We start from the raw sequence: 56,826 nt of genomic DNA, 5'->3' as shown, positions 1-56,826 counted from the left end.
CGGCGGCCTGACTCACCACTGCCTTAGGGATGCTCCGCTGTGGACGGTCTACGCCGCGACCGGTGTCCGGCGCAGTGAGGCTCTGGGAATGAAGTGGTCTCTCGTGCGCTGGGATGAGGGAGCCATCGAACTGGGCTGGGTTGTGGTCGAGGAGGGCAACACGTACCGGTTGCGGAAGCTGACCAAGGACGGTGACGCCAACGCGATCATCTATGTGGACCAGAGCGTCATGAACGTCCTCAAGTGGCAGAAGGCCCGACAGGACGCCGAACGTGCCCGCATGGGAACCGCCTGGACCGATCATGATCTCGTGTTCGCCCGGGACGGCTTCAAGCTCTACCGGGGCGAGGCAGGCGGCCCGCAGGACCCCGAGAAGGTGTCGGCAAGGTGGCTTCGGAGCCGGCTGCACCTGCCGGAGGACTTCCGGATTCATGACTGGCGGCACAGCAAGGTCACGAACGGCCTGGAGGCCGGGGAGAGCCCCGTAGAGGTCTCAGCGAACGTCCGGCACCACTCACCGGGCTACACCATGGCCCGGTACGGGCACTCACGTAAGGACGGAGCGCGGAAGCTCGCCGCCTCCGGTGCGGGCCGACTCGGCCTGTCATCCCTGGTCTGACCTGGGGATTCGCTGGGCTGTTGGTCACGTAGTTGGTCACGCCACATCCTGGAAAAGCAAAAAACCCCACATGAAGTGGGGTCTCAGCTGGTGTCCGAGGGGGGACTTGAACCCCCACGCCCGATAAAGGGCACTAGCACCTCAAGCTAGCGCGTCTGCCATTCCGCCACCCGGACAAGGTGTCTGTCTCGCGTCCCTCGCGGGCCGTTCCGACGTGGAAAACATTACCAAACATTCCGGGGCCCTCGATCACACCCCCCGACGGCCGGGGATCGCCCTTGGGGAGAGCCGTCCCACGCGGGAGGATGGGGAGGCAGTCGGCACCGATCAGTGGGAGGAAGCAGCGTGAGCGAGTCGAGCGCGGGCAGGACCGTTTCCGGCGAGGACGAGGTCGTCGACCTCTGCCGGGACCTCATCCGGATCGACACCAGCAACTACGGAGACCACTCCGGCCCCGGCGAGCGCAAGGCGGCCGAGTGGGTCGCGGAGAAGCTCGCCGAGGTCGGGCTGGAGCCGCAGATCTTCGAATCCCACAAGGGGCGCGCCTCGACCGTCGCGCGCATCGAGGGGGAGGACCCGTCGAGGCCGGCGCTGCTGATCCACGGGCACACCGACGTCGTACCGGCGAACGCCGCCGACTGGACGTACGACCCCTTCGCGGGCGAGATCGCCGACGGCTGCGTGTGGGGCCGCGGCGCCGTCGACATGAAGGACATGGACGCGATGACGCTGGCCGTCGTACGCGACCGGCTGCGCAGCGGCCGCAAGCCCCCGCGGGACATCGTGCTGGCCTTCCTCGCCGACGAGGAGGCGGGCGGCCTGTACGGCGCCCGGCACCTCGTGGACAAGCACCCCGGGCTGTTCGAGGGGGTCACCGAGGCGATCGGCGAGGTCGGCGGCTTCTCGTTCACCGTCAACGAGAACCTGCGGCTGTACCTGGTGGAGACCGCCCAGAAGGGCATGCACTGGATGCGGCTCACGGTGGACGGCACCGCGGGACACGGCTCGATGACGAACAACGACAACGCCATCACGGAGCTCTGCGAGGCGGTGGGCCGGCTCGGCCGCCACCAGTGGCCGGTCAGGGTCACCAAGACCGTACGGTCCTTCCTGGACGAGCTCTCCGATGCGCTCGGCACTCCGCTCGACCCGGACAACATGGACGCGACCCTGGCCAAGCTCGGCGGCATCGCCAAGATGGTCGGCGCGACGCTGCGGAACTCGGCCGCCCCGACCATGCTCGGCGCCGGCTACAAGGTGAACGTCATCCCCGGCCAGGCCACCGCGCACGTCGACGGCCGCTTCCTGCCCGGCTACGAGGACGAGTTCTTCGCCGACCTCGACCGGATCCTCGGCCCGCGCGTGAAGCGCGAGGACGTGCACGGGGACAAGGCCCTCGAGACGGACTTCGACGGGAAGCTCGTCGACGCCATGCAGGGCGCCCTCAAGGCCGAGGACCCGATCGCGCGGGCGGTCCCGTACATGCTGTCGGGCGGCACGGACGCCAAGTCCTTCGACGACCTCGGCATCCGCTGCTTCGGCTTCGCCCCGCTGCAGCTGCCGCCGGAGCTGGACTTCGCCGGGATGTTCCACGGGGTCGACGAGCGCGTGCCGGTGGACGGGCTCAAGTTCGGCGTGCGCGTGCTCGACCGATTCATTGACAACTGCTGAGAATCGGGAAGGTGTGCGTTTTCCACTGAGAAGAGTGAATGCGCTCATACGCTCGTAGCCCTGGTGATGTCTCCTCGTTACAGGTGGTGCGGTCCGCGGCTGGGACCGCATTGCCAACTAGGAGGAACAATGTTCAAGAAGGTTGTCGCCGCTGCGGCTGCCACCGGTGGTCTGGTTCTCGCGGGTGCGGGCCTGGCCCACGCCGACGCGGAGGCCCAGGGTGCGGCCATCGGGTCCCCCGGTGTCCTGTCCGGCAACGTCGTCCAGGTCCCGATCCACGTGCCCGTGAACCTCTGCGGTAACACGGTCAACATCGTGGGCCTGCTGAACCCGGCTTTCGGCAACACCTGCGTCAACGCCTGACGCGTCTGAAGTCTTGGGCCCCGGAGCGCATTCCAGCGCTCCGGGGCCGCCGGGCTTCAGGGCCCGGCTGTTCGTACACAGCAGGGGGATGACAACACATGCGACGCAAAGTCCTGATCACCATGGCGGCCGCAGGGGGTGTGCTCGCGCTGGGTGGGGGTTACGCACACGCGGACTCCGGCGCGTCCGGCCATGCCGCGAACTCTCCGGGCTTGCTGTCCGGGAACACCGTCCAGGCACCCGTGGATGCCCCGGTGAACGTCTGCGGCAACACCGTCTCGGTCGTGGGGCTGCTGAACCCGGCCTTCGGGAACCGCTGTTCGAACCACTCGGCCACGCCGGACCACCACCCCGGCAATCCGGGACACCCGGGCAATCCCGGCCACCCGGGCGGGCCCGAGGAGCCGGACGAGTCGTGCGACGAGGACGAGCCGAACCACCCGGGCCACCCGGGTAACCCCGGCACGCCGGGTCACCCGGGCAACCCCGGGACCCCCGGCCAGCCCGGAAACCACCCGGGTACGCCCGGCAATCCCGGTCAGCCCGGCAACCCCGGAACTCCTGGCACGCCCGGTAACCTCGGCACGCCCGGTAACCCCGGCACGCCCGGTAACCCCGGCACGCCCGGCAACCCCGGTCAGCCCGGCACTCCGGGTACGCCTGGCACGCCCGGCCGGCCCGGTGGCTCCGTCGGCCCCGGTGCGGGCAGTGTCACGCCCGTGACCCACCCCGGCCAGGGGACCGGGACCGAGATCGCGCCCGCTCAGCACGCGGGGCTCGCCGCCACCGGCGCAGGAGACGTCCTCGGCGTGGGCCTGCCGCTCGCCGCCGGCACGCTGCTGGCCGGTGCCGTGCTCTACCGGCGCGCCCGCAACGCGGCCTGACAGGCGCCCTCACGACGCGGGCCCCGACCCGGGGCCCGCGTCACCAGGTCGCGCGGACCTGACGAATGATCCGGCGGCGCAACCGCACACGACGGCTGCCGTCCCGATGCAGGGTGAGCCGGTCGAGTTCCCAGTTCCCGTACTCGGCATGGTCGGTGAGCAGGCGGGTCGCCTCCTTGCGGGGCACACCGCGGGGCACGTACACGTCGACAAATTCGTATTCCGGCATCGCATCTATTGTGCGGGCAGAGCCCTGCTACGGATAGCGTCTGCACTATGTCTGATGCCGCTCTGCCCAGTGTTGCCGAGGTACGCGCCGCCGCCGAGGCGGTCAAGGCCGCGCTCGACCGTCACCTCGCCGCGGTCGAGAGCAGGATCGGGGACGAGGACCCGGCCGTCTACGCCGCTTTCAACGAACTCGCCGCCGCTGCGGAGGAGTACGACGAACTCCTCTACGACCGGTACGACGAGGTCACCCCCTTCGAGATCCCCACGCCCGAGGACGGTGTCCCGTACACCGGGCCCGCCGAGCCCGCCGCCTTCAGCGTGCTCATCCGCCGCGACTATGCCGTCGTCGAACCGCCGAGGCTGATCGCCCAGGCCGAGCGGGTCGCCGCGCACGACCGGGAAGCCGAGCTGGCCTTCGACGGCGGCACGGCAGGTGCACTGGGTGTCCTCTTCGGGGAGTACGAGCCCGACGAGATCGCCTCCCGCTACAAGGAGTTCGGCCTGGAGGAGGGGGACTCCACGCTCTGGATCGCGGCTTCGGAAGAGGTCGCGGAACCGGGGGAGTGGCTGGGCTCGCCCTTCGGGCACACCGATCCCCAGGACGTACTGCACCGGTTCGACGTCAGCTCCGTCTTCGACGAGGAAGCCGACGATTTCGACGAGGACGAGGAAGACGCGGACGAAGCGGAGGAAGCGGGCGGCCAGGCGGCGCAGCCCGGCCTGACGCCCGCCTGATCCGGGCCCCGCGCATACGACACCGCGGCCCCGTCCCGAACAGGGCGGGGGCCGCGGTGTCGTATGCGGGTTACTCCGGCTGGTCCTGAGCCGCGGCCGCGAGGGCGCGCAGGAGGCCGGTCAGCCGGGTCGTACGCGGCTTCGGCAGTACCTCCGCGACCGCGCGCGGCAGCGCCTGGTCCACGCCGTGCACCACGGACAGATGCCGCTCCGCCCGCCCGAACGCCGTGTACACCCAGTCCCGGGAGAGGGCCTGGGCCGCGTCACCGGGCAGGACGACGACCACGGCCGGCCAGCGGGCGCCGACGGCCTGGTGCGCCGTCACCGCCCAGCCGTGCCGCACCTGCGACTCCACGTGTTCCTTCGGTACGACGATCCGCGCGCCCGCGGCGTCCAGGTGCAGCCCCTGCGCATCGGCCGACACCACCCGGGCCGGCACGGCCCGCCCGGGCGAGGGCACGTGCACGATGCGGTCGCCGGGGTCGAAGCCGCCGAACCGGCCAGGGCCCGGGTTCAGCCGCTCCTTGAGGGCCGCGTTCAGCGCCCGCGTGCCCGCCGAGCCGCCGTGGCCCGGGGTGATCACCTGGACGGCGTCCGCCGGGATCGCGAAGGCGCGCGGCACCGACTCGGCCACCAGCTGCACGGCGCGGTGCACGGCCTCCCCGGCGTCGCGCACCGGGACGATGACGACCTCCCGGCCGGGGGCGTCGACCTGGTTCAGCTCGCCGATCCCGACCCCGGAGACCAGCTCGCCGATCGGGCCCGGGTCGGGGGTGCGGGAGACCAGCTGCGGGCAGGCACGGGCCGCCAGCACATCGCCGAACACCCTCCCGGGCCCGGCGGATCCGAGCACCCCGGGGTCCCCGGAGAGCACCAGCCGGGCCCCGTCGGGGACGGACTCGACGAGCGCGGCGGCGGTCTCCACGTCCAGCTGCGGGGCGTCGAGGACCACGAGCAGGTCCAGCGCGAACTGCCCGTCCGCGTCCCGCCCGGGCCCCTCCGTGCCGGCGAGCAGCCCGGCCACGGTGACGGCGTCCTGCGCGGGGGTGTGCGCGGCCAGGCAGACGCGCAGGCCCAGCTCGCGGGCGGCCGCCGGCAGGGCCAGCGGCTCGGCGCGGGCGGCCTCGCCGCCGGTGTGGGTGACCAGGCCGTGGCCGGAGACGGCGCGGATCAGGTCGGCGCCGGGGCCGGTGGCGGCCTTCTCCCAGTCCGCCGGGTCGTTGAAGGTGTTGGCCAGCCGGGACAGGCCGTCGGCCAGGCTCTCCTCGGCGAGCGCGTACCCCTCGAGGCCGACGAGGACGCGTACGGGCTGCTCCTCGCCTTCGGCGACGGGCGGGCCGAGCGGTTCGTGGAAGACGAGGACGGTGCCCTCGCCGATGGCCTGCTCCAGGGACGCGGCGGGATCCGGGACGCCGTACTGGGCGAGGGCGGATTCCAGGGTGGGGGCCTCGAGGGCGGTGTGCCCCTTCAGCGCGGCCTGCTCCAGCAGCCAGCCCACGAGGGCGGCGGCACGCCGCTCGTCGCCGGGACCGGCCTCGGGGCCGAGCAGGGCCCGGGCGAAGCCGTCGGCCTGGGTGGGACGGACGCCGGCCACGGCGAGGAGCCGCCAGGGGTCGTGGGCGAGCTGCTCCGCGGCGTCTTCGCCGAGGGCGGTGGCGGCGGGTCCGGCCAGCGCCTCGGGGGCGCCGCCGCGAGCCAGTACGGAGCGCACGCCTTCGATGCCGGCGGCGGTGGGGGCGGGGGGCGTGGGACGGGGAGCCGGTTGCGCGGCGGGGGCCGCGGGCTTGCGGGGCGTGGTCGGGGCCTCGTCGAAGTACACCGGGGAGGGCTTCTCCCCGCTCTCCACGGCCCGTACGGCGGCCAGCAGATCGGCGGCCGTCCCGCTGAGTTTGGCTCCGGCGTCGACCGGGCCCTGCCGTTCCGCCTTGCGGCGGGCGATGCGCTCCCGCTCGATCTTCTGTGCGGCCAACTCGGCCTCGGCCTCGCTGAGCGCGGGCGCGGCCTCGCCCTTCTCGGCGGCGCCGCCCGCCTCCGTGGAGCCGCCGTCGGCCCCCGGCTCCGCCGAGTCGTCCTGATCCGGCTGATCCGGCTGATCCGGCTGATCCGCATCGGGCTCGGGCTCGGCTGCGGGAGGCTGGTCGGTGTGGACTTCGCCGGAGGTGGTCCCTGCGGGGCTTTCCCCCACCCCGCCCCTTCCCGAAACCGTGGGCTCCGCCCCCGGACCCCCGGCCTCACTCCCGGCTTCGCCGGAGCCGGCCGCCCCGTCGGCGGGCTGGGGCGGCGGCTCGGTGGGGGTGGCCGCCTCGGCCCGGGGGCCGGGGGTGGCCGGGTCCTCCGCGGATGCAGGTCGGCGGTCCGTACTCACAGCGTGCTCCAGTCGTGGTCGGGATAGCGGTGCACGGGCGCAGACACATCGTCCAGCGCCCGGCAGATCTCCTCGGGAAGGGTAAGGGGCTCCACCGACAACGCCTCGCTGAGCTGCGCGGACGTTCGCGCCCCGACGATCGGCGCGACCACCCCCGGCCGGTCCCGGATCCACGCCAGGGCGACCTGGAGCGGGGTCACGGCCAGGCCCTGGGCCGCCGTCGCCACCGCGTCCACGATGCCGCTCGCCGCGTCGTCCAGGTACGGGTCCACGAAGCCGGCCATGGTCGGCGAGGCCCCCCGTGAGTCCGCCGGCGTGCCGTCCCGGTACTTGCCCGTCAGGACGCCGCGGCCCAGCGGGGAGGACGGGAGCAGCCCGACGCCCAGGTCCAGCGCCGCCGGGAGGACCTCGCGCTCCACGCCCCGCTGGAGGAGGGAGTACTCCATCTGCGTCGACGCCAGTCGCGTGCGCACCCCCGGGGCGGCGAGCTGCCAGGTCGCCGCCTTCGCGAGCTGCCAGCCGCTGAAGCCCGACACCCCCGCATACCGGACCCGGCCGCTGCTCACCGCCAGGTCCAGGGCCTGGAGGGTCTCCTCCAGCGGGGTCCCCGGGTCGAAGGCGTGGACCTGCCAGAGGTCCACGTAGTCGGTGCCCAGGCGGGCCAGCGAGTCGTCCAGCGCCGACAGGAGATGACCGCGCGAGCCGTTGAACCGGCGGTCCGGGTCCCGTACGGAGCCCGACTTGGTGGCGATCACCAGGTCCTGGCGGGGGACCAGCCCGCCCACCAGCTGCCCCAGGAGGTACTCCGCCTCACCGCCCCCGTACACGTCGGCGGTGTCGACGAGCGTGCCGCCCGCCTCCCAGAACGTCTTCAACTGCCCGGCAGCGCCCGACTCGTCCGGTCCCTCCGCGGAACGGCCCCAGGTCAGGGTGCCGAGGCCGATCCGGGACACGCGCAGTCCCGTGCGGCCGAGATGCCTCTGCTCCATGAGCGCTGAGACTACTGGGGCACTGACGTGGGGAGCCCTGGCGCGCTACAGTCCCCCGCAGACCTACGTTACTGATCGGTAAACCGGTAAGGGGACGACACATGCGGCTCGGCATCAATCTCGGCTACTGGGGCGCTGGCATGGACGCCGACAACCTCGCCGTGGCCCAGGAGGCGGACCGCCTCGGCTACGACGTCTGCTGGGCCGCGGAGGCCTACGGCTCCGACGCCCCGACCGTGCTCGCCTGGGTCGCCGCCCAGACCGAGCGCATCGACGTCGGCTCCGCGATCCTGCAGATCCCGGCCCGCCAGCCCGCGATGACCGCCATGACGGCCGCCACCCTCGACTCCCTCACCAAGGGCCGCTTCCGGCTCGGCCTCGGCGTCTCCGGCCCCCAGGTCTCCGAGGGCTGGTACGGCGTCAAGTTCGACAAGCCGCTCGCCCGCACGCGGGAGTACGTGGAGATCGTCCGCAAGGCGATGACCCGCGAGCGCCTCAGCTACGAGGGCGAGCACTGGACGCTGCCGCTGCCCGGCGGCCCCGGCAAGCCGATCAAGCTCACCGTGCACCCGGAGCGCGAGCACATCCCGCTCTACATCGCCGCCATCGGGCCGAAGAACCTGGAGCAGACCGGCGAGATCGCCGACGGCGCCCTGCTCATCTTCCCCGCCGCCGAGCACCTCGAGGCCACCGCGCTCACCCACATCCGGGCGGGCCGCGAGAAGGCCGGGCTGACCATGGAGGGCTTCGACGTCTGCCCGACCGTGCCGCTGGCCGTCGGTGACGACGTGACCGCCCTCGCCGACATGTTCCGCCCGTACACGGCCCTGTACGTCGGGGGCATGGGCAGCCGGAAGCAGAACTTCTACAACCAGCTCGCCCAGCGCATGGGCTACGAGAAGGAAGCCGCCGAGATCCAGGACAAGTACCTGGCGGGCGACAAGACGGGCGCCGCGGCGGCCGTCCCGCACTCGCTGATCGACTCCACGACCCTGCTCGGCTCCGTCGAGCGGATCGCGGACGGGATGCGGGCCTACGCCGAGGCCGGGGTCACCACCCTCACACTCGCCCCGGCCGGGTTCACCCTGGACGAGCGGATCACCGCCCTGCGGGCGGGTACGGAGGCCATGGAGCGCGCCGGCCTGGCATAAGGCATCAAGCACAGGCCCTGCGGCCGTGGTGGGGGCTCGGGGGTCTTCCCCGCCACGGCCGACACAGTCAACAACGCGGGCGGCACCCTCCGGGTTACGCCCGCGCATTCACCCCTTCACATCGTTCATTCGGCCGATCGGTGCGACCCCTCGGTTGCCCGGCCCCCGGATCGGCCGTTGACTCGATGCATGCTCTCTGCGCGCAGCCTGTTCCAGGAGATCGTCGACAACGACGACTCGTTCCAGCTGTTCTGCTCCATCGCCGCCAGCGGGGAGTCCCAGGGCGGCTGGGAGAACGCACGGATCGCGGCCCTGGTGCCCGACAGCATGCGCGAGCTGGCTCCCAAGATCATCCGGCACGGCGCCGACGAGGACAAGCACGGCCGGATCTTCCAGGCCCTGCTCCGCAAGCGCGGCCTGCCGCCCGTCCCCGTGCCGCCCGAGACCGACTACACGATGCTGCTGGAGCGGCGCGGCATCGGCCTCGCGCACGAGAAGCTGCGCCGGGCGGAGCCGCTGACCGAGCGGGACATCGTCGTCTACCTCTCGCACAGCCGGGTCACCGAACAGCGCGCCGCCGACCAGATGGTCATGCTCCTGCGGCAGTTCGGCGACCACCCCGAGGTCGGCAAGGCCATCCGCATGATCAGCCACGACGAGGACAACCACCTCGCCTACTGCCACGAGGAGCTGCTCCGCCTCGTCCGCAAGGGGCACGGCCGGACCATCCAGCAGGTGCTGCGCGAGAGCGCCCTCGTCGAGATCTCCGTCTACCGGGACGTGAGCCTCGCCGTCATGGGCCACATGGGCCGGCTGCTGCACTGGCCTGCGCCCAAGGCGGCCGCGCTGGCCGCCGGGATCCGCGGCATGTACGCGTACGAGCGGTTCGCCGGCTGGCACCGGATGATCAGCCTGAGCCTGCCGGAGCGGCGCAACGCGCTGGGCGGCGTACCGGTGACCGCGCCCGAGTACGCGTAGGAGGCGCTTGCGCTACAGCCAGCCGCGGGTCTTGAACATGCGGTGCAGGCCCAGACAGACGCCCGCCATCACCAGGACGACCACCGGATAGCCCCAGGGCTGCCGCAGCTCCCACATGTGGTCGAAGTTCATCCCGTAGATCCCCGCCACCATCGTCGGGACGGCCGCCATCGCGGCCCAGGCCGAGATCTTGCGCATGTCGTCGTTCTGCCGGACGCCCATCTGCGCCAGGTGCGCGGCCAGCGCGTCCGACAGCAGCCGGTCCAGGCCCTCGATGTACTCGCTCGCCTTGGTCAGGTGGTCGGCGACGTCGCGGAAGAACGGCTGCGCGTGCTCGTGCACGAACGGCACGTTCCCGAAGGCGAGGCGGTCCATCGGCTGGAGCAGCGGGCTCGTCGCCCGGCGGAACTCCAGCACCTGCCGCTTGAAGCCGTAGATCCGGGCGGCGGTGTTCTTCGTGTCCGTGGCCTGCGGCGCGAAGACATCGGCCTCCACCTCCTCCAGGTCGGCCTGGAGCTCGGCCGCGACCTCGATGTAGTGGTCGACCACCGCGTCGGACACCGCGTACAGCACCGCCGTCGGACCGTGCCGCAGGACCTCCGGCTCCTGCTCCAGCCGCCGGCGTACGGCGGCCAGCGCGGCCCCCTCGCCGTGCCGGACCGTGACCACGAAGGAGTCGCCGATGAAGAGCATCAGCTCGCCCGCGGTCACCGTGTCGGCGTCGTCGTCGTACGTCACCGGCTTGAGGACGACGAACAGCGAGTCGTCGTACACCTCGAGCTTGGGGCGCTGGTGCGCGGTCAGCGCGTCCTCCACCGCCAGCTTGTGGAGCCGGAACTCGTGGCTGACGTGCTCGAATTCCTCCTCCGTCGGCTCGTACATGCCGATCCAGAGGAAGGCGTCGCCGCTCGCCCGCGCCTCGTCGAGGGCGTCCGAGAGGTCCTCGGGCGCAGGGGAGCGGCGGCCGTCCCGGTACATGGCGCAGTCGACAATCACGAGGGGCATTCTCCCCTGCCCGCGCCCGGCCCGCATCCGACGGGCACCGCGCCCCTCTGCTTCCGGCCGCCACCGCCTAGGCTTTGCGGTATGGCCACGCTGATCCTCGTACGACACGGGCGGTCCACCGCCAATACCGCAGGGCTGCTCGCCGGATGGACCCCGGGAGTGGCCCTCGACGAGCGCGGCGCCGAGCAGGCGGCGGCGCTGCCCGGGCGGCTCGCCGCGGTGCCGCTCGCCGCAGCCGTCAGCAGCCCGCTGCAGCGCTGCCGGGAGACCCTCGCCCCGCTGCTCGCCGCGCGCCCGGAGCTGGAAATGCACACCGACGAACGGATCGGCGAATGCCACTACGGCGACTGGTCGAACCGCAAACTCTCGGAGCTCAACGATGAACCGCTGATGAAGATCGTCCAACAGCACCCCTCCTCCGCCGCCTTCCCGGGCGGGGAGTCCCTGCGCGCCATGCAGGCGCGCGCCGTGGACGCCGTACGGGAGTGGAACGCACGGATCGAGGAGGAGCACGGGAGCGACGCCGTCTTCCTCATGTGCTCGCACGGCGACATCATCAAGTCCCTTGTCGCGGACGCCCTGGGCATGCACCTGGACCTCTTCCAGCGCATCCACGTGGACCCCTGCTCGGTGACGGCCGTGCGCTACACGCCGACACGCCCGTTCCTGCTCCGGCTCGGCGACACCGGGGACTTCGGCTCGCTCGCCCCGCGCCCGGCCCGTGCACCGGACGCGGCCGCGGCGGAAACGGAGACCTTCGAAAGCGCGACCGAAGACGGCGGGAACGCCGTCGTGGGGGGCGGCGCGGGCGCGGCGTGATCGAACGGCGCAGTAGGGTGGACTGGCCCAAATAAACGCAGCCCTGCCCCTGCCGCCGAGACTTGGAGACTGGACGTGCCCCGTCAGGTGTTCCTCTACGATCCGCCGGACCGCTTCGTGGCCGGCACGGTCGGCCTTCCGGGACGCCGTACGTTCTTCCTGCAGGCCTCGTCCGGCCCCCGCGTCACCAGCGTATCCCTGGAGAAGACCCAGGTCGCGGCGCTGGCCGAGCGGATGGACGAGCTGCTGGACGAGGTCGTACGGCGCACCGGCGGCAATGCCCCGGTCCCGGCCGTCGCCCCCGCCGAGGCCACCGACACCGCGCCGCTGGACGTTCCGGTCGACGAGGAATTCCGCGTCGGCACCATGGCCCTGGCCTGGGACGGCGAGGAACAGCGGATGATCGTCGAGGCGCAGGCTCTGGTGGAACTCGACGCCGACTCGGAGGAGGATCTCGCCGAGGCGGAGGAGCGGCTGCTCCAGGACGAGGAGAACGGCCCGCCGATGCTGCGGGTCCGCCTCACCGGCGCCCAGGCCCGGGCCTTCGCCAAGCGGGCCCTGGACGTGGTCAACGCCGGCCGGCCGCCGTGCCCGCTGTGCAGCCTGCCGCTGGATCCCGAGGGCCACGTGTGCCCGCGCCAGAACGGCTACCGGCGCCAGGCGTGACCGCCACGGGGGAACTTGAGGAGCTGCTCGCCAAGGGCGAGCTCACCGTCGTCGGGCGGATCCGCGAGGCGTCCAACGCCGTGCTGGTGTGCACGGTGACGTACGGGGACGCCAGCGCCGACTGCGTGTACAAGCCGGTCAAGGGGGAGCGCCCGCTGTGGGACTTCCCCGACGGGAACCTCGCGCAGCGGGAAGTCGCCGCCTACCTGATCTCCGAGGCCACGGGATGGGGCCTGGTGCCGCCGACCGTGCTGCGCGACGGTCCGTACGGCGAGGGCATGGTCCAGCAGTGGATCGAGTCCGCGCCCGCCGAGGACGGGCCGGAAGACGCCGCGGAGTCGGACGAGAGCGGCCTGCTGGCCCTCGTCGAGGGCGAGGAGGCGGGGGAGGGCTGGAAGCCGGTCGCCCTCGCCGACGTCGGGGAGGGCCGCACCGCGCTGCTCGTGCACGCCGACGACCTGCGGCTGCGCCGGCTCGCCGTCTTCGACGCCGTGATCAACAACGGCGACCGCAAGGGCGGCCACCTGCTGCCCGCGCCCGACGGGCGGCTCTACGGCATCGACCACGGCGTGACCTTCCACCGCGAGGACAAGCTGCGGACCCTGCTGTGGGGCTGGGCGGGCGAACCGCTGACCGGCGAGGCGCGCGAGGTGCTGGCCTCCCTGGCCGCCCGGCTGGCCGACGGGGAGCCGCTCGCCGCCCGGTTGGCCGAACTGATCACACCGGTCGAGCTGGCCGCCGTACGGGCCCGCGTGGCCCATCTGCTGCGCACCGGGGTGCATCCGCAGCCGTCCGGGCAGTGGCCCGCGATCCCCTGGCCGCCGGTCTGAACCGGCCGGACCCGGCACGCACAGAATCGGCCAGATCGCAAGAGTGCTGATCAAGCCAACAGTGCAGGTCCGGTTCGTTTTCGGAACACGCGTCCGGTTAGGCTCGAGACATGCATGCCTGGCCCGCTTCTGAGGTCCCCGCCCTGCCTGGCAAGGGCCGCGACCTCCAGATCCACGACACCGCGACCCAGGGGACGATCACCCTCGCCCCCGGTCCCGTCGCCCGTATCTACGTCTGCGGCATCACTCCGTACGACGCGACCCACATCGGTCACGCGGCGACCTACAACGCGTTCGACCTCGTGCAACGCGTGTGGCTCGACACCAAGCGGCAGGTTCACTACGTCCAGAACGTGACGGACGTGGACGATCCGCTGCTGGAGCGGGCGCTGCGCGACAACCTGGACTGGACCGAGCTCGCGGAGCGCGAGACGGCTCTCTTCCGCGAGGACATGACCGCCCTGCGGATGCTGCCCCCGCAGCAGTACATCGGTGCCGTCGAGGCCATACCGGGCATCGTGCCGCTGGTGGAGCGGCTGCGGGACGCCGGCGCGGCGTACGAGCTGGACGGGGACATCTACTTCTCGGTCGAGTCCGACGCGAACTTCGGCAAGGTCTCCAACCTGGACGCCGAGGCGATGCGGCTGCTGTCTGCGGAGCGCGGCGGCGACCCCGAGCGCTCGGGGAAGAAGAACCCGCTGGACCCGATGCTGTGGATGGCGGCGCGTCCGGGAGAGCCGAGCTGGGAAGGCGCCTCCCTGGGCCGCGGCCGGCCCGGCTGGCACATCGAGTGCGTCGCCATCGCCCTGGACCACCTGGGCATGGGCTTCGACATCCAGGGCGGCGGCTCCGACCTGGCGTTCCCGCACCACGAGATGGGCGCCTCGCACGCACAGGTGCTGACGGGGGAGTTCCCGATGGCCAAGGCGTACGTGCACGCGGGCATGGTCGCGCTGCACGGCGAGAAGATGTCGAAGTCGAAGGGCAACCTGGTCTTCGTCTCCGCGCTGCGGCGCGCCGGGGTGGACCCGGCGGCGATCCGCCTCGCCCTGCTCTCGCACCACTACCGGGCCGACTGGGAGTGGACGGACGAGGTCCTCGAGCAGGCGGTGGCCCGCCTGGAGCGCTGGCGCGCGGCCGTGTCCCGGCCGGACGGCCTGCCGGCGGACGCGCTCGTCGAGGAGGTCCGCGAGGCGCTGGCGAACGACCTGGACGCGCCCGCTGCGCTTGCGGCCGTGGACCGCTGGGTCGACGCGCAGAACGCCTCCGACGGGGATGACGAGTCGGCGCCGGGTCTGGTCTCCCGGACGGTCGACGCCCTCCTGGGCGTGGCCCTCTAACCCCTTCCAGCCCCTTCTGGCCCCGCAGCTGCACTGCCGATGCCCCTGCCCTCCCGGGCGGGGGCATCGCCATGCCCGGCCCGCGGGGCCGTTCCTCCCCCGGCTACCGCGGGGAGGTGCCCCAGGGGCTCCGCCCCGGACCCCGCGCCTCGAACGCCGGCGGGGCTGCAGACAGCCCGTCCGGCGTTCGAGGGCCGGCTACGCGTCCGGGGTGTCGTCCTCGTCGGGGGCCGGGGGTTCCGGGTCCGTACCCGGCTCGGGGTCCGGCTTGCGCTTCGGGGGGCGGGTCAGGCCGCTGCTCGTGTCGCGGAGGTACGAGCCGTCGCCCGGTTCGGCCGAGGGCGCCGCCGGGTCGCGGCGCCGCAGGTACCGCTCGAACTCCCGGGCGATGGCGTCGCCCGACGCCTCCGGCAGATCCGCCGTGTCCCGCGCCTCCTCCAGCGTCTGGACGTACTCCGCCACCTCGCTGTCCTCCGCCGCCAGTTGGTCCACGCCGAGCTGCCACGCCCGCGCGTCCTCCGGGAGTTCGCCCAGCGGGATCCGGATGTCGATCAGATCCTCCAGCCGGTTCAGCAGGGCCAGCGTCGCCTTCGGGTTCGGCGGCTGGGAGACGTAGTGCGGGACCGCCGCCCACAGGGACACCGTGGGCACCCCGGCGTGGGTGCAGGCCTCCTGGAGGATGCCCACGATCCCGGTCGGGCCCTCGTACTTCGTCTCCTCCAGGTCCATCGTGCGTGCCAGGTCCGGGTCCGAGGTGACCCCGCTGACCGGCACCGGCCGCGTGTGCGGGGTGTCCCCGAGCAGCGCGCCCAGGATCACCACCATCTCCACGCCCAGTTCGTGCGCGAAGCCCAGGATCTCGTTGCAGAACGACCGCCACCGCATGGACGGTTCGATTCCCCGTACGAGCACGAGGTCACGCGGCTTCGCGCCGCCGATCCGGACCACCGACAGCCTCGTCGTCGGCCACGTGATCTTCCGTACCCCGTTGTCCAGCCACACCGTCGGCCGGTTGACCTGGAAGTCGTAGTAGTCCTCGGCGTCCAGCGCCGCGAAGACCTCGCCCTTCCACTCCCGGTCCAGGTGCGCGACCGCACCGGAGGCCGCGTCACCCGCGTCGTTCCAGCCCTCGAACGCGGCCACCATGACCGGGTCGATCAGCTCGGGCACGCCCTCAAGCTCGATCACCCAGGTCTCCTTCCGAAGTTCCCTTGCGTACGTGGGTCAGCCTAAGCCTTGAGACGACACCAGCCACAGCCCACGACAGAGGGGCGGTTCCCCTCGGAACCGCCCCTCTTCCCCACCTGCGTGTGAGCTATGCCTTGCGGCTCAGCATCTCCTCGACCCGCGCGCGCACGGTGTCGTCGTCCAGGCCGCGGACCGTCACCGTGGTGCGGCGGCGCAGCACGTCGTCGACCGTCTCGGCCCACTCGTTGTCGCGGGCGTAGGCGACCTGCGCCCAGATCTCCGGGCCGTCCGGGTGGATCCGCTCGGCCAGCGCCGGGTCCTCGTTCGCCAGGCGCGCGATGTCGAAGGCCAGCGAGCCGTAGTGGGAGGCCAGGTGGCGGGCGGTCAGCGGGTCCATCCGCGTGCCGGGCTCGCGGTCCACCAGCAGGCGGTGCGCGACGGCGTTCGGGTTGGCGACACCGGGCAGCGGCACCCGGCGTACGAGCGACTTCACCGGCTCCATGTCGTCGGTGAGCGGGCTGCCGGGCAGCTTGGCCAGCTTGTCCATGACGACGCGGCCGATGTGCCGGTACGTCGTCCACTTGCCGCCGGCCACCGACAGCATGCCGCCGGCGCCCTCGGAGACGACCGTCTCGCGCTTGGCCTTCTCCACGCCGCCGGGGCCGCCGGGCAGCACCCGCAGGCCCGCGAAGGCGTACGTCATCAAGGAGCGGTCCAGGTCCGCGTCCTTCACCGAGAAGGCCGCCTCGTCCAGGATCTGCTGGATGTCGGACTCGGTGGCGCGCACGTCCGCCGGGTCGCCCTCGTACACCTCGTCGGTGGTGCCGAGCAGCAGCTGGTCCTCCCACGGGAGGGCGAAGGTGATGCGGTACTTGTCGATCGGGGTGGCCATGGCGGCCTTCCACGGCGACTTGCGCTTCATGACGATGTGCGCGCCCTTGGAGAGGCGGATCGACGGCATCGAGTGCTTGTCTTCCATGCGCCGCAGGTGGTCCACCCACGGGCCGGTGGCGTTGAGCACGACGCGCGCGTCCACCCCGAACTCGGTGCCGTCGAGGCGGTCCTTGAGCTCGGCGCCGGAGACCCGGCCGCGCGTCATGCGCAGGCCGGTGACCTCGGCGTGGTTGAGGACGACCGCGCCCGACTCGACGGCCGCGCGGACCGTCATGACGGCGACGCGGGAGTCGTTCATCTGGTGGTCGTAGTAGACCGCGACGGCCTTGAGGTTGTCCGTCTTCAGGCCCGGGTTGTCGGCGGCGGCGCGGGCCGGCGAGATGACCTTGCCGATGCCGTCGCCGAAGGCCGAGAGCGCCGAGTACGCGAACACGCCCGCGCCCAGCTTCGCCGCGCCGACCGGCCCGCCCTTGTAGACGGGCAGGTAGAAGGTGAGCGGGTTGACCAGGTGCGGGGCCACGTCCTTGGCCAGCACCCGGCGCTCGTGGTGGTTCTCGGCGACCAGCTTGACCGCGCCGGTCTGCAGGTAGCGCAGCCCGCCGTGGACGAGCTTGGAGGAGGCGGAGGAGGTGGCGCCGGCGAAGTCGCCGGCGTCCACCATGGCGACCCGCAGACCCGACTGCGCGGCGTGCCAGGCCACCGAGGTGCCCAGGATTCCACCGCCGATGACCAGCAGGTCGTACGTGGCCTTGGCCAGCTGCTCACGGGTCTCGGCGCGGCTCGGGTTCGAGCCGGCGGTCGGGTGCGTGCCCAGTGCGGTCACGCTCTGCGGGATGCTCATATCTCTCTTAGCTCCTCGTCGATTGACTCAGCTGAGTGCGGTCAGCTGGCGTCTTCGTCGTCGACCCAGCCCATGGACCGCTCCACGGCCTTGAGCCAGCTCTTGTACTCGCGGTCCCGCTGCTCGGCGGGCATCCGCGGGGTCCACTCCGCCGCGCGGCGCCAGTTGGCGCGCAGGGCGTCGGTGTCGGGCCAGAAGCCGACGGCCAGGCCGGCGGCGTAGGCGGCGCCGAGGCAGGTGGTCTCGGCGACCATCGGGCGCACCACGGGGGCGTCCAGGAAGTCCGAGAGCGTCTGCATCAGCAGGTTGTTGGAGGTCATGCCGCCGTCGACCTTCAGGGCCGCGAGCTCGACGCCCGAGTCCTTGGTCATGGCGTCGGTGATCTCACGGGTCTGCCAGGCGGTGGCCTCCAGGACGGCGCGGGCGATGTGCGCCTTGGTGACGTACCGGGTCAGGCCGGCGATCACACCGCGGGCGTCGGAGCGCCAGTACGGGGCGAACAGACCGGAGAAGGCCGGCACGAAGTAGGCGCCGCCGTTGTCCTCGACGGAGGAGGCCAGGGTCTCGATCTCGGCCGCGGACTTGATCAGGCCCATCTGGTCGCGCATCCACTGGACGAGCGAGCCGGTGACGGCGATGGAGCCCTCCAGCGCGTAGACCGGCTGCTGGTCGCCGATCTGGTAGCCGACCGTGGTCAGCAGGCCGCTGTAGGAGTTGATGATCTTGTCGCCGGTGTTCATCAGCATGAACGTTCCGGTGCCGTACGTGGACTTGGCCTCGCCCTCGGCGAAGCAGGTCTGGCCGAACAGGGCGGCCTGCTGGTCACCGAGCGCCGAGGCGACCGGGACACCGGCGAGGACGCCCTCCTTGACGTGGCCGTAGACCTCGGCGGAGGACTTGATCTCCGGGAGGACGTTGAGCGGGACGCCCATGGACTCGGCGATCTTCTCGTCCCAGGCCAGGGTGTGCAGGTTCATCAGCATGGTGCGCGAGGCGTTGGTGACGTCGGTGACGTGCACGCCGCCCTGGGCGCCGCCCGTGAGGTTCCAGATGACCCACGAGTCCATGGTGCCGAACAGGATGTCGCCGGCCTCGGCGCGCTCGCGCAGGCCCTCGACGTTGTCCAGCAGCCAGCGGACCTTCGGACCGGCGAAGTAGCTCGCCAGCGGCAGGCCGGTCTCGCGGCGGAAGCGGTCCTGGCCGACGTTGCGGCCGAGCTCCTTGCAGAGGGTGTCCGTGCGGGTGTCCTGCCAGACCAGCGCGTTGTGCACCGGCTCGCCGGTGTTCTTGTCCCACAGGAGGGTGGTCTCGCGCTGGTTGGTGATGCCGACGGCCTTGACGTCGGCGGCGGTGATCTCGGCCTTGGCGATGGCTCCGGCGACGACCTCCTGGACGTTGGTCCAGATCTCGGTGGCGTCGTGCTCGACCCAGCCCGGCTTCGGGAAGATCTGCTCGTGCTCCTTCTGGTCGACGGCGACGATGCGGCCGTCGCGGTCGAACACGATGCAGCGGGAGGAGGTGGTGCCCTGGTCGATCGCGGCGATGAAGGGGCCGGTGCTGCTGGTCATGTGGCTGCTCCTGGCAGGTCTGTGGGTAGGCGGAATCAGGATGCGGTGCGGATCTTACGAGCGCGGGCCGATGCTGATCAGGCGAACGCGATGTTGTACAGACCGCCGGCTATGACGGCACCGACGAGCGGGCCGACGACCGGGATCCAGGAGTACCCCCAGTCCGAGCCGCCCTTGTTGGGCAGCGGGAGCAGGGCGTGCACGATGCGCGGACCGAGGTCGCGGACCGGGTTGATGGCGTAGCCGGTCGGACCGCCCAGCGAGAGGCCGATGCCGACGACCACGAACGAGGTGATCAGGACGCCGATGACACCGAGGCCCTTGCCACCGTCCTGCAGGCCCTGGGTGAGGATCGCCAGGACCAGGACGAACGTACCGATGATCTCGGTGGCGAGGTTCTGGACGACGTTGCGGATCTCGGGGCCGGTGGAGAAGATCCCGAGCACGGGGCCCGCCTGGTCGTGCGGGTGCGGGTCCTCGGGGCCGAGCTTGGCGTCACGGATGTTCTCCGGGTCCGCCAGGTGCACCCGGAACTGGCCGTAGTAGGTGACCCACATCAGGACCGCGCCGAGCATTGCGCCGAGCAGCTGGCCGGCGAAGTAGACCGGTACGTCGTTCCAGTCGCTGTTCTTGACGGCGAGGCCGACGGTGACCGCCGGGTTGAGGTGCGCGCCGGAGAGCGGGGCGGCCACGTAGGCGGCGATCAGTACGGCGAAACCCCAGCCGAAGGTGATCGCGAGCCAGCCCGCGTTGCGGGCCTTGGAGCTCTTGAGCGTCAGGGCGGCGCAGACGCCACCACCGAGCAGGGTGAGCAGGGCGGTACCGATGGTCTCGCCGATGAAGATGTCGGAGCTGGACACCCGCGACTCCTTACGTACGTCCAGGGGTGGGCGGACACCGGGTCCCTCCGGTGGTCCACGCACTCGGTGAGTGCTGCACCGGTCCTTGGCCTCGCCACACCCTAACGCGTATTGCCGGTAGGTGTTCGACAATGCCGACCGATGAACGGCAGTTTTCCGCCTAGGTGAAGAACGCGTCAAGGGTCGACCAGGTCAAAGAACCGGATCGTTACCACTCCGGACGATCGCCCAAATCAAGCCAATGAACGATCAGAAAATGACAAAATCCACCCAATTGGCGCACAAGGTGGCCACTGGGTGGATCGGATGGGGTCAGGTCAAGCTCAGAACCGGCCCGCCCCGAGATCGCGTGAAACCGACCTTGCGCAGTCCCGTACGGAGGCCACCAGGGCCGCCCGGGGCTCCCTGGACTCCCCGCAGACCCGCTCCACGGCACCCGCGACCGCCACCGCGCCGACCGGCATCCGGCGCCGGTCGTGGATGGGCGCGGCCACCGAGGCGATGCCGTCCCAGGTCTCCTCGACATCGGCGGCCCAGCCGCGCGCCCGGGTCAGCTCCAGGACCTCCTCGAACCCCCGGCTGTCGGTGACCGTACGGGGCGTGAACGCCTCCCGCTCGACCTCCACGGCCTGCGTGTGCGCGACCGGATCGTAGGCCGACAGCACCTTGCCCAGGGCCGTGGAGTGCAGCGGCTGCATGGCTCCCACCTCCAGCACCTGGCGGCTGTCGTCGGGCCGGAACACGTGGTGCATGATCAGCACCCCGCTCTTGTGCAGCACGCCCACGTACACGCTCTCGCCGCTCGCCCGGGCCAGGTCGTCCGTCCAGACCAGGGCGCGGGCCCGCAGCTCGTGCACGTCGAGGTAGCTGTTGCCCAGGCGCAGCAGCTCCGCGCCCAGCTGGTAGCGGCCGGAGGCCGGGTCCTGCTCCACGAAGCCCTCGGCCTGCAGGGTGCGCAGGATCCCGTGCGCCGTGCCCTTGGCCAGGCCCAGGGAGGACGCCACATCCGATAGGCCCAGCCGGCGTTCCCCGCCCGCCAGGAGCCGCAGCATCGCAGCGGCTCGTTCGAGCGACTGGATGTTCCGTGCCATCGCGCAGCCTCCTGCTGACGTAGTTCGACAATGCTGAACACTATCGGTCGATGCCGACCTTGTGCATGGTTGGGCAGTCCGGAGCCTCGTTCGAGCCGACCCAGCCGAGCGACACGCCCGAGCCGACACACCCGAGCGGACGTCCCGCGCACAGGATGCAGTCCGCCACGTGGGACACCCTCACCGGGTCAGGTGCCGCGCGGTTACCCTGGCCGCGTGCACCCTTGACACAGAGGGGGTGCAAAGCCGACAGCCGTCGCATCCCAGGGAGCTCAACCATGGCCTCGTTGCCGAACCCGCCCGCTGACACCCAGACCCGGGCCGATGCCCTCCGAGAGGCGCTCGCCACCCGTGTGGTCGTCGCCGACGGAGCCATGGGAACGATGCTCCAGGCGCAGGACCCCTCCATGGAGGACTTCCAGCAACTCGAAGGATGCAACGAGGTCCTCAACGTCACCCGTCCGGACATTGTGCGCACCGTCCACGAGGCGTACTTCTCCGTGGGCGTGGACTGCGTCGAGACGAACACCTTCGGTGCGAACTACGCCGCGCTCGCCGAGTACGACATCGCCGAACGCAACTTCGAGCTCTCCGAGGCCGGCGCCCGCATCGCCCGCGAGGTCGCCGACGAGTTCACCGCCTCCACCGGGCAGCAGCGCTGGGTCCTGGGCTCCATCGGCCCCGGCACCAAGCTGCCCACCCTCGGCCACATCACCTACGCCCAGATCCGCGACGCCTACCAGGTCAACGCCGAGGGCCTGATCTCCGGCGGCGCCGACGCGCTGCTCGTCGAGACCACACAGGACCTGCTCCAGACCAAGTCCTCCATCATCGGCGCCCGCCGCGCCATGGAGGCACTCGGCGTTACCGTCCCGCTGATCTGTTCGGTGACGGTGGAGACGACCGGCACGATGCTGCTGGGGTCGGAGATCGGTGCGGCGCTGACGGCGCTCGAGCCGCTGGGCATCGACATGATCGGCCTGAACTGCGCCACCGGCCCTGCCGAGATGAGCGAGCACCTGCGCTACCTGGCGCGCAACGCCCGCATCCCGCTCTCCTGCATGCCCAACGCCGGCCTGCCCGTCCTGACCAAGGACGGCGCGCACTACCCGCTGAGCGCCCCCGAGCTCGCCGACGCCCAGGAGACCTTCGTCCGCGAGTACGGGCTCTCCCTGGTCGGCGGCTGCTGCGGCACCACGCCCGAACACCTGCGGCAGGTCGTGGAGCGGGTCCGCGGCACGGCCATCACCCAGCGCACCCCCCAGCCCGAGCCCGGCGCGGCCTCCCTCTATCAGACGGTGCCGTTCCGGCAGGACACCTCGTACATGGCGATCGGTGAGCGGACGAACGCGAACGGGTCGAAGAAGTTCCGTGAGGCGATGCTGGATGCCCGCTGGGACGACTGTGTGGAGATGGCGCGCGATCAGATCCGTGAGGGCGCGCACATGCTCGACCTGTGTGTGGACTACGTGGGCCGTGACGGTGTCGCGGACATGGAGGAGCTGGCGGGCCGTTTCGCGACGGCCTCGACGCTGCCGATCGTGCTGGACTCCACCGAGGTTCCCGTGATCCAGGCGGGTCTGGAGAAGCTGGGCGGGCGCGCGGTCATCAACTCGGTGAACTACGAGGACGGTGACGGTCCCCAGTCGCGTTTCGCGAAGGTGACCGGGCTGGCGCGGGAGCACGGGGCGGCGCTGATCGCGCTGACCATCGACGAGGAGGGCCAGGCCCGTACCGTCGAGCACAAGGTCGCCATCGCCGAACGCCTCATCGACGACCTGACGGGGAATTGGGGGATCCATGAGTCGGACATCCTCATCGACACCCTGACCTTCACCATCTGCACCGGTCAGGAGGAGTCCCGGGGTGACGGCATCGCCACGATCGAGGCGATCCGCGAGCTCAAGCGCCGCCACCCGGACGTCCAGACCACCCTGGGCCTGTCGAACATCTCCTTCGGCCTGAACCCGGCTGCCCGTGTGCTGCTGAACTCGGTGTTCCTTGACGAGTGCGTCAAGGCGGGGCTGGATTCGGCGATCGTGCACGCGTCGAAGATCCTGCCGATCGCCCGGTTCGACGAGGAGCAGGTCACCACCGCCCTGGACCTGATCTACGACCGGCGCGCCGAGGGTTACGACCCGCTGCAGAAGCTGATGGCCCTGTTCGAGGGTGTGAACACCAAGTCGATGAAGGCCGGCCGCGCCGAGGAACTCCTCGCGCTGCCGCTGGACGAGCGGCTGCAGCGGCGGATCATCGACGGTGAGAAGAACGGCCTGGAGACCGACCTCGCCGAGGCCCTTCAGACCCGCCCGGCCCTGGACATCGTCAACGACACCCTGCTGGAGGGCATGAAGGTCGTCGGTGAGCTGTTCGGCTCCGGCCAGATGCAGCTGCCGTTCGTGCTGCAGTCGGCCGAGGTCATGAAGACGGCGGTCGCCTACCTCGAGCCGCACATGGAGAAGACCGACGACGAGGGCAAGGGCACCATCGTCCTCGCGACCGTGCGCGGTGACGTCCATGACATCGGCAAGAACCTGGTCGACATCATCCTGACCAACAACGGCTACAACGTCGTGAACATCGGCATCAAGCAGCCGGTCTCCGCGATCCTGGAGGCCGCGCAGGAGCACAGGGCCGACGTGATCGGCATGTCCGGTCTGCTGGTGAAGTCGACCGTGATCATGAAGGAGAACCTGCAGGAGCTCAACCAGCGCAAGCTGGCCGCCGACTACCCGGTCATCCTCGGCGGCGCCGCGCTGACCCGCGCCTACGTCGAACAGGACCTCCACGAAATCTACGAAGGCGAAGTCCGCTACGCCCGCGACGCCTTCGAGGGCCTGCGCCTGATGGACGCCCTCATCGCCGTCAAGCGCGGCGTGCCGGGCGCCTCCCTGCCCGAGCTGAAGCAGCGCCGAGTGGCCAAGCGGGACACCCCGGTCCTCCGGGCGGAGGAGCCCGAGGAGCCGGGCGGCCGCTCCGACGTCGCGATCGACAACCCGGTCCCGACCCCGCCGTTCTGGGGCACCCGCGTGGTCAAGGGCATCCCGCTCAAGGACTACGCCTCCTGGCTGGACGAGGGCGCCCTCTTCAAGGGCCAGTGGGGCCTCAAGCAGGCCCGCGCCGGCGGTGCCACGTACGAGGAGCTCGTCGAGAGCGAGGGCCGGCCGCGGCTGCGCGGCCTCCTCGACAAGCTGCACACCGAGAACCTGCTCGAGGCCGCGGTGGTCTACGGCTACTTCCCCTGCGTGTCCAAGGGCGAGGACCTGATCATCCTCGACGACGACGGGAACGAGCGGACCCGCTTCACCTTCCCGCGCCAGCGCCGCGGCCGCCGCCTGTGCCTCGCCGACTTCTTCCGCCCGGAGGAGTCCGGCGAGACGGACGTCGTCGGCCTCCAGGTCGTCACCGTCGGGTCGAAGATCGGTGAGGCCACGGCCAAGCTGTTCGAGTCCGACTCCTACCGCGAGTACCTGGAGCTGCACGGCCTGTCGGTGCAGCTCGCCGAGGCCATGGCCGAGTACTGGCACGCCCGCGTCCGCGCCGAGCTGGGCTTCGGCGGCGAGGACCCGGCCGCGGTCGAGGACATGTTCGACCTGAAGTACCGCGGCGCCCGCTTCTCGCTCGGCTACGGCGCCTGCCCCGACCTGGAGGACCGCGCCAAGATCGCCGACCTCCTCCAGCCGGAGCGGATCGGCGTCCACCTCTCCGAGGAGTTCCAGCTCCACCCGGAGCAGTCCACCGACGCGATCGTCATCCACCACCCCGAAGCGAAGTATTTCAACGCACGCTGACGCGGACCGACGTACACTTGTCGGTCCCATACAGGCCGGTCGCCTGTTCCCCCGGGGGATGCCCCATGGGGAAGAGGTGACCGGCCTTCTCGTCCCCTGAAAGAGGTGTGCCGGATGACCAGCACCGTTCCCGCGCCCGTCGCCCGTACGGCCGACGGGCATGCCCTGCAGGCGGTGCTGCTCGACATGGACGGCACCCTCGTCGACACCGAGGGTTTCTGGTGGGAGATCGAGGTGGACGTCTTCGGCGAGCTCGGTCACCGGCTCGACGAGGCCTGGCGCGACATCGTCGTCGGCGGGCCCATGACCCGCAGCGCCACCTTCCTCATCGAGTCCACCGGCGCCGCCATCACCCTTTCGGAGCTGAGCGTCCTGCTCAACGAGCGCTTCGAGGCGCGGATCGCCGACCAGGTCCCGCTGATGCCGGGCGCCGAGCGGCTGCTGGCCGAGCTGGCCCGGCACAACGTGCCCACCGCCCTCGTCTCCGCCTCGCACCGCCGCGTCATCGACCGGGTGCTGCGCTCGCTGGGCCCCGAGCGGTTCGCGCTGAGCGTGGCCGGCGACGAGGTGGCCCGTACCAAGCCGCACCCCGACCCGTACCTGCTGGCCGCCCGCACCCTCGGCGCGCACCCGTCGCGCTGCGCGGTCATCGAGGACACCGCGACCGGCGTCGCCTCCGCCGAGGCTGCCGGCTGCCGGGTCGTGGCCGTCCCCTCGGTCGGCGTCATCGCGCCCGCCCCGGGCCGCACCATCGTGCGCTCGCTGGAGGACGTCGACCTTCCGTTCCTGCGCTCCCTCATCACTCCGATGAACTGATCGCACACGCTCAGTGCCGAACGGAACACCCGCCAGACCGAGGTCCCGCGGAAGGATTTTCCGTTCCATGGCCCGGAGGCTGAAATTCCATCCTTTCCCTGGCGGTTGTCCCGGGTGACCTTTGTCACGCGCCAAGCCCCCTATGGACCTGTCCAAGGGCACGGAAAGCTTCCCTTGTGTCCGGATTGATCAGCTCCTGACCGAATCTGCGGTGACTCCCACATGGACAGGCAGTCCGCACCCATCACCGTGCGATTACGCCCCAAGTCCTGCCAGTTCAAGCCATCCCGTCCCAGGCCACTAATGTCGACGCGGGCACTACGCCGCACCTCTGCTGACCCGGACACACACCTATGTGCCGGGACCGCGTGGACCGATCGTCACAACACCGGCCCGATCGTTCCGCCCTGAACGGGCGACCGCCGCGAAGTGCCCTTTACGCCGCTTTGAGCAAGTGCCGGTCAAGGGAGTACTTCCAGCATGAACCGCAAGACCCTGGTGCTGACGGCTGCGGCCGGACTGCTCACCCCCGCGCTCGCCGCATGCGGCAGCACGAGCGGAGGCGGAGCAGGATCCGGAGCGATCGTCGTCGGCACCACCGACCGGTTCGAGGCAGCCGACTACGCTCCCGCACCGTTCGACCCGGCCTACGCCTACGACGCCGGCGCCTGGAACGTCCTGCGGCAGACCGTCCAGACGCTGATGCACACCCCCCGCGGCGGCGGCCAGCCCGTCCCCGAAGCAGCCTCCGACTGCCGCTTCACCGACACCGGCAACGAGAGCTACCGCTGCACCCTGCGGCCCGACCTCAAGTTCGCCGACGGCCAGCCGCTCACCGCGAAGGACGTCAAGTTCTCCATCGAGCGCGTCCTCGCCATCAAGGACGAGAACGGCCCCTCCTCGCTGCTCTCCACCGTCGACACCGTCGAGGTGAAGGCCGCCGACACCGTCGTCTTCCACCTGAAGACCCCGGACGCGACCTTCCCGCAGAAGCTCTCCACCCCCGCCGCCGGCATCGTGAGCGAGAAGAACTACGACGCCAAGAAGCTCCGCGAGGGCTTCTCCGTCGACGGCTCCGGCCCGTACACGATGAAGGCCGAGGTCAAGGACGACCACCTCGTCCGCGCCGTCTTCAGCAAGAACCCGCACTACAAGGGCGACCTCAAGCTGCAGAACGACAAGGTCGAACTGCACACCTTCAACGACTCCGCGGCCATGGGCAAGGCACTCACCGCCGGATCCATCCAGATGGTCTCCCGCACCCTGTCGCCCGCCCAGATCACCGAGTTCGCCGCCAAGCCGCCCAAGGGCGTCAAGCTGGTACCGATGCCCGGCCTGGAGATCCGCTACATCGGATTCAACACCGAGGCCCCGGCCGTCAAGGACAAGGCCGTACGCCAGGCCCTCGCCGCCGCCGTCGACCGCAACGCGATCATCGACAAGGTCTACGGCAAGTCCGCGCAGCCCCTGTACTCGCTGGTCCCCACCACCCTGACGGGCCACGTCAACTCCTTCTTCAACAAGTACGGCGAAGCCAACACCGCGAAGGCCGCCGACCTGCTGAAGAGCGCCGGGATCAAGACCCCGGTCAAGCTGACGCTGAACTACACCAAGGACCACTACGGCGACGGCACGGCCACCGAGTTCGAGACGCTGAAGAACCAGCTGAACTCCACCCAGCTGTTCGACGTCACCGTCCAGGGCTCCGAATGGTCCGACTTCCGGCCCGCGCAGAAGAAGGGCGACTACGCCGCCTACGGGCTCGGCTGGTTCCCCGACTACCCCGACGCCGACAACTTCCTCGCTCCTTTCCTCGAGCAGGACAACTTCCTGGGCACGCCGTACGCCAACGCCGCGGTGCGCACCAAGCTCATCCCCGACTCCCGGCGCGCCGTCGACCGCAACGTCGCCGTCCCCGCGATCACGGAGATGCAGGACATCGTCGCCGAGGACGTGCCCGTCCTGCCGCTGTGGCAGGGCAAGCAGTACGTCGCCGCACGCGACGGGATCACCGGAGTGGAGTGGTCGGTCAACGCCATCTCCGACCTCCAGCTGTGGGAACTCGGCCGCGGTGTCAGCGGCTGAGACCGGCAGCAACCGGCAGCAACCGGCGGCGGGTGTCGCAGGCCGGCGGAACGAAACAGTGAGACTGTGAAGGACGTTCGCGTGAATCGACGTAACCAGTGGTTGGCGGCTCCGCTCGGCGCAGCCACCGCCGCCGCGCTGCTCAGCGGTTGCGGTTCGACCGGCAGCCCCACCGCCGGCGGCGGCAAGGGTGTGGTCATGGGCATATCCGACAAGGTGAAGTCCACCGACCCCGCATCGGGTTACGACCCGGGGTCCTGGCTGCTCTTCAACAACGTCTTCCAGTCCCTGCTGAGCTTCCCCAAGGGCGGCACCACCCCCGAGCCCGACGCCGCCCAGGCCTGCAACTTCGAAGGCGGCGACAGCAAGCTCTACAAGTGCACCCTGCGCACCGGCCTGAAGTTCAGCAACGGCCACGCCCTCACCTCCAAGGACGTCAAGTTCTCCTTCGAGCGCACGCTGAAGATCAATGACGCCAACGGCCCCGCCGTGATGCTGTCCTCGATCGCCGGCATCGACACCCCCGACGAGAAGACCGTCGTCTTCCGCCTCAAGACGTCCGACGCGACCTTCCCCAGCAAGATCGCATCGGGCGCGGGCTCCATCGTCGACCACAGCGAGTACCCGGCCGACAAGCTCCGCGCCGACGGCAAGGCCGTCGGCTCCGGCGTCTACAAGCTGGACTCGATGAGCGAGAAGAGCGCAAGCTTCTCCGTCAACGACTCCTACAGCGGCAAGGCCAAGGCCAAGAACACCGGCGTCACCCTCAAGTTCTTCAACGAGGACCAGGCCGCCCTCAAGAGGGTCCTGGAAAGCGGCGAGGTCGACTTCGCCTTCCGCGGCCTCGCCGCCAAGGACATCGCGAGCATGTCCTCCACCAAGACCGGGGACCACAAGGTCGAGGTCGTCCAGGGCACCGGCGCCGAAGTCGAGCACCTCGTCTTCAACATGAACGACCCGGTCGCCGGGAAGCTCCCCATCCGCAAGGCCATCGCCTACCTCGTCGACCGCGAAGCGCTCGTCAAGGACGTCTACGACGGCACTGCGACCGCGCTGTACTCGATCGTCCCGGCCGGCATCGGCTCCCACAACACCGCTTTCTTCGACCGCTACGGCGGCAGCCCGCAGCCGAAGAAGGCCGAAGCCGTCCTGCGCGCCGCCGGCATCAAGGACAAGGTGAAGATCACCCTGTACTCGACGCCCACCCGCTACGGCCCGTCCACGGACCAGGAATTCCAGCTCATCGCCAAGCAGCTCAACGACAGCGGGCTCTTCGAGGCCGACGTCAAGTCCGTCGAGTTCGGGCAGTACGAGAAGGACATCCAGGACGGCAAGTACGGCGTGTACGTGAAGGGCTGGGTCCCCGACTACCCGGACGCCGACAACTTCACGCAGCCGTTCTTCGGCCCGGACAACGTCCTGCGCAACAACTACGACAACAAGGAGATCTCCGGGACCATCATTCCGTCGACCTCCACGAAGTCCGACCGCACCGCGGCCACCGTCGACTACAACCGCCTCCAGGACATCGTCGCCGACGAGGTCCCGATCCTCCCGCTCTGGCAGGGCAAGCAGTACGCCGTCACCCGCCAGAACGTGACGGGCCTGCAGTGGTCGCTCGACGCCTCCACCGTCTTCCGCTTCTGGGAGATCAGCAAGGGCTGACCCGTACCCGGTACGGCGAAGGGGCCGGCAGCCGCATCGTGCGGCTGCCGGCCTCTTCGGCCGCTCCCGGCCCGGTCCTGCCCGGCGCGTTACTGCCCCGCGCCCGGCCGCACCAGACCGCTCTCGTACGCGTACACCGCCGCCTGGACCCGGTCGCGCAGGCCCAGCTTCGTCAGCACGTGCCCCACATGCGTCTTCACCGTCGTCTCGCTCACGAACAGGTCCGCCGCGATCTCCGCGTTCGACAGGCCCCGCGCCACCAGCTTCAGCACCTCGACCTCCCGCTCGGTCAGCGTCCCCAAGGTGTCCGGCACGCTGTCGTCGCCCGACGGCAAGTGGCCCGCGTACTTGTCCAGCAGCCGCCGCGTGATGCTCGGCGCCAGCATCGCCTCGCCGCCCGCCACCACCCGGATCGCCTGCACCAGCTCGACGGCCGGCGCATCCTTCAGCAGGAACCCGCTCGCCCCCGCCCGCAGCGCCTCCACCACGTACTCGTCCAGATCGAACGTGGTCAGCACGAGCACCTTCGCCGGCCCGTCCCGGCCCGGACCGGTGATCTGCCGCGTCGCCTCCACCCCGTCCATCCGGGGCATCCGGATGTCCATCAGCACCACATCGGGCTGCAGCGCCCGCACCTGGTCCAGCGCCTGCAGACCGTCCCCGGCCTCCCCGACGACCGCCAGGTCCTGTTCGGCCTCCAGGATCATCCGGAAGCCGGTGCGCAGCAGCGGCTGGTCGTCGACCAGTAGGACGCGGATCGCCACAGGGGGTACCTCGTATTCGTACGGCGGCAACGACGGACGCCGCCCATTCTGCCCCGATCGGCCCGTCAGGATTCCTCGGGGCGGCCCGCCCCCGCCTCCGCCCCCGGCCTCGGGATGATCATCAGAGGATAGGCCGGGGGAGTCCCCCCGAACTCCGGACACACCGCCTGGTGATCGCACCAGCCGCACAGCTTCGTCGGGCGCGGCCGCCACTCGCCCGTCTCCGTCGCCTCCTTGATCGCCTCCCACAGCGCCAGCAGCTTGCGCTCCACCCGCTCCAGATCCGCGATCACCGGGTCGTACGTCAGCACGTCCCCACTACCCAGATACACCAGCTGGAGCCGCCGCGGCACCACCTGCTTCAGCCGCCACACCACCAGCGCATAGAACTTCATCTGGAACAGCGCACCCTCGGCGTACTCCGGCCGCGGCGCCTTGCCCGTCTTGTAGTCGACGATCCGCACCTCACCCGACGGAGCCACATCCACCCGGTCGATGATCCCGCGCAGCCGCAGCCCCGACTCCAGCTCCGTCTCCACGAAGAACTCCCGCTCCACCGGTTCCAGCCGCGTCGGGTCCTCCAGCGTGAACCACCGCTCCACCAGCGCCTCGGCCTCCGTCAGCCAGCGCGCCAGCCCCGCCCCCTCGTCCCCCTCCGGGAACAGCTCCACCAGCTCCGGCTTCGACTCCAGCAGCCGGTCCCATTGCCCCGGAACCAGCGCCTTCGCCCGCGGCGCCGTCCGCTCCTGCGCCGGATGATCGAACAACCGCTCCAGCACCGCATGCACCAGCGTGCCCCGCGTCGCCGCAGCACTCGGCTTCTCCGGCAGCCTGTCGATCACCCGGAACCGGTACAGCAGCGGGCACTGCATGAAATCGCTCGCCCGCGAAGGGGACAGCGAAGTAGGCGCCACAGCGCTCGGCGCTGCATCGGCATCGGCTGCGCCAGGAACCGGACCGGGGCTCGTCGTCATGGACAAAACCCTACGACCCGCCACCGACAGCGCGCGCATACCATCGACGCCGAGCCCCCTCGCACTGCATGATCGGAGCATCACACCGCGCCACCACGCACCCCGCCCCGCACCGACCGTGCGCCTGAACCACACTGAAAGCACCGCCGGCCGCACCCCGCCGGACAGCACCGAACGAAGGACACCCGTGGCAGACACCGACGAAACCGGCGAGCGCGCAGCCAAGCGCCCCGGACCGGGCGGCGGCATCCTCATGGGCCGCCCCTTCGGCGTCCCCGTCTACGTCTCGCCCAGCTGGTTCCTCGTCGCCGCCCTCATCACCTGGGTCTTCGGCGACCAGCTCGACCGCGTCCTGCCCCACCTCGGCCCCGCCCGCTACCTCGTCTCCCTCTTCTTCGCCGTCGCCTTCTACGCCTCCGTCCTCGTCCACGAACTCGCCCACACCGTCGCCGCCCTCCGCTTCAAACTCCCCGTGCGACGCATCCAGCTCCAGTTCTTCGGCGGAGTCTCCGAGATCGAGAAGGAATCCGAGACCCCCGGCCGCGAATTCGTCCTCGCCTTCGTCGGCCCCCTCCTCTCCCTCCTCCTCGCCGGCGCCTTCTACCTCGGCATGGAACTCGTCGACCCCGCCAGCGTCCCCGGCGTCCTCCTCGCCGGCCTGATGATCTCCAACCTGCTCGTCGCCGCCTTCAACCTGCTCCCCGGCCTCCCCCTCGACGGCGGCCGCATGCTCCGCGCCGTCATCTGGGGCATCACCGGCAAACCCATGACCGGCACCATCGCCGCCGCCTGGGTCGGCCGCGCCCTCGCCGTCGCCGTCCTCCTCGGCCTGCCGATGCTCACCCACACCGGCATCCTCGGCCCAGGCACGGACGACATCGGCGGAATGAACACCGTCATGGACGCCCTGCTCGCCGCGATCCTCGCCGCCATCATCTGGACCGGCGCCGGAAACAGCCTGCGCATGGCCCGCCTGCGCGAACACCTCCCCGAACTCCGCGCCCGCACCCTCACCCGCCGCGCCGTCCCCGTCGAGAACACCACCCCCCTCTCCGAAGCCCTGCGCCGCGCCGTCGAAGCAGGCGCCCGCGCCCTCGTCATCGTCGACGGCCACGGCGCCCCCGTCTCCATCGTCCGCGAGACCGCCATCGCCTCCGTCCCCGAACACCGCCGCCCCTGGGTCGACGTCAGCACCCTCGCGCAAGAGCTCACCGACGGAATGAAGGTTTCCGCGGAACTCTCCGGCGAAGAACTCCTCGACCACCTCCGCGCCACCCCCGCCACCGAATACCTCGTCGTCGAACCCGGCGGCGAGATCTACGGCGTCCTCTCCACCCTCGACGTCGAAAGGGCCTTCGTGAAGGCCATGGCGCGGCCCCAGTCCTGAAGCCAATACACTGGTCACATGTCCGAACCGACCGGTGCCGCCCGCCGACGCGGGCCCTTCGAGGTCGGGGACCAGGTTCAGCTCACCGACCCCAAGGGCCGCCACTACACGTTCACGCTCGAAGCAGGGAAGAATTTCCACACCCACAAGGGTTCCTTCCCGCACGACGAGCTGATCGGTGCTCCCGAGGGCAGTGTTGTCCGTACCACGGGGAACGTCGCGTACCTCGCGCTGCGCCCCCTGCTCCCCGACTATGTCCTGTCCATGCCCCGCGGTGCCGCCGTGGTCTACCCCAAGGACGCAGGCCAGATCCTGGCCTTCGCCGACATCTTCCCCGGCGCCCGCGTCGTGGAAGCAGGCGTCGGCTCCGGCTCCCTGAGCAGCTTCCTGCTGCGCGCCATCGGCGACCAGGGCATGCTCCACAGCTACGAGCGCCGCGCGGACTTCGCCGAGATCGCCACCGCCAACGTCGAGCGCTACTTCGGCGGCCCCCACCCCGCGTGGCAGCTGACCGTCGGCGACCTCCAGGACAACCTGTCCGACACCGACGTCGACCGCCTGATCCTCGACATGCTCGCCCCCTGGGAATGCCTGGAGGCCGTCTCCAAGGCCCTCGTCCCCGGCGGCATCCTCTGCTGCTACGTGGCCACCACCACCCAGCTGTCCAAGACCGTCGAGTCCATCCGCGAGATCGGCTGCTTCGCCGAACCGCAGCCCTGGGAATCGATGATCCGCAACTGGCACGTGGAAGGCCTCGCCGTCCGCCCGGACCACCGGATGATCGGCCACACCGGCTTCCTCGTCACCGCCCGCCGCCTCGCGGACGGCGTCGAGCCCCCGATGCGCCGCCGCCGCCCCGCCAAGGGTGCCTACGGCGAGGACTACGACGGACCCGGCAGCGACCGGTCCGCCTAGTGCCGGACGCCGCGACGGGGCGAACGCTGCCCGACGCGGCACTGGACACCGGCGACCGAGGCCACCCGGCCCCACCCAACACCAAGGCGCTGTGGCGCAGTTCCCCGAACGAACCGGGAACTGCGCCACAGCGCCTTTTCGTTGCCCTCCACACCGGCCCAGCCGACGCGGACCCGGCCGTTCCACCCCCGTGTGAGGTGTGGCACGATGCTGGCTCCCCGTCACCGTTCGCACAGGAGACACCCCGCGTGCCGCACCGCCCCTCCGAGCTGACGCCGACACTGGAAACCTTCGCGCACAACAGCGCCGGGCCCCTCCACTGGCTCGCCACGGCCACCGCCATGGCCGCCGTCATCGCCGCCGCGGGACTCGTCCAGCCGGACGCGGCCGCCACCGGCCACTCCACGGCCCCGGCAAACGGCCCCCAGGCCCCCCAGGCCGCCGCCCCCGACCCGGCCGGGTTCGGCTACCCCCTGGACTGCAAGGGCCTCCCCGTGGCCGTCACGGCCACCGCCCAGGGTGACCTCGACGGCGACGGCCGCCCCGAAACCGTCGCCGCCGTCCGCTGCGACGCAGGCTCCGGCACCCCGCCCCACGCGATCTACGTACTCACCCAGGACAAGACCCCCGGCGCCGCACCCAGGGTCGTCGCCACCCTCCTCGAGGCCGGAAAACGACAGACCGCCACCGACCTCACCATCCGCGACGGAGTCGTCACCGCCAGTCTCCTCGGATACTCCTCGCCCGAGGTGCCGCGCTACAGCCCCGACGTGAAACAGCTCGCCAAGTGGCGCTGGAGCGGCGGAAAATTCCGCCAGGAGCTGACGAACTCAGACGCCAGGAGTGTTTGAACCGTCACTCCGCGTCGGGGCCGTACACCTCGACCCTGTCCGAAACCCGCCTCACGTGGATGCAGTCACCCGGGCACTCCTTCGCCGAGTCCACCACGTCCTGCAGCAGCGTCAAAGGAACCGGAGTGGTCGCCCCCGCGTCCACCAGCAGCTCGTCCTCCGGGCTCTTCACGTACGCCAGACCATCGATGTCCAGCTCGAACACCTCCGGCGCGTACTGGACGCAGATCCCGTCACCGGTGCAGAGGTCCTGGTCGATCCAGACCTCCAGCGGCTCGCCGGCCTGCCCGCCGCCGCCCGCGGAAGCCTCCTGCTGCACGGTCATATCTCCTGCCGTTCCCTGCGCTCAGTGATCCGTTTCCGCCACAAGCCCGCGGCAAGTCGCGCGAGCCCTGACGGGTGTTGAACAGTTCGACCTTACAACCGGCCGCTTTCCGATGTTGATGGGTGGGTATTTCCTTGGCGTGAGGGAGTACGCAAGGGTGAAGATCGGACACACCCCTACCGTCTTTGTGATCTAGGGGTTTCAATCACCACCAGCCCAGGTAGGGTCAGGAAGCGTCCAGCTCCCCTTGGAGGAGGTGAGGACCGTGGCAGCCCACGACGACGACAACAACCGCGGCATCCGGCCGGGGCGAGGGTCTGAGGACCCCGCCGGCCAGGTTGCCTATCTCGAGCAGGAAATCGCCGTCCTGCGACGTAAGCTCGCCGACTCTCCGCGACACACGAGGATTCTCGAAGAGCGGATCGTCGAGCTCCAGACAAACCTGGCCGGCGTCTCCGCACAAAACGAGCGACTGGCAAATACGCTCCGCGAGGCCCGCGACCAGATCGTCGCCCTCAAGGAGGAAGTCGACCGGCTCGCACAGCCGCCGGCCGGCTTCGGTGTCTTCCTTCAGGCGAACGAAGACGGCACCGTCGACATCTTCACCGGCGGCCGAAAGCTCCGCGTGAACGTCAGCCCCAGCGTCGAACCGGAAGACCTCCGGCGCGGCCAGGAGGTCATGCTCAACGAGGCCCTCAACGTGGTCGAGGCCATGGAGTTCGAACGGGCCGGGGACATCGTCACCCTCAAGGAAATCCTCGAGGACGGCGAGCGCGCCCTGGTGGTCGGGCACACCGACGAGGAAAGGGTGGTGAGGCTCGCCGAGCCGCTCCTGGACATCACCATCCGCCCCGGCGACGCCCTCCTGCTCGAACCCCGCTCCGGCTACGTCTACGAGGTCGTCCCCAAGAGCGAGGTCGAAGAACTCGTCCTCGAAGAGGTCCCCGACATCGACTACAGCAAGATCGGCGGCCTGGGCGACCAGATCGAGCTGATCCGCGACGCGGTCGAGCTCCCGTACCTCTACCCCGACCTGTTCAAAGAGCACGAACTGCGGCCCCCCAAGGGCATCCTGCTCTACGGCCCCCCCGGCTGCGGCAAGACACTCATCGCCAAGGCCGTGGCCAACTCCCTTGCCAAGAAGGTCGCCGAGGTGACCGGCCAGCCCGCCGGGAAGTCCTACTTCCTGAACATCAAGGGCCCCGAACTCCTCAACAAGTACGTCGGCGAGACCGAGCGGCACATCCGCCTCGTCTTCCAGCGTGCCCGCGAAAAAGCCAGCGAGGGCACCCCCGTCATCGTCTTCTTCGACGAGATGGAATCCCTCTTCCGCACCCGCGGATCCGGAGTCAGCTCGGACGTGGAGAACACCATCGTCCCCCAGCTGCTCGCCGAGATCGACGGCGTGGAAGGCCTGGAGAACGTCATCGTCATCGGCGCCTCCAACCGCGAGGACATGATCGACCCGGCCATCCTGCGCCCCGGCCGGCTCGACGTGAAGATCAAGATCGAGCGCCCCGACGCCGAAGCGGCCCGGGACATCTTCGCCAAGTACCTCAAGGCCTCGCTGCCGCTCCACAGCGACGACCTCTCCGAGCACTCCGGCTTGCCCGAGGTCGCCGTCCACAGCATGATCCAGACCGTCGTCGAGCAGATGTACGCCGAAACCGAGGAGAACCGCTTCCTCGAGGTCACGTACGCCAACGGCGACAAGGAAGTCCTCTACTTCAAGGACTTCAACTCCGGCGCCATGATCCAGAACATCGTGGACCGTGCGAAGAAGATGGCCATCAAGGCCTTCCTCGAGCACAACCAGAAGGGCCTTCGCGTCGCCCACCTCCTCCAGGCTTGCGTGGACGAGTTCAAGGAGAACGAAGACCTGCCCAACACCACCAACCCGGACGACTGGGCCCGGATCTCCGGAAAGAAGGGGGAGCGGATCGTCTTCATCCGCACCCTCGTCACCGGAAAGCAGGGCGCAGACACCGGACGCTCCATCGACACGGTGGCAAACACCGGTCAGTACCTCTGATCGAACAGGGCGGCTGCGGGTGCCCTCACCGGGCACCCGCAGCCGACTGCTTTACCGACTGCTCTTTTCAGCCGGTGACGGGGCAAAGTCAATGACTGAAATGATCTCCCCACCAGCGCGGAGTGGTTCTAGGCTCTTCCGTACCGCCGCTCGCGCAGTGCGGGGACGGGCACCGCACACGCACCGGAGCACCAGCGGTACTTGAGCGCCGCTCCCGAACGGGAGCGCCGCCGGGCAAGGAGGGCCGCATGACCGTACGGCGAGTAATGGGAATCGAGACGGAGTACGGGATCTCCGTCCCGGGCCACCCGAACGCCAATGCCATGCTCACCTCGTCCCAGATCGTCAACGCCTACGCGGCGGCGATGCACCGGGCGCGACGCGCCCGCTGGGACTTCGAGGAGGAGAATCCGCTGCGGGACGCCCGCGGCTTCGACCTCGCCCGCGAGGCCGCCGACAACAGCCAGCTCACCGACGAGGACATCGGCCTCGCCAACGTCATCCTCACCAACGGCGCACGGCTCTACGTCGACCACGCGCACCCCGAATACAGCTCCCCGGAGATCACCAACCCGCTCGACGCCGTCCTCTGGGACAAGGCCGGCGAACGGATCATGGCCGAGGCAGCCGTACGGGCCGCCCAGCTCCCCGGAGCCCAGCCCATCCACCTCTACAAGAACAACACCGACAACAAGGGCGCCTCCTACGGCACGCACGAGAACTACCTGATGAAGCGGGAAACCCCCTTCTCGGAGATCGTGCGCCACCTCACCCCCTTCTTCGTCTCCCGCCAGGTCGTGACCGGCGCGGGACGCGTGGGCATCGGCCAGGACGGCCGCGAGCACGGCTTCCAGATCAGCCAGCGCGCGGACTACTTCGAAGTCGAGGTCGGCCTCGAGACCACACTCAAGCGCCCCATCATCAACACCCGCGACGAGCCCCACTCGGACGCCGAGAAGTACCGCCGGCTGCACGTGATCATCGGCGACGCCAACCTCTCCGAGATCTCGACGTACCTCAAGCTCGGCACCACCGCCCTCGTCCTCTCGATGATCGAGGACTCCTTCATCAACGTCGACCTGGCCGTCGACCAGCCGGTGCGGACCCTGCACCAGGTCTCCCACGACCCCGACCTGCAACACCTGATCACGCTGCGCAGCGGCCGCACCCTGACCGCCGTACAACTCCAGATGGAGTACTTCGAGCTGGCCAGGAAGTACGTGGACGAGCGTTTCGGCTCCGACGCCGACGAGCAGACCAAGGACATGCTGGTCCGCTGGGAGGACGTGCTCGGCCGGCTCGAGAGCGACCCGATGAGCCTGTCGGGAGAGCTCGACTGGATCGCGAAGCGCGAGATCCTCGAGGGCTACCGGAGGCGCGACGGCCTCGGCTGGGACGCCGCCCGGCTCCACCTGGTGGACCTCCAGTACGCGGACGTACGGCCCGAGAAGGGCCTGTACAACCGCCTGGTGGCCCGAGGCAAGATGAAGCGGCTGGTGGAGGAGCCGGCGGTGGAGCGCGCCCAGGGCAAGCCGCCGGAGGACACCCGGGCCTATTTCCGGGGCCGGTGCCTGGAGCAGTACGCGGACGACGTCGCCGCGGCCTCGTGGGACTCGGTGATCTTCGACCTCCCGGGCCGCGACTCCCTCCAGCGGGTCCCGACGCTGGAACCCCTGCGGGGTACCCGCAAACACGTGAAGGAGCTTCTGGACCGGTGCCGCACGGCGGAGGACCTGGTGAGGGTGCTTTCGGGGCAGTGAACGGGGCTGAAAGGCCCCCGTCCCGGGAATCATGAGAAAACCCGGACGTTATGAAAGTGCGGGGACGAATGCCGGACCCTCCTTGTAGGGTCCGACGTAAGGTCTGATCTTGAGGGATCCCGAATTCCCGGGGTCCCTCGCCGTGAGCGTGCGAACCGAGCGGGGTGAGGTAGACATGGCGACCAAGGACACCGGCGGCGGACAGCAGAAGGCGACGCGCTCGACCGAGGAGGTCGAGGAGGCAGCGGTCGAGGAATCGACCGACCTCAAGGAGCGCCAGGAGAAGCTCTCCGACGACGTCGACTCGGTACTTGACGAGATTGACGATGTACTCGAAGAGAATGCCGAGGATTTTGTTCGGAGTTTCGTACAAAAAGGCGGCGAGTAGCCTTCGAATCTAAGGTGAATCCGCCAGTGTGTGCTCCATGTCCAATGGAACCAAGTGGTGTCGCGGGTGCGCCCGGGACGTACCACTGAGCGGATTCGCCTCGGATCGAAATCGCAGCGACGGGCTCCAGCCCAGGTGCCGCGAGTGCGTGGCTGCGTACAGCGCTCAGCACTACAGGCGCCGCCAGGCCGCCAAAGGCAAGGTCGTCAAGGACCACGTGGAAGTGCCGGCGGAACACAAGCTCTGCCGGCAGTGCGGCGAGATCAAGCCGCACAGCGAATGGCACAAGAACGCCACGGCTTCTGACGGGTTATCCACCCGCTGCAAGGCCTGCCGGGCCGTCCAAGGCCGGGCGGGGCACCTGAAGCGCTCTTACGGCATCACCGAGGCCGAGCGTGACGAGATGATCGCCGCTCAAGGCGGGGTCTGCTTGCTCTGCCAAGCGGGTCCGGCAGAGCATGTGGATCACGATCATCAGACGGGTAAGGTCCGAGGCGTACTGTGCTTCAGCTGTAATGCAGCACTGGGGCAGTTCAAGGATCGGCCGGACGTCATACGGCGTGCAGCCGCTTACGTGGAAGGAAACCTGTGGAACCCAACACTCGTAGCACAGGGCGTCTACCGGCAGCCTTCCTGACGCCGGGGTCGTCGTCCTTCATGGACTTCCTGGGCGCGCACTCGCCCGAGATGCTGCCGGGGAACCGGAAGCTGCCCGAGGGCGTCGTCGAGGCGCCGCACGGGACGACCATCGTGGCGACCACCTTCCCCGGCGGGGTCGTGCTCGCCGGTGACCGGCGGGCGACCATGGGGAACATGATCGCGCAGCGGGACATCGAGAAGGTGTTCCCGGCCGACGAGTACTCCGCGGTGGGCATCGCCGGTACGGCCGGCCTGGCCGTGGAGATGGTGAAGCTGTTCCAGCTGGAGCTGGAGCACTTCGAGAAGGTGGAGGGGGCGACCCTTTCCCTCGAGGGCAAGGCCAATCGGCTGTCGACCATGATCCGGAGCAATCTGGGGATGGCGATGCAGGGGCTCGCGGTCGTGCCGCTGTTCGCGGGGTGGGACGAGGGCAAGGAGAAGGGCCGGATCTTCTCCTACGACGTGACCGGCGGCCGCTCCGAGGAGCACGGCTTCGCCGCCACCGGTTCCGGCTCGATCTTCGCGCGCGGCTCCATGAAGAAGCTGTACCGCCCCGACCTGACGGAGGAGCAGGCCACCACCCTTGTCGTGCAGGCGCTGTACGACGCGGCCGACGACGACTCGGCGACCGGTGGGCCGGACCTGTACCGCCACATCTACCCGATCGTCACCGTCATCACGGACGAGGGATTCCGCAGGCTCAGCGACGAGGAGTCGCAGGAGCTCGCCCGTACGGTCACCAACCGTCGTCTGGAGCAGCCCGACGGCCCGCGCGCCGCCCTGCTCTGACCATCCGTCGTCCTGTAGGACCCAGAAGAAAGGGACGGACAGCCGGTGTCGACTCCGTTCTACGTCTCACCCCAGCAGGCCATGGCCGACCGGGCGGAATACGCCCGGAAGGGCATCGCCCGCGGGCGCAGCCTTGTCGTGATTCAGTACGCCGACGGCATCGTGTTCGTCGGCGAGAACCCGTCCCGCGCGCTGCACAAGTTCAGCGAGATCTACGACCGGATCGGCTTCGCGGCCGCCGGCAAGTACAACGAGTACGAGAACCTGCGGATCGGCGGTGTGCGTTACGCGGATCTGCGTGGATACACGTACGACCGTGACGATGTGACGGCCCGTGGGCTGGCCAACGTCTATGCGCAGACGCTGGGCACGATCTTCTCGTCTGCCGGTGAGAAGCCGTACGAGGTGGAGTTGGTCGTGGCCGAGGTCGGTGCGACGGCCGCGGGTGACCAGATCTACCGGCTGCCGCACGACGGTTCGATCGTGGACGAGCACGGTTCGGTCGCGGTCGGTGGCAACGCCGAGCAGATCAGTACGTACCTGGATCAGCGTCACCGGGACGGGATGACGTTGTCCGAGGCGCTGAAGCTGGCGGTGCAGGCGCTGTCCAGTCAGGCGAACGGTGCGGACAAGGCGATTCCGGCGGAGCGGCTGGAGGTTGCGGTGCTGGACCGGACGCGGGCCCAGCAGCGGAAGTTCAAGCGGATCCGGGGCCGGCAGCTGTCGCGGCTGCTGGAGGCGGATGTCACGGCGGCCGTGCAGGCCGACGCGGTGTCGAACGACGAGGCTCCCGAGGACGATTCCGAGTAGATGTGCAAGCAGCGGCGCCCCTGGCCATTTCGGCCGGGGGCGCCGTTCGCGTTTCAGGGGGTGGCGGGGGCGGGGCCCGAGGAGGCGCGGACGATCAGTTCGACCGGGATGTCGGGGGCGGTCCAGGGGGTGCCTTCGAGGACGGCGAGGAGGGCGGCCATGCCCTGTTCGCCGACGCGTTCGGCGGGGAGGTGGACGGTGGTGAGCTCGGGTTCGACGGCGGTGGCGAGGGCGAGGTCGTCGAAGCCGGTGACGGAGAGGTCTTCGGGGACGCGCAGGCCGAGGCGGCGGGCGGCCTTGCAGGCGCCGGCGGCCAGGATGTCGTCGTCGCAGACGACGGCGGTGGGCCGGCCCTCGGGGGCTGCCAGGGCCGCCTCCATGGCCGTACGGGCGTCGGTGACGGTGAGCGGGGCCCGTACGGTGCGCAGCTCGGCGTGGGGCTTCAGGAGGGCGGCGAGGGCTTCGGCGCGGATGTCGAAGGTCCAGGAGTCGACGGCGGAGGCGAGGTGGAGGAAGCGGCGGTGGCCGAGGGCGAGGAGGTGTTCGGTGGTCTGGCGCATGCCGTCGGCCATGGCGAGGTTGACGTGGGCGGCGGCGCGGCCGGCGGTGGGGTCGCTGTCAAGCATGACGAGGGGGAGTGCGGCGTCGCCGATGGCGTCGAGGGCGTGGGCTGCCATGGAGGAGGCGATGACTCCGTCGAGGGCGGCGCGGGCGGAGGCGAAGGGGTCGCGGGCGGGGCCGGTGCCGTCGGGGGAGGGGTAGAGGACGACGCCGAAGCCGTGTTCGGCGGCGATGCGGGCGGCGCCGGTGTAGACGCGGGCGAAGAATTCGTTGGTGAGGGCGGGGACGACGAGGAGGGCGGTGCGGGTGGAGCCGAGGCGGAGGTTGCGGGCGGCGAGGTTGGGGCGGTAGCCGAGGGTCGTGGCGGCTTCGCGGACCAGGCCGGCGGTGCGTTCGGAGACGCGGCCGCGCCATTTGTCGCCGAGGACCAGGGAGACGGTGGCCTGGGAGACCCCGGCGGCGGTGGCCACGTCCCGGCTGGTGGGTCTCGTCACACGGCGCTCCTGTAATGCGAGGTCGGCGGGGGTGCGGCGGTCGTTCGGGTGGACCCCCGTGGTGTGGCCATGGTACGTATGACGGGTCACGTTATACGTATTACCCCGGCGCTGGTTCCGGGCAGAAGGGGGCGGACATGGCCGCGGGATACGCGGAGCTGCTCAGGACCCGGCACGCCGCGAGGCTGCTGGTGGGCACGCTCATAGGCCGGCTGCCGAACGGCACCGGGCCGATCGCGATCGTGCTGTTCACGCGTGCCGAGGGCGGCAGCTACAGCCTGGCGGGTGCTCTGGCGGCCGTGTACGGGCTGGCGAACGCGGTGGGTCAGCCGCTGCTGGGCCGCGCTGTGGACGTGTTCGGGCAGCCGCGGGTGCAGCTGCCGGCGGCCGTGGTCTCGGCGCTGGGCATGGTGTGGCTGGCGGTGGCGGGTACCGGGTCGGCGGCGGCCGCGTACGGGGCCGTGGTCGTGGCGGGGCTGTTCACGCCGCCGCTGGAGGGCGGGCTGCGGGCGCTGTGGCCGGGTGTGCTCGGTGGCAAGGAGGAGCGGGTGCACGCCGCGTACGCGATGGACGCGGTGGCCCAGGAGGTCATGTTCACGGTGGGGCCGCTGTTGGTGACGCTGTGCGTGGCGTTGTGGGACCCGGCCGGTGCGTTGCTGGTGATCAATGCGATCGGTGTGCTGGGGGCGCTGTCCGTCGTGGTGTCGGAGCCTTCGCGTACGTGGCGTTCGGCGCCGCGTGAGGCGCACTGGCTGGGCGCGCTGCGTTCGCGCGGGCTGCTGGCGCTGCTGGGTTCGTTCTTCTTCGTGGGCATGGCGCTGGGTTCGATCACGGTGGCGGGTGTGGCGTACGCGGACGATCACGGGAACCAGGCGGTGTACGGCTGGCTGATGGCGGCGCTGGGGCTGGGTGCGCTGGTCGGCGGGGTGGCGTACGGGGTGCGGCAGTGGTCGGGTGCGCCGGAGCGGCGGCTGCGGCTGCTGGTGGCGCTGCTGGCGGTGTGCTATCTGCCGCTGATGCTGGTTCCGGGCCCGGTGGCGATGACGGCGCTGACGGCGCTGGCGGGTGTGTTCCTGGCGCCTGCGCTGGCGTGTGCGTTCATCGTGGTGGACCGGCATGCTCCGGCGGGGACGGTGACGGAGGCGTTCTCGTGGCTGGTGACGTTCTTCGGGGTGGGTGCGGCGATCGGTACGGCCGCGGCCGGGCCGGCGGTGGAACTGGGCGGTACGGCGACGGGGTTCGGCGTGGCGAGTGTCGCGGGTGCGGCGGCGCTGCTGGTTCTGACGGTGACTCAGCGCATCCTGGCTGCTCCGGGCCGGACCTGTACGGTGACGGGCTCGGTGTCGGCGGCGGCCGAGGGTGCGGGCGGGGGCGTGGCGGAGGGCCCGGCGGGGGGCCCGGTCGAGCGGCTTGTCGACAACTGATCGAAACGGCGTTCACGAACCCGGTTTCAGAACAGTGCAGAAGGCGTAATGTTCAGTCATGGACCGCCGCATTTTCGGGCTGGAGAACGAGTACGGCGTCACGTGCACGTTCAGGGGACAGCGCCGACTGTCTCCTGACGAAGTGGCGCGCTACCTCTTCCGCCGTGTTGTGTCATGGGGCCGCAGCAGCAATGTCTTCCTGCGGAACGGCGCCCGTCTGTACCTCGACGTGGGTTCGCATCCGGAATATGCAACTCCCGAATGCGACAACGTGACCGAACTGGTCACGCACGACAAGGCGGGCGAGCGCATTCTCGAAGGCCTGCTCGTCGATGCCGAACGCCGCCTGCACGAGGAGGGAATCGCGGGCGACGTCTATCTCTTCAAGAACAACACCGACTCGGCCGGCAACTCGTACGGCTGTCACGAGAACTATCTCGTGGCCCGGCACGGCGAATTCTCCCGCCTGGCGGACATCCTCATTCCGTTCCTTGTCACGCGGCAGCTGATCTGCGGCGCGGGCAAGGTGCTGCAGACCCCTCGGGGTGCGGTCTACTGCGTGAGCCAGCGGGCCGAGCACATCTGGGAGGGCGTCAGCTCCGCGACGACCCGGTCCCGGCCGATCATCAACACGCGGGACGAGCCGCACGCGGACGCCGAGCGGTACCGCCGCCTGCACGTGATCGTCGGGGACTCGAACATGTCCGAGACGACCATGCTGCTCAAGGTGGGGGCCACCGACCTGGTGCTGCGCATGATCGAGGCGGGCACGGTGATGCGGGACCTGACCCTGGAGAACCCGATCCGGGCGATCCGTGAGGTCAGCCACGACATCACGGGCCAGCGCAAGGTGCGGCTGGCGAGCGGTCGCGAGGCCTCGGCGCTGGAGATCCAGCGCGAGTACTACGACAAGGCCGTGGACTTCGCCGAGCGCCGGGGGATCCGTACCGGCACGGTGGACCAGGTGCTGGAGCTGTGGGGCCGCACCCTCGACGCGATCGATGCCGAGGACCTGGACCGGATCGGGACCGAGATCGACTGGGTCATGAAGTACCAGCTGATCGAGCGGTACCGGGCCAAGCACGGCATGACCATGTCGAACCCGCGGGTGGCTCAGATAGACCTCGCGTACCACGACATCCACCGCCGGCGCGGGCTGTACTACCTGCTGGAGCGCAAGGGGCAGGCGGCGCGGATCTGCAACGACCTGAAGATCTTCGAGGGCAAGTCGGTGCCTCCGCAGACCACGCGGGCGCGGCTGCGCGGCGATTTCATCCGCCGGGCGCAGGAGCAGCGGCGGGACTTCACGGTGGACTGGGTGCACCTCAAGCTCAACGACCAGGCGCAGCGGACCGTGCTGTGCAAGGACCCGTTCCGGTCGGTGGACGACCGGGTGGAGAAGCTGATCGCCGGGATGTGACATCGCGCTGATCTCAGCCGGGGCCCCGTACGGATCTCGTACGGGGCCCTCTGCACGCCTTAGAGTGGCGACGACCGCCAGCCGTCTGAGATCTGAGGAACCTGTGCGCCGACTTGCCGGCCTGCTTGTCGTACCCCTTCTGCTGCTGTCGACAGCAGCCTGTGGCGACAGCGGCTCCGACTCCGCCGAGATGAAGAACGGGGCGCCCGCGATCACCAAGGGTGCCAAGTTCGGTGAGACCCCGACCCTGTCCAAGGGCAAGGGTGACCCGCCGAAGGAGCTGAAGGTGGTGACCATCAGCGAGGGCACCGGCCCGGCGCTGAAGAAGGGCGATGTCGCCCAGGTCAACTACTACGGCCAGGTGTGGGACGGCAAGGAGCCGTTCGACCAGAGCTTCGGCAAGGGCAAGCCGTTCGAGGTGACCGTCGGTGCAGGAATGGTCATCAAGGGCTGGGACCAGGGCCTCGAGGGCAAGAAGGTCGGCAGCCGCGTCGAGCTGGTGATCCCGCCGGCCCTCGGCTACGGCGAGAAGGGCTCCGGCGACAAGATCAAGCCGAATGCCACGCTGGTCTTCGTCGTGGACATCGTCAAGGGCACCTCGGTCCCGGCCTCGGCCACGGGCAAGGAGGTCGCGCAGGACAACAAGGACCTGCCGAAGATCGGTACGAACACGGACGGCAAGGAAGTCTCCGTGACCGTTCCGAAGGACACCACGCCGCCGGCCAAGCTCGTCTCGAACTACGTGCTGGAGGGTGACGGCCCGGCCGTCAAGGACACCGACAGCGTCGTCGTCAAGTTCAACGGCAAGACGTGGAAGGACGACAAGACCTTCGAAAGCACGTACGCCACCGACCAGACGGTGACGTGGCCGATGGACCAGCTCTCGGTCAAGGGCCTCAAGGACGGCCTGCTCGGCAAGAAGGTCGGCAGCCGCATCCTGCTGGTCATCCCGCCGGACCAGGGGTTCGGCGACAAGGAGCAGGGCACCATCCCGGCGAACTCGACGCTGGTCTTCAGCCTCGACATCCTCGCCGTGATGTAAGACTGTCCCAGTTGACCTGATTCGTTTTTGAGGAGCAGTTCCGTGAGCAACCAGCTCGAGAAGCCCGAGATCGACTTCCCCGAGGGCCCGGTCCCGGCCGACCTCGTCATCGAGGACATCTGGGAGGGCGACGGCGCCGAGGCCACGGCCGGCAACAAGGTCTCCGTCCACTACGTGGGCGTGGCCTTCTCCACCGGTGAGGAGTTCGACGCGTCCTGGAACCGCGGCGCCCCGCTGCAGTTCATCCTGGGCATCGGCCAGGTCATCGCCGGCTGGGACAAGGGTGTCCAGGGCATGAAGGTCGGCGGCCGTCGCAAGCTGACGATCCCCGCCCACCTCGCGTACGGCGACCAGAGCCCGACCCCGGCCATCAAGCCGGGCGAGACGCTGATCTTCGTCTGCGACCTGATGGGTGTCTGATCCGGCAAGCCGTGATCGGTGAAGGGCCCCCGCCGTGAGGCGGGGGCCCTCGCTTTTGCCGGGGCCCGCCGGGGCGGTACGGTCAACGGTCACGGACGTGTGCGTCGTACGTATGAGGCATGCCGTGCGTGTCGGGCAACTTGTAAGCGGAGAAGGGCGGAAGGGCGTCGATGGCGATTGCCAAGGCCGAGCGGCTGATGAATCTGGCGCTGTGTCTGCTGGGGACCCGTCGGCCGCTGAGCAAGCGAGAGCTGCGCGGTTCCATCGAGGCGTACATGGAGGCCGGCAACGACGAGTCCTTCAACCGCATGTTCGAGCGGGACAAGGACGATCTGCGTGAACTCGGCCTGGTCATCGAGACGGTGGAGAACCTGGAGGGCGAGACCGGCTACCTCGCCCGCCGCGACAGCAACCGGCTGCCGCCCGTCTCGCTGGACGCCGAGGAGGCCGCCGCCCTCGGGCTCGCGGCCAAGGTCTGGCAGCAGGCCCGCCTCGCCGGAGCCGCCAGCGGCGCCCTGCAGAAGCTGCGCGCGGGCGGGATGCCGGAGGCGGGGGACCCGTACGAGGGCCAGCACAGCGCCATCGAGCCGCGCATCCCGGTCCACGAGGCGGCGTTCGAACCGCTGATGCTGGCCTGCCGCGACCGCCGGCCGGTGGTCTTCGACTACCGCAAGTCCACCGCCGCGCGCCCCGAGACCCGCCAGGTCGAGCCGTGGGCGCTGGAGTGCTGGCGCGGCCACTGGTACCTGGCCGGCTACGACCGCGACCGCGGGGCGGAGCGGGTGTTCCGGCTCTCCCGGATCACCGGCAAGGTCAAGTCCCGGGCGGCCAAGTACACCGCCGAGGTCCCGGACGTGGTCACCGTACGGGAGACCGTGGCCAGCTGGGCCGGGGAGAGCGCTGACCGCTCCGCGCTGATCCGGCTGCGGGCCGGCGCCGGGTACCCGCTGCGGGCCAAGGCCACCGCCGTGCGCGAGCGCGGGGACGGCTGGGACGAGCTGGAGATCCCGTACGGGCACGGGCTGGACGCCTGGCTGGTCGAGTTCGGGCCGGACGTGGTGGTCGTGGAGCCCGCCGACCTGCGGGCGGACGTCGTGGACCGGCTGCGCGCCGTGGCCAAGGGCTGAGACCGACCCGGCACACCCGGACCGGGCACACCGGACCGGGCGGGCCGGATCCGACAGGCCGGAGCCGTCGCGGCCACCGCACGATCCGTACCCATCGCACAGACCGCACCACCGCACCGTTCGCAAGACGTGCCCTGAGGGGGAGACGTACCAGCATGGCTGCCAACGCCATCGACCAGACCCGCCGGATGCTGTCCCTGGTGACGTACCTGCGCGAGCGCCCCGGGGCGCACGTCGCCGACGTCGCCCGCGCCTTCGGGATCACCGAGGACGAGCTGATCTCGGACCTCGACGTGCTGCCCATGTGCGGGACCAGCTTCCGCGGCGGGGACCTGCTCGACATCGACACCGACGGGGAGCGCATCTGGTGGCGCAACCCCGACGCGTCGGGGGAGTCCACCGCCGAGCCGCTGCGCCTCGCCGCCGACGAGGCGACCGCGCTGCTGGTCGCCGCCCGCGCCGTGGCCACGCTGCCGGGGCTGCGCGAGAGCGACAGGGACGCGCTGCTGCGGGCCACCGCGAAGCTGGAGGCGGCCGCGGGCGAGGCGGCCGGGGCCAGCTCCCGGCTGTCGGTGACCTTCGAGGCGGAGGGCGGGGTCTTCGCGGACGTCGACCGGGCCATCGCGGAGCGCCGCCGGCTGTGGCTGCGCTACTACTCGCCGGCCCGGGACGAGCTGACCGAGCGCAAGGTCGACCCGATCCGGCTCTTTGCGGTGGGCCACACGTACATGGAGGGCTGGTGCCACCTCTCGGAGGCCCGGCGCACCTTCCGCCTCGATCGGGTCGCCGAGATCCGGCTGCTGGACGAGCGGGCCGAGCCGCCCGCCATCGAGCCGCGCGACCTGTCCGAAGGGCTCGTCCAGCCGGCCGCCGAGGACCCGGAGGTCGTGGTCGAGGTCGGGCCGGGCGGCCGCTGGGTCGCCGAGTACTACCCGCACGACAGCGCCGAGGAGCTGTCCGACGGCGGCCTGCGGATCACGCTGCGCAGCCCGGACCCGGCCTCGCTGCGCCGCCTCGCGCTGCGGCTGGGCCGCGAGGGCCGGATCGTGGCGCCCGTGGAGCTGGCGGACAGCGCGCGGCAGGCGGCCCGGGAGGCCCTCGCCGGGTACGGGGAACACGGCTGACCGAGGGGAAGCGGCGGGGCCGTGCGGGTGCGGGACCGTGCCGTGGGAAGCCGTGCCGCACGCAACCCGTACCGCACGGAGGCTGTGCCGTACGGAAGCCGTGCCGTACGGAACGAGTGGGCTGAGGGGAGCGCCGAGCGATGTCGCCAATGTCTGGGCCACGGGGTGTGCAAGCTGCCGCAGGATCGCCGGGGCGGTCGGCCACGGTCGGACCGGTCTCCTTCAAGGCGGCCTGTTCCGACTGCCGCGCCCGCTTCGAGCTGGACGCGGGGTCCCTGCGGCTGGTGATCGGCGGCAGCCGGCGGACCACGTTCTACTCGTTCACCTGTCCCGAGTGCGGGGCCTCCGTGAGAAAACCGGCCGGCGAGCGCATCGTGGAACTGCTGACCGGTGGCGGCGTGAGCACCCTGCGCAGCATCTGAGGCGGCCGGTGGCCTAGGCTCGACCCCATGCTGTGGCCGATGCTCGCAATCGCCCTGGGTTTCCTCGGGCTCGCCGTCCTCGCCGTCCTCGCCGTGCGGGTCCACGTGGAGGTGCGGCGGCTGTCCGGCCAGGTCGCCCGGGCCAGCCGCCGGATCGCGGACGCCTCGGCGGACCTGGAGCGCGCGGCCGCGGATCTGGCCCGCGCGGGCGGCGCAGCCGGGGTCTGACCCGCAGGTCTGTGACCCGCACGCGTATGGAAAGTGCGGCACGGTACCCGTACCGTCGGTCGGAGCCGCACGCAAGGCGGGATACCCCGGGGGATTGCCGGGCGTTAACCCCCGGGGGTTACGATCCTTTCTTGAGCGGTCACGGATCACGGTCCGCGGCCGCCGACACCACAACCAGCCGTTTCGGTGAGAAGGAAGACACACATGATCGGCAATATGAAGCCCCTTGAGATCCTCCTGATCATCGCCGTGATCTTCCTGCTGTTCGGTGCCAAGAAGCTCCCCGACATGGCGCGCTCCCTCGGCAAGTCGGCCCGCATCCTCAAGAGCGAGGCCAAGGCCATGAAGGCGGAGAGCGCGGCAGAGGACAACGCCACCGCCGCGACGGTCGCTGACCAGACCCCGCAGCAGGCGACGGCCCCGCGCACCATCAAGGCCGCTCCCGGCGACGTGACCAGCTCGCGCCCCGTCAACGAGCCGAACCACACCACCCAGGGCTGATCGCCCGGCCGCCGGGCTGCCGGTCCGCGGTCGCGATCACGCCGGTCATCTGCAACGAGACAAGGGACGTGGGTTGCTCAAGTCTGCCCGCAAGCAGGAGAAGCAAAGCAAGCAGGAGAAGGACGCCGAAGGGCGGATGCCTCTTGTCGAGCACCTGCGTGAGCTGAGAAACCGCCTGCTGAAGTCGGTCCTGGCGATCCTCGTGATCACCGTCGTGGCGGCTTTCTACTACAAGAACCTCATCGACTTCATGCTGAAGCCGATGCTGGACTCCGTCGGCTGCACCGACGGCGTGGTTTCGCAGCGCAACGGCCGGCCCTGCGCCGACATGACCGTGAACGGCCTCATCGCCCCGTTCTCGATCGCCCTCAAGGTCTCGCTCACCGCCGGCGTGGTGCTCTCGGCGCCGGTGTGGCTCTACCAGCTCTGGGCCTTCGTCGCCCCCGGCCTGCACAAGCACGAGAAGCGCTACGCGACGGCCTTCGTCGCCGTAGGCGCTCCGCTGTTCGGCGCCGGTGCGGTACTCGCGTACAAGCTTCTGCCGAAGACCGCGCAGATTCTCCTCGAGTTCACCCCCGACAACGCGCGCAACCTGCTCCCGGTCGACGACTACCTCGACCTGGTCACCCGCATGGTCGTCGTCTTCGGCCTCGCCTTCGAGCTGCCGCTGCTGCTGATCCTGCTGAACTTCACCGGGGTCCTCACCGCCAAGCGGCTGGCGAGCTGGTGGCGGGCCATGGTGCTGGGCATCACGATCTTCGCCGCGTTCGCCACGCCCACCGGCGACCCGCTGACCATGCTGTCGCTGGCCGCGCCGATCATCGCCCTCTACTTCGTCGCCCTCGGGATCTGCCTGGTCAACGACCGCAGGCGGCGCCGCGGGAACCCCGACGCGCTGCTCGACGACGACGAGGCGTCGGAGCTCGACCTCACGCCCGCGCCGATCGGTGAGCTGGAGTCCGTCCAGGCCCCGACCGCCCTGCCCGAGCAGGCCGACGGCGGCCGCAGGCAGATCAACGGTTACGACGACGCGACCTGACAGGTACATTCCGGTGCGTGAGCGCTGAGATCACCCTCCTCGTCAATCCCACCGCGGGACGCGGCCGGGGCGCGCACGCCGCGCAGCCGGCCGCTTCCGCGCTCCGGGCCGCCGGATTCTCCGTACGGACGGTCCTCGGCGCCGATGCCCAGGACGCCCTGGCCCGGCTGCGCACCGCCGTGCGCGAGGGCACCGGGGCGGTGATCGCCGTCGGCGGCGACGGCGTGGTGTCGCTGGCCCTGCAGGCCCTGGCCGGGACGCTGGTGCCGCTCGGGGTGGTTGCGGTGGGCACCGGGAACGACTTCGCCCGGGCCATGGGGCTGCCCGTAGGGGAGCCCGCGCAGGCGGGGCGGCTGGCCGCCGAGGCCCTCAAGGAGGGCCGGATCCGCGAGATCGACCTCGGGCGGGTGTACCGGGCGGGCGCCGGGGCCGGCGGCGGGACCTGGTACGGGACCGTGCTGTGCTCCGGCTTCGACTCGCGGGTCAACGACCGCGGCAACCGGATGCGGCTGCCGGCGGGCCGGTTCAAGTACGACCTGGCGATGCTCGCCGAGCTGGCCGCGTTCCGGCCGTTCCCGTACCGGATCACCCTCGACGACGGTCCGGTGATCGAGACCGAGGCCACGCTGGTGGCCGTCGGCAACGGATCCTCGTACGGCGGCGGCATGCGCATCTGCGCGGACGCCGTCCCGGACGACGGGCTCTTCGACGTCGTGGTCGTGGGCGACTGCAGCCGGGCCACTCTGCTGAAGGTGTTCCCGCAGGTCTACAAGGGGACGCACCTGAGCCACCCGAAGGTCACCGTCCACCGGGCCGCGAAGATCACGCTGGAGGCCGCCGGGATCACCGCGTACGCGGACGGCGAGCCGCTGGGACCGCTGCCGGTGAGCGCCGAATGCGTCCCGGGAGCCCTGCGGCTGCTGTCGTAGCGAAGGCTGCGCGGTCCATATAAATGATCGCGACTGTTGTCAGGGGCGGCGGGTAGGCTCGAGAACAAGATGACCGAAGAACTCTCACCCGCCGAGCGGTACGCCGCTGCCCGGATCCGCGCCGCCGAAGAGGCCTCCGCCCTGGCCCCCTTCCGCGAGATGTACGAATTCGACCTGGATCCGTACCAGGTCGACGCCTGCAAGGCACTGGAGGCGGGCAAGGGCGTGCTGGTCGCCGCCCCCACCGGCTCGGGCAAGACCATCGTCGGCGAGTTCGCCGTGCACCTTGCCCTGCAGCAGGGCCGCAAGTGCTTCTACACGACGCCGATCAAGGCCCTGTCGAACCAGAAGTACGCCGACCTCGTCAAGCGCTACGGCGCCGACAAGGTGGGCCTGCTGACCGGTGACAACAGCGTCAACTCCGAGGCGCCCGTGGTCGTGATGACCACCGAGGTGCTCCGCAACATGCTCTACGCGGGCTCGCAGTCGCTGCTCGGCCTCGGGTACGTCGTGATGGACGAGGTGCACTACCTTTCCGACCGGTTCCGCGGAGCCGTCTGGGAGGAAGTGATCATCCACCTCCCCGAGTCGGTGACGCTGGTGTCCCTGTCGGCCACCGTGTCCAACGCCGAGGAGTTCGGCGACTGGCTCGACACCGTGCGCGGCGACACCGAGGTGATCGTCTCCGAGGAGCGGCCCGTCCCGCTGTGGCAGCACGTCATGGCCGGCCGCCGGATCTACGACCTCTTCGAGGAGGAGTCCGACCACGGAGGCCGCGGCTCCGCGCGCCGCGAGGTCAACCCCGACCTGCTGCGCATGGCGCGCGAGGAGAACACCCGCACGTACAGCCCGAAGGACCGGCGGCGCGGCAAGATGGTCCGCGAGGCCGACCGCGAGCGCGAGCGGCGCTCCCGCGGCCGGATCTGGACCCCCGGCCGCCCCGAGGTCATCGCCCGTCTCGACGGCGACGGGCTGCTGCCCGCGATCAACTTCATCTTCAGCCGGGCCGGCTGTGAGGCCGCCGTCCAGCAGTGCCTGTTCGCGGGCCTGCGGCTCAACGACGACTCCGCCCGCCTGAGGGTGCGCGAGATCGTCGAGGCGCGGACCGCCTCCATCCCCGCCGAGGACCTGCACGTCCTGGGGTACTACGAGTGGCTGGAGGGCCTGGAGCGGGGCATCGCCGCGCACCACGCCGGCATGCTTCCCACCTTCAAGGAGGTCGTGGAGGAGCTGTTCGTCCGCGGCCTGGTCAAGGCCGTCTTCGCCACCGAGACCCTGGCGCTGGGCATCAACATGCCCGCGCGCACGGTGATCCTGGAGAAGCTGGTCAAGTGGAACGGCGAGCAGCACGCCGACATCACCCCCGGCGAGTACACGCAGCTCACCGGCCGGGCCGGGCGCCGCGGCATCGACGTCGAGGGCCACGCCGTGGTGCTGTGGCAGCGGGGGATGGACCCGGCGGCGCTCGCCGGGCTCGCCGGTACCCGTACGTATCCGCTGCGCTCCAGCTTCAGGCCCTCGTACAACATGGCCGTGAACCTGGTCCAGCAGTTCGGGCGGCACCGCTCGCGCGAGCTGCTGGAGACCTCCTTCGCGCAGTTCCAGGCCGACCGCTCGGTCGTCGGGATCTCCCGGCAGGTGCAGCGCAACGAGGAGGGCCTGGACGGCTACCGCGAGGGCATGACCTGCCATCTCGGGAACTTCGAGGAGTACGCGCAGCTGCGCCGCGACCTCAAGGACCGTGAGACGGACCTGGCCAAGCAGGGCGCGGCCCAGCGCCGGGTGCAGGCGGCGAGTTCGCTGGAGAAGCTCAAGCCGGGCGACATCATCCACGTGCCGACCGGCAAGTTCGCCGGGCTCGCGCTGGTCCTGGACCCGGGAGTGCCGGCCGGGCGGGTCAACGGGCACCGCGGGTACGAGTATGCCGAGGGCCCGCGCCCGCTCGTGCTCACCGCGGAGCGGCAGGTCAAGCGGCTCGCCGCGATCGACTTCCCGGTCCCGGTCGAGGCCGTCGAGCGGATGCGGATCCCCAAGACGTTCAACGCGCGCTCGCCGCAGTCCCGTCGGGACCTGGCGTCCCAACTGCGGGCCAAGGCCGGGCACATCACGCCGGAGCACCGGGGCCGCGGCCGGGCCGCCGCGGCCGACGACCGCGAGATCACGCGGCTGCGCGCCGAGCTGCGGGCGCACCCCTGCCACGGCTGCGACGAGCGCGAGGACCACGCCCGATGGGCGGAGCGCTACCACCGGCTCAAGCGGGACACCCAGCAGCTGGAACGCCGTATCGAGGGCCGGACGAACACGATCGCCCGCACCTTCGACCGGATCCACGCGCTGCTCACCGAGCTGGACTACCTGCGCGAGGACGAGGTCACCGTGCACGGCAAGCGGCTCGCCCGGCTGTACGGGGAGCTCGACCTGCTGGCGTCGGAGTGCCTGCGCGCCGGGGTCTGGGAAGGCCTGACCCCGGCCGAACTGGCCGCCTGTGTCTCGGCGTTGGTGTTCGAGGCGCGGCAGTCCGACGACGCGGTGGCGCCGAAGGTGCCGGGCGGCGCGGCGAAGGCGGCGCTGGGCGAGATGGTCCGGATCTGGGGCCGGCTCGACGCGCTGGAGGAGGAGCACCGCATCAACCAGGCGGAGGGCGTGGGCCAGCGCGAGCCGGATCTGGGCTTCGCGTGGGCGGCGTACCAGTGGGCCTCCGACAAGAGCCTGGACGAGGTGCTGCGCGAGGCGGAGATGCCGGCCGGCGACTTCGTGCGCTGGTGCAAGCAGGTCATCGACGTGCTGGGGCAGATCGCGGCCGCGGCTCCGGCGTCCTCTGCCCCGCCCTCCTCGCAGGGCGGCAGTACGGTCGCGCGCAATGCCCGCAAGGCCGTGGACGCTCTGCTTCGGGGTGTAGTGGCTTACAGCTCGGTCGGCTAGGCGCTTTTGGGGCTTCCTCCGAAGGGGGTCATGGTCGGATCTGATCTCTTGCCATGATCACTTCGGGGGTGTCCTGTGCGACGATCGCCCCATGACCGGGGGAGCGGCCGAAGGGCCGAGACGGGTCGGCCGACCGCGTGCCGATCGGCTGCGGCCGGCGAGCGGCCGGCCGCCGCGCGAGGAACTCCTCTGCGCGGCGGCCGAGCTGTTCACCGTCCGGGGGTACGCGGCCACCACCACGCGGACGGTGGCCGAACGGGCCGGAATGCGCCAGGCCACGATGTACCACTACTTCCGCGGCAAGGAGGAACTCCTCGCCGAGCTCCTGGAGTCCACGGTCGCACCCTCACTGGTGCTCGCGCGCCGGCTGCTCGCCGACGCCGGGCCGCCCGCCGCGCGGCGGCTGTGGGAGCTGTGCCGTTCGGATGTGCTGCTGCTGTGCGGGGGACCGTACAACCTGGGCGCCCTCTATCTGCTGCCCGAGGTGGCCGGATCGCGCTTCGCCCGGTTCCGCCGGATGCGCGGGGAACTCAAGGACGCCTCCGCACGTTGCTCGCCGCTACGCCCGCCGGGGCCGAACTGGCCCGGGACCGGGCCGGGCTGGCGCTGCGCAACGATCTGGTGTTCGGGCTCATCGAGGGGGTCATGCTGATCCACCGCGCCGATCCGGGCCGGCCGGTGGCGGCCTTCGCGGAGGCCACCGCCGACGCGGCGCTGCGGGTTGCGGGGGTTTCGTGGGTCGCGGGAGCTGCCGAGACCGCTTAGTGCCGTGTCAGGCAACGTTCGCCCCGTCGCGACGCCCGGCACGCGGCACTAGGTTCCGGTTTCCCAGCCCGCGAGGTCTTCCCAGGCCTGGAGGTACAGGCCGCTCTCGAAGCGGCGCGGGGTGCCGGTCACCGGGTCGGTGAACGACACCGAGCGGGCCAGGAGTTGCAGGGGCCTGCGGTAGTCGTCCGGGGCCGGGTCGGTGACCTGCGGGTACACCGGGTCGCCGAGGATCGGCAGGCCCAGGCTGTTCATGTGCACCCGCAGCTGGTGGGTGCGGCCGGTGTGCGGGGTCAGCCGGTAGCGGCCCAGTTCTCCCTTGGCGCCGAGGAGTTCGACCAGGCTCTCGGCGTTCGGTTCGGCGCCCGGGATCTCGGCCGCTGCCATGACCCCGCGGCTCTTCTCGATGTGGCTGCGGACCGTGCGGGGGAGGGTGACCGCCGGGTCGTGGCGGGCGAGGGCCTCGTACTCCTTGTGGACCTGACGCTCCTGGAACAGCAGCTGGTATGCGCCGCGGTCCTCTGGGCGGATGCTGAACATCACGAGTCCGGCGGTCAGCCGGTCCAGCCGGTGCGCCGGGCTGAGCTCGGGCAGGTCGAGCTCGGCGCGGAGCCGGGCCAGTGCGGTCTGCGTGATGTGGCTGCCGCGCGGGGTGGTCGCCAGGAAGTGCGGCTTGTCCACCACCAGGAGGTGCGCGTCCCGGTGGACGACCCGGATCGGGAACGGCACGAGCGGCTCCGGCTCCATGTCCCGGTGGAACCAGACGTAGGCGCCCGGCTCGTACGGGTCCTCCGGACGCAGGACCCGCCCGCCGGGGCCGAACACCCGCCCGGTGCGCAGCAGGTGAGCGATGGACTCGGCGCCGCGGGTGCCGGCGTAGCGCGCGGCGAGGTAGCCGCCGAGGTCGGGCCACTGCCCGTCGGGGTCGGCGGGCAGCCGCAGCCGGACCGGGTCGATGCCGGCGATCTGGGGGAGGGGCGAGGGGGGTGCCTGGGCTCTGCGTCTCATCGGGTAACAGGCTAAGCGGCCTCGGGGAAGTGGGGCACGCCCCCGCGCCGCCCGGCACGGCGCCTCGCCGCATTGTCGCGGCACCCGAGTACGCCCAGTACGGGGGCGCCGCTCCGCCTTGCGATGCACCGCACCGGACGACGCGGAAACGCACCCCACTTCACCGAGGCCGCTTGGTGCCGCGTCAGGCAACGTTTGCCCGTCAAGGAGCGGCGTCCGGTGCGTGCTCTCGGCGTGCCGGCCGCAAGCGCTCGTACTGGACGTACGTGAGCTTTCGGCCGGCGTGGCGAGAGTGCGTGCCGGGCGTCGCGACGGGGCGAACGT

Annotated in this window: 50 protein-coding genes, 1 tRNA gene and 1 pseudogene (1 of these 52 only partly in view); 37 read left to right on the top strand and 15 right to left on the bottom strand. The window is 70.4% G+C overall.

Annotated features, from left to right (window positions below):
• Positions 1–619, top strand: the 3' portion of a protein-coding gene (locus AB0M76_RS26515; protein WP_365955237.1) for a tyrosine-type recombinase/integrase. The gene continues 242 nt to the left of window position 1, outside the view; the window shows 619 of its 861 coding nt (coding positions 243–861); the start codon falls outside the window, past its left edge; it ends in the stop codon at positions 617–619.
• 88 nt (positions 620–707) lie between these two features.
• Here the strand turns inward: AB0M76_RS26515 and AB0M76_RS26510 are convergent.
• Positions 708–795 (bottom strand) — tRNA-Leu (locus AB0M76_RS26510).
• 169 nt (positions 796–964) lie between these two features.
• On the opposite strand from AB0M76_RS26510, the gene AB0M76_RS26505 reads away from it, so the two are divergent.
• The 3 genes from AB0M76_RS26505 (at position 965) to AB0M76_RS26495 (ending at position 3,537) form a co-directional block, all read left to right on the top strand.
• The gene (locus AB0M76_RS26505) at positions 965–2,290 is read left to right on the top strand and encodes a M20/M25/M40 family metallo-hydrolase (protein WP_365955236.1); all 1,326 of its coding nucleotides are present in this window, start codon (positions 965–967) and stop codon (positions 2,288–2,290) included.
• A 129-nt stretch (positions 2,291–2,419) separates the two neighbouring features.
• Positions 2,420–2,653 (top strand): chaplin, encoded by a 234-nt coding sequence (locus AB0M76_RS26500; RefSeq protein WP_365955235.1) that lies wholly within the window; start codon positions 2,420–2,422, stop codon positions 2,651–2,653.
• Positions 2,654–2,751: 98 nt separating this feature from the next.
• Complete coding sequence (locus AB0M76_RS26495) at positions 2,752–3,537, top strand: chaplin family protein (protein ID WP_365955234.1); 786 nt, start codon at positions 2,752–2,754, stop codon at positions 3,535–3,537.
• Positions 3,538–3,577: 40 nt separating this feature from the next.
• On the opposite strand, the gene AB0M76_RS26490 is transcribed toward AB0M76_RS26495, so the two are convergent.
• Complete coding sequence (locus AB0M76_RS26490) at positions 3,578–3,766, bottom strand: DUF5703 family protein (protein ID WP_031146791.1); 189 nt, start codon at positions 3,764–3,766, stop codon at positions 3,578–3,580.
• Positions 3,767–3,813: 47 nt separating this feature from the next.
• Here AB0M76_RS26490 and AB0M76_RS26485 point away from each other — a divergent pair, with 47 nt between their 5' ends.
• The gene (locus AB0M76_RS26485) at positions 3,814–4,500 is read left to right on the top strand and encodes a hypothetical protein (RefSeq protein ID WP_365955233.1); all 687 of its coding nucleotides are present in this window, start codon (positions 3,814–3,816) and stop codon (positions 4,498–4,500) included.
• Between the two features lie 70 nt (positions 4,501–4,570).
• Here AB0M76_RS26485 and AB0M76_RS26480 read toward each other — a convergent pair whose 3' ends face one another.
• Positions 4,571–6,865, bottom strand: coding sequence for a helix-hairpin-helix domain-containing protein (locus AB0M76_RS26480; RefSeq protein ID WP_365955232.1), 2,295 nt, complete (start codon positions 6,863–6,865; stop codon positions 4,571–4,573).
• Complete coding sequence (locus AB0M76_RS26475; protein ID WP_365955231.1) at positions 6,862–7,854, bottom strand: aldo/keto reductase; 993 nt, start codon at positions 7,852–7,854, stop codon at positions 6,862–6,864. The genes AB0M76_RS26480 and AB0M76_RS26475 overlap by 4 nt, the downstream gene beginning before the upstream one ends.
• A gap of 101 nt (positions 7,855–7,955) precedes the next feature.
• Here AB0M76_RS26475 and AB0M76_RS26470 point away from each other — a divergent pair, with 101 nt between their 5' ends.
• Entirely contained in the window at positions 7,956–9,005 is a 1,050-nt protein-coding gene (locus AB0M76_RS26470) for an LLM class F420-dependent oxidoreductase (RefSeq protein ID WP_266630770.1), read from the top strand.
• A gap of 189 nt (positions 9,006–9,194) precedes the next feature.
• Positions 9,195–9,983, top strand: a complete 789-nt coding sequence (locus tag AB0M76_RS26465) for a ferritin-like domain-containing protein (RefSeq protein ID WP_365955230.1) — start codon at positions 9,195–9,197, stop codon at positions 9,981–9,983.
• A 12-nt stretch (positions 9,984–9,995) separates the two neighbouring features.
• Here AB0M76_RS26465 and AB0M76_RS26460 read toward each other — a convergent pair whose 3' ends face one another.
• A complete protein-coding gene (locus AB0M76_RS26460; RefSeq protein WP_365955229.1) occupies positions 9,996–10,988 on the bottom strand; it encodes a magnesium and cobalt transport protein CorA in 993 nt (330 codons plus the stop codon).
• 81 nt (positions 10,989–11,069) lie between these two features.
• Here AB0M76_RS26460 and AB0M76_RS26455 point away from each other — a divergent pair, with 81 nt between their 5' ends.
• The 4 genes from AB0M76_RS26455 to mshC all read left to right on the top strand — a co-directional run bounded on the left by AB0M76_RS26455 (position 11,070) and on the right by mshC (position 14,643).
• Positions 11,070–11,807, top strand: coding sequence for a histidine phosphatase family protein (locus tag AB0M76_RS26455; RefSeq protein WP_365955228.1), 738 nt, complete (start codon positions 11,070–11,072; stop codon positions 11,805–11,807).
• Positions 11,808–11,882: 75 nt separating this feature from the next.
• A complete protein-coding gene (locus AB0M76_RS26450; protein WP_266668591.1) occupies positions 11,883–12,473 on the top strand; it encodes a DUF3090 domain-containing protein in 591 nt (196 codons plus the stop codon).
• Entirely contained in the window at positions 12,437–13,303 is an 867-nt protein-coding gene (locus tag AB0M76_RS26445) for an SCO1664 family protein (RefSeq protein ID WP_365955226.1), read from the top strand. Before AB0M76_RS26450 ends, AB0M76_RS26445 begins: the two co-directional genes overlap by 37 nt.
• A gap of 110 nt (positions 13,304–13,413) precedes the next feature.
• Positions 13,414–14,643 carry a cysteine--1-D-myo-inosityl 2-amino-2-deoxy-alpha-D-glucopyranoside ligase gene (mshC, locus tag AB0M76_RS26440; protein ID WP_365955225.1) on the top strand — a complete coding sequence of 410 codons (1,230 nt, stop codon included), beginning with the start codon at positions 13,414–13,416 and terminating at the stop codon, positions 14,641–14,643.
• A gap of 198 nt (positions 14,644–14,841) precedes the next feature.
• On the opposite strand, the gene AB0M76_RS26435 is transcribed toward mshC, so the two are convergent.
• The 5 genes from AB0M76_RS26435 to AB0M76_RS26415 all read right to left on the bottom strand — a co-directional run bounded on the left by AB0M76_RS26435 (position 14,842) and on the right by AB0M76_RS26415 (position 21,085).
• Positions 14,842–15,831: a PAC2 family protein gene (locus tag AB0M76_RS26435; protein ID WP_365955224.1), complete on the bottom strand. Its 990-nt coding sequence runs from the start codon at positions 15,829–15,831 to the stop codon at positions 14,842–14,844.
• A gap of 127 nt (positions 15,832–15,958) precedes the next feature.
• Positions 15,959–17,566, bottom strand: a complete 1,608-nt coding sequence (locus tag AB0M76_RS26430) for a glycerol-3-phosphate dehydrogenase/oxidase (RefSeq protein ID WP_365955223.1) — start codon at positions 17,564–17,566, stop codon at positions 15,959–15,961.
• Positions 17,567–17,607: 41 nt separating this feature from the next.
• Positions 17,608–19,134 (bottom strand): glycerol kinase GlpK, encoded by a 1,527-nt coding sequence (gene glpK / locus AB0M76_RS26425; protein WP_365955222.1) that lies wholly within the window; start codon positions 19,132–19,134, stop codon positions 17,608–17,610.
• A gap of 77 nt (positions 19,135–19,211) precedes the next feature.
• On the bottom strand, positions 19,212–19,994 hold the full coding sequence (locus AB0M76_RS26420) for an MIP/aquaporin family protein (RefSeq protein WP_365955221.1): 783 nt from the start codon (positions 19,992–19,994) through the stop codon (positions 19,212–19,214).
• 323 nt (positions 19,995–20,317) lie between these two features.
• Positions 20,318–21,085: an IclR family transcriptional regulator gene (locus tag AB0M76_RS26415; protein ID WP_365955220.1), complete on the bottom strand. Its 768-nt coding sequence runs from the start codon at positions 21,083–21,085 to the stop codon at positions 20,318–20,320.
• 278 nt (positions 21,086–21,363) lie between these two features.
• On the opposite strand from AB0M76_RS26415, the gene metH reads away from it, so the two are divergent.
• The 4 genes from metH (at position 21,364) to AB0M76_RS26395 (ending at position 29,442) form a co-directional block, all read left to right on the top strand.
• The gene (metH, locus tag AB0M76_RS26410) at positions 21,364–24,876 is read left to right on the top strand and encodes a methionine synthase (protein WP_365955219.1); all 3,513 of its coding nucleotides are present in this window, start codon (positions 21,364–21,366) and stop codon (positions 24,874–24,876) included.
• A gap of 114 nt (positions 24,877–24,990) precedes the next feature.
• A complete protein-coding gene (locus AB0M76_RS26405) occupies positions 24,991–25,692 on the top strand; it encodes an HAD family phosphatase (RefSeq protein WP_365955218.1) in 702 nt (233 codons plus the stop codon).
• Between the two features lie 480 nt (positions 25,693–26,172).
• Positions 26,173–27,777, top strand: coding sequence for an ABC transporter substrate-binding protein (locus tag AB0M76_RS26400; protein WP_365955217.1), 1,605 nt, complete (start codon positions 26,173–26,175; stop codon positions 27,775–27,777).
• Between the two features lie 81 nt (positions 27,778–27,858).
• Positions 27,859–29,442 (top strand): ABC transporter substrate-binding protein, encoded by a 1,584-nt coding sequence (locus tag AB0M76_RS26395; protein WP_365955216.1) that lies wholly within the window; start codon positions 27,859–27,861, stop codon positions 29,440–29,442.
• Positions 29,443–29,531: 89 nt separating this feature from the next.
• Here the strand turns inward: AB0M76_RS26395 and AB0M76_RS26390 are convergent, their stop codons facing one another.
• Both AB0M76_RS26390 and AB0M76_RS26385 read right to left on the bottom strand, forming a co-directional pair.
• Positions 29,532–30,206, bottom strand: coding sequence for a response regulator transcription factor (locus tag AB0M76_RS26390; protein WP_266668613.1), 675 nt, complete (start codon positions 30,204–30,206; stop codon positions 29,532–29,534).
• 65 nt (positions 30,207–30,271) lie between these two features.
• Positions 30,272–31,180, bottom strand: coding sequence for a RecB family exonuclease (locus tag AB0M76_RS26385; RefSeq protein WP_365955215.1), 909 nt, complete (start codon positions 31,178–31,180; stop codon positions 30,272–30,274).
• On the opposite strand from AB0M76_RS26385, the gene AB0M76_RS26380 reads away from it, so the two are divergent.
• From AB0M76_RS26380 to AB0M76_RS26370, 3 genes are all read left to right on the top strand, one after another.
• Complete coding sequence (locus AB0M76_RS26380; protein WP_365955214.1) at positions 31,077–32,567, top strand: site-2 protease family protein; 1,491 nt, start codon at positions 31,077–31,079, stop codon at positions 32,565–32,567. The two genes, AB0M76_RS26385 and AB0M76_RS26380, sit on opposite strands and share 104 nt — an antisense overlap.
• A gap of 18 nt (positions 32,568–32,585) precedes the next feature.
• A complete protein-coding gene (locus tag AB0M76_RS26375) occupies positions 32,586–33,482 on the top strand; it encodes a tRNA (adenine-N1)-methyltransferase (protein WP_365955213.1) in 897 nt (298 codons plus the stop codon).
• Between the two features lie 341 nt (positions 33,483–33,823).
• A complete protein-coding gene (locus AB0M76_RS26370) occupies positions 33,824–34,333 on the top strand; it encodes a hypothetical protein (RefSeq protein WP_365955350.1) in 510 nt (169 codons plus the stop codon).
• A 4-nt stretch (positions 34,334–34,337) separates the two neighbouring features.
• Here AB0M76_RS26370 and AB0M76_RS26365 read toward each other — a convergent pair whose 3' ends face one another.
• Entirely contained in the window at positions 34,338–34,658 is a 321-nt protein-coding gene (locus AB0M76_RS26365; protein WP_267000304.1) for a ferredoxin, read from the bottom strand.
• Between the two features lie 265 nt (positions 34,659–34,923).
• On the opposite strand from AB0M76_RS26365, the gene arc reads away from it, so the two are divergent.
• The 6 genes from arc (at position 34,924) to prcA (ending at position 41,076) form a co-directional block, all read left to right on the top strand.
• Positions 34,924–36,690: a proteasome ATPase gene (gene arc / locus AB0M76_RS26360; RefSeq protein WP_365955212.1), complete on the top strand. Its 1,767-nt coding sequence runs from the start codon at positions 34,924–34,926 to the stop codon at positions 36,688–36,690.
• Positions 36,691–36,938: 248 nt separating this feature from the next.
• Complete coding sequence (gene dop, locus AB0M76_RS26355) at positions 36,939–38,450, top strand: depupylase/deamidase Dop (protein ID WP_365955211.1); 1,512 nt, start codon at positions 36,939–36,941, stop codon at positions 38,448–38,450.
• A 175-nt stretch (positions 38,451–38,625) separates the two neighbouring features.
• A complete protein-coding gene (locus AB0M76_RS26350) occupies positions 38,626–38,838 on the top strand; it encodes a ubiquitin-like protein Pup (RefSeq protein WP_030233608.1) in 213 nt (70 codons plus the stop codon).
• A 37-nt stretch (positions 38,839–38,875) separates the two neighbouring features.
• The gene (locus AB0M76_RS26345) at positions 38,876–39,475 is read left to right on the top strand and encodes an endonuclease VII domain-containing protein (RefSeq protein WP_365955210.1); all 600 of its coding nucleotides are present in this window, start codon (positions 38,876–38,878) and stop codon (positions 39,473–39,475) included.
• Positions 39,427–40,266 carry a proteasome subunit beta gene (gene prcB / locus AB0M76_RS26340; protein ID WP_266668621.1) on the top strand — a complete coding sequence of 280 codons (840 nt, stop codon included), beginning with the start codon at positions 39,427–39,429 and terminating at the stop codon, positions 40,264–40,266. The genes AB0M76_RS26345 and prcB overlap by 49 nt, the downstream gene beginning before the upstream one ends.
• A gap of 45 nt (positions 40,267–40,311) precedes the next feature.
• Complete coding sequence (prcA, locus tag AB0M76_RS26335; RefSeq protein ID WP_365955209.1) at positions 40,312–41,076, top strand: proteasome subunit alpha; 765 nt, start codon at positions 40,312–40,314, stop codon at positions 41,074–41,076.
• A gap of 53 nt (positions 41,077–41,129) precedes the next feature.
• On the opposite strand, the gene AB0M76_RS26330 is transcribed toward prcA, so the two are convergent.
• On the bottom strand, positions 41,130–42,131 hold the full coding sequence (locus tag AB0M76_RS26330) for a LacI family DNA-binding transcriptional regulator (RefSeq protein WP_365955208.1): 1,002 nt from the start codon (positions 42,129–42,131) through the stop codon (positions 41,130–41,132).
• 137 nt (positions 42,132–42,268) lie between these two features.
• Here AB0M76_RS26330 and AB0M76_RS26325 point away from each other — a divergent pair, with 137 nt between their 5' ends.
• The 13 genes and pseudogenes from AB0M76_RS26325 to AB0M76_RS26265 all read left to right on the top strand — a co-directional run bounded on the left by AB0M76_RS26325 (position 42,269) and on the right by AB0M76_RS26265 (position 55,494).
• On the top strand, positions 42,269–43,555 hold the full coding sequence (locus AB0M76_RS26325; protein ID WP_365955207.1) for an MFS transporter: 1,287 nt from the start codon (positions 42,269–42,271) through the stop codon (positions 43,553–43,555).
• 58 nt (positions 43,556–43,613) lie between these two features.
• A complete protein-coding gene (pafA, locus tag AB0M76_RS26320) occupies positions 43,614–44,975 on the top strand; it encodes a Pup--protein ligase (RefSeq protein ID WP_030157196.1) in 1,362 nt (453 codons plus the stop codon).
• 103 nt (positions 44,976–45,078) lie between these two features.
• Complete coding sequence (locus AB0M76_RS26315) at positions 45,079–46,017, top strand: FKBP-type peptidyl-prolyl cis-trans isomerase (RefSeq protein WP_365955206.1); 939 nt, start codon at positions 45,079–45,081, stop codon at positions 46,015–46,017.
• Between the two features lie 42 nt (positions 46,018–46,059).
• Positions 46,060–46,437, top strand: a complete 378-nt coding sequence (locus AB0M76_RS26310) for an FKBP-type peptidyl-prolyl cis-trans isomerase (RefSeq protein WP_030294343.1) — start codon at positions 46,060–46,062, stop codon at positions 46,435–46,437.
• A 170-nt stretch (positions 46,438–46,607) separates the two neighbouring features.
• Positions 46,608–47,564: a WYL domain-containing protein gene (locus tag AB0M76_RS26305; RefSeq protein WP_266668631.1), complete on the top strand. Its 957-nt coding sequence runs from the start codon at positions 46,608–46,610 to the stop codon at positions 47,562–47,564.
• A gap of 155 nt (positions 47,565–47,719) precedes the next feature.
• On the top strand, positions 47,720–48,688 hold the full coding sequence (locus AB0M76_RS26300; protein ID WP_365955205.1) for a WYL domain-containing protein: 969 nt from the start codon (positions 47,720–47,722) through the stop codon (positions 48,686–48,688).
• 149 nt (positions 48,689–48,837) lie between these two features.
• Positions 48,838–49,110, top strand: coding sequence for a hypothetical protein (locus AB0M76_RS26295; protein ID WP_323139669.1), 273 nt, complete (start codon positions 48,838–48,840; stop codon positions 49,108–49,110).
• 27 nt (positions 49,111–49,137) lie between these two features.
• A complete protein-coding gene (locus tag AB0M76_RS26290) occupies positions 49,138–49,338 on the top strand; it encodes a hypothetical protein (RefSeq protein ID WP_266668640.1) in 201 nt (66 codons plus the stop codon).
• 204 nt (positions 49,339–49,542) lie between these two features.
• Positions 49,543–49,839: a Sec-independent protein translocase subunit TatA gene (tatA, locus tag AB0M76_RS26285; protein ID WP_365955203.1), complete on the top strand. Its 297-nt coding sequence runs from the start codon at positions 49,543–49,545 to the stop codon at positions 49,837–49,839.
• Between the two features lie 73 nt (positions 49,840–49,912).
• On the top strand, positions 49,913–50,878 hold the full coding sequence (gene tatC / locus AB0M76_RS26280) for a twin-arginine translocase subunit TatC (protein WP_365955202.1): 966 nt from the start codon (positions 49,913–49,915) through the stop codon (positions 50,876–50,878).
• Positions 50,879–50,895: 17 nt separating this feature from the next.
• Entirely contained in the window at positions 50,896–51,807 is a 912-nt protein-coding gene (locus AB0M76_RS26275) for a diacylglycerol kinase (RefSeq protein ID WP_365955201.1), read from the top strand.
• 69 nt (positions 51,808–51,876) lie between these two features.
• Positions 51,877–54,729: a DEAD/DEAH box helicase gene (locus AB0M76_RS26270; protein WP_365955200.1), complete on the top strand. Its 2,853-nt coding sequence runs from the start codon at positions 51,877–51,879 to the stop codon at positions 54,727–54,729.
• A gap of 91 nt (positions 54,730–54,820) precedes the next feature.
• Positions 54,821–55,494: pseudogene (locus tag AB0M76_RS26265) on the top strand (helix-turn-helix domain-containing protein).
• A 48-nt stretch (positions 55,495–55,542) separates the two neighbouring features.
• On the opposite strand, the gene AB0M76_RS26260 reads toward AB0M76_RS26265, so the two are convergent.
• A complete protein-coding gene (locus AB0M76_RS26260) occupies positions 55,543–56,502 on the bottom strand; it encodes an RluA family pseudouridine synthase (protein ID WP_365955199.1) in 960 nt (319 codons plus the stop codon).
• Positions 56,503–56,826 lie beyond the last annotated feature (324 nt).

The organism is Streptomyces sp. NPDC051364 (genome assembly GCF_040682115.1).
Lineage (GTDB): Bacteria > Actinomycetota > Actinomycetes > Streptomycetales > Streptomycetaceae > Streptomyces.
Note: the sequence above shows the minus strand (reverse complement) of the source record. Positions and strands in the feature narration are given on the sequence as shown.

Bases quoted from the DNA above. Each gene is read 5' to 3' on its own strand.
- AB0M76_RS26500 (WP_365955235.1), top strand. From the start codon at position 2,420: ATGTTCAAGAAGGTTGTCGCCGCTGCGGCTGCCACCGGTGGTCTGGTT.
- AB0M76_RS26495 (WP_365955234.1), top strand. From the start codon at position 2,752: ATGCGACGCAAAGTCCTGATCACCATGGCGGCCGCAGGGGGTGTGCTC.
- AB0M76_RS26490 (WP_031146791.1), bottom strand. From the start codon at position 3,766: ATGCCGGAATACGAATTTGTCGACGTGTACGTGCCCCGCGGTGTGCCC.
- AB0M76_RS26485 (WP_365955233.1), top strand. From the start codon at position 3,814: ATGTCTGATGCCGCTCTGCCCAGTGTTGCCGAGGTACGCGCCGCCGCC.
- AB0M76_RS26475 (WP_365955231.1), bottom strand. From the start codon at position 7,854: ATGGAGCAGAGGCATCTCGGCCGCACGGGACTGCGCGTGTCCCGGATC.
- AB0M76_RS26470 (WP_266630770.1), top strand. From the start codon at position 7,956: ATGCGGCTCGGCATCAATCTCGGCTACTGGGGCGCTGGCATGGACGCC.
- AB0M76_RS26465 (WP_365955230.1), top strand. From the start codon at position 9,195: ATGCTCTCTGCGCGCAGCCTGTTCCAGGAGATCGTCGACAACGACGAC.
- AB0M76_RS26460 (WP_365955229.1), bottom strand. From the start codon at position 10,988: ATGCCCCTCGTGATTGTCGACTGCGCCATGTACCGGGACGGCCGCCGC.
- AB0M76_RS26455 (WP_365955228.1), top strand. From the start codon at position 11,070: ATGGCCACGCTGATCCTCGTACGACACGGGCGGTCCACCGCCAATACC.
- mshC (WP_365955225.1), top strand. From the start codon at position 13,414: ATGCATGCCTGGCCCGCTTCTGAGGTCCCCGCCCTGCCTGGCAAGGGC.
- AB0M76_RS26430 (WP_365955223.1), bottom strand. From the start codon at position 17,566: ATGAGCATCCCGCAGAGCGTGACCGCACTGGGCACGCACCCGACCGCC.
- glpK (WP_365955222.1), bottom strand. From the start codon at position 19,134: ATGACCAGCAGCACCGGCCCCTTCATCGCCGCGATCGACCAGGGCACC.
- AB0M76_RS26415 (WP_365955220.1), bottom strand. From the start codon at position 21,085: ATGGCACGGAACATCCAGTCGCTCGAACGAGCCGCTGCGATGCTGCGG.
- metH (WP_365955219.1), top strand. From the start codon at position 21,364: ATGGCCTCGTTGCCGAACCCGCCCGCTGACACCCAGACCCGGGCCGAT.
- AB0M76_RS26405 (WP_365955218.1), top strand. From the start codon at position 24,991: ATGACCAGCACCGTTCCCGCGCCCGTCGCCCGTACGGCCGACGGGCAT.
- AB0M76_RS26400 (WP_365955217.1), top strand. From the start codon at position 26,173: ATGAACCGCAAGACCCTGGTGCTGACGGCTGCGGCCGGACTGCTCACC.
- AB0M76_RS26380 (WP_365955214.1), top strand. From the start codon at position 31,077: ATGAAATCGCTCGCCCGCGAAGGGGACAGCGAAGTAGGCGCCACAGCG.
- AB0M76_RS26385 (WP_365955215.1), bottom strand. From the start codon at position 31,180: ATGACGACGAGCCCCGGTCCGGTTCCTGGCGCAGCCGATGCCGATGCA.
- AB0M76_RS26375 (WP_365955213.1), top strand. From the start codon at position 32,586: ATGTCCGAACCGACCGGTGCCGCCCGCCGACGCGGGCCCTTCGAGGTC.
- AB0M76_RS26370 (WP_365955350.1), top strand. From the start codon at position 33,824: ATGGCCGCCGTCATCGCCGCCGCGGGACTCGTCCAGCCGGACGCGGCC.
- AB0M76_RS26365 (WP_267000304.1), bottom strand. From the start codon at position 34,658: ATGACCGTGCAGCAGGAGGCTTCCGCGGGCGGCGGCGGGCAGGCCGGC.
- dop (WP_365955211.1), top strand. From the start codon at position 36,939: ATGACCGTACGGCGAGTAATGGGAATCGAGACGGAGTACGGGATCTCC.
- AB0M76_RS26350 (WP_030233608.1), top strand. From the start codon at position 38,626: ATGGCGACCAAGGACACCGGCGGCGGACAGCAGAAGGCGACGCGCTCG.
- AB0M76_RS26345 (WP_365955210.1), top strand. From the start codon at position 38,876: ATGTCCAATGGAACCAAGTGGTGTCGCGGGTGCGCCCGGGACGTACCA.
- AB0M76_RS26325 (WP_365955207.1), top strand. From the start codon at position 42,269: ATGGCCGCGGGATACGCGGAGCTGCTCAGGACCCGGCACGCCGCGAGG.
- pafA (WP_030157196.1), top strand. From the start codon at position 43,614: ATGGACCGCCGCATTTTCGGGCTGGAGAACGAGTACGGCGTCACGTGC.
- AB0M76_RS26305 (WP_266668631.1), top strand. From the start codon at position 46,608: ATGGCGATTGCCAAGGCCGAGCGGCTGATGAATCTGGCGCTGTGTCTG.
- AB0M76_RS26300 (WP_365955205.1), top strand. From the start codon at position 47,720: ATGGCTGCCAACGCCATCGACCAGACCCGCCGGATGCTGTCCCTGGTG.
- AB0M76_RS26295 (WP_323139669.1), top strand. From the start codon at position 48,838: ATGTCTGGGCCACGGGGTGTGCAAGCTGCCGCAGGATCGCCGGGGCGG.
- AB0M76_RS26290 (WP_266668640.1), top strand. From the start codon at position 49,138: ATGCTGTGGCCGATGCTCGCAATCGCCCTGGGTTTCCTCGGGCTCGCC.
- tatA (WP_365955203.1), top strand. From the start codon at position 49,543: ATGATCGGCAATATGAAGCCCCTTGAGATCCTCCTGATCATCGCCGTG.
- AB0M76_RS26270 (WP_365955200.1), top strand. From the start codon at position 51,877: ATGACCGAAGAACTCTCACCCGCCGAGCGGTACGCCGCTGCCCGGATC.
- AB0M76_RS26260 (WP_365955199.1), bottom strand. From the start codon at position 56,502: ATGAGACGCAGAGCCCAGGCACCCCCCTCGCCCCTCCCCCAGATCGCC.